The organism is Natronococcus sp. A-GB1, assembly GCF_029688845.1.
GTDB lineage: Archaea > Halobacteriota > Halobacteria > Halobacteriales > Natrialbaceae > Natronococcus.
This window is the reverse complement of sequence record NZ_JARUKW010000016.1, coordinates 53,991-108,402: the sequence shown is the minus strand read 5'-3', so window position 1 is coordinate 108,402 and position 54,412 is coordinate 53,991. Positions and strand designations below refer to the sequence as shown.

Below are 54,412 nucleotides of genomic sequence, written 5' to 3'. Positions count from 1 at the left end.
CGGCGGTTAGTCCCGTCGAGCGTCGAGCGGCGGGAGCGTAAACGAAAACGTCGCACCCGAACTCGAGCCGGAGTCAACCCAGATCCGTCCGTCGTGGCGTTCGACGATCCGTTTGCAGAGAGCGAGCCCGATTCCGCTTCCCGCGTGTTCCTTGTGGCTGTGTAGCCGCTGGAACAGCTCGAAGATCCGGTCCTGATCCTCGGGCTCGATCCCGACGCCGTCGTCGGAGACGTCGATCCGCCACTTCCTCCCCTGTCGCCGTGCGGTGACCCGTATCCGAGGGGGCTCGTCGCCGCTGTACTCGATCGCGTTGTTCAGCAGGTTCTGGAACACCTGTCGGAGCTGATCGTCGTCGCCCAGCACGGTCGGGAGCGGTTCGGCTTCGATCTCGGCGTCGTGCTCGCCGATTTTCATCCTGAGATCCGCGAGCGCCTCGTTGAGGACGGCCTCGAGATCCGTCGGCTCGAGCGGACTGCCGCGGGTGTCGACCCGGGAGTACTCGAGCAGTCCCTCGATCATATCCCGCATCCGGTTGGCGCCGTCGATAGCGTAGCTGAGAAACTCCTGGCCCTCCTCGTCGAGTTCGTCCTCGTAGCGCTGGTCGATGAGCTGGAGGTAGCTCGAGACCATCCGCAACGGCTCCTGGAGGTCGTGGCTGGCGGCGTAGGCGAACTGCTCGAGCGATCGGTTCGACTCCTCGAGCTTCGAGATGTAGTGCATCAGCTCCTGAGACTGGCTACGTCGGACGAGCAGCGTGTTCAGTCGCCGAAAGAGCAACGTTCGGTCGATCGGTGCCTCGACGATGTCGTCGACGAGCAGCGGTGGGTCGCGTTCGTCAGGGTTCGGTAGCGGAACCCTGTGGTGGTCGTCGTCGCGGCGGACGAGGACGACGGGACAGAAGACCGGGTCGCTCTCGTCGACGTGCTCGCGGAGCGCGCCGTGGTAGTCGTGAAACGAGTAGTCGTCGACGAGATAGAGGTCGGCCTCGACGAGCGACGAGTCGGTCTCGACCTCGTAGTCGTCGGTGAGCAGTTCCCGAACCGCAGCGCGATTCCCCTCCTCGTTGATGAGCAGTTGGATCGTGTTCCGCTGGTCGTTCCTACTCATACGCGGACTCGGGGTCTCGTCGTACTGCGGTGTAGTGTGATCATTCGTTCTGTGCAGGATCGACCGTTCGTCCCATTGGTGAGCCCTGCAAGATACCGTGAAGGCCGGTTAGCGGCTCGCCGACGTGGATACCGTCGCCGGTAATTTCGAACTCCCGAAGCGTCTTCTCGAAGCTGCCGGTGCGTTTCTTGAGCACGCCGATGACTTTCCGCAGGCTTCCGTCCATCTCGACGTAGCTGACGAACGCGATGTTGTCCGCGATGTAGCTGAGCTGATTGTCGGTCGCCTCCGTGATGCCGGTGATCTCGGAGATCTCGTTCGTGATCAACACTGTAACGCCCTTGTTCTTCAGATAGCGTGCCAGTGCGTGGAGCTCCCGAACGAGTTCGGACTCCCGTCCCTGGATCGAGATCGTGTAGCCGTCGATCCCGTCGATCATCACGATGTCGGTGCCCTCCGCTTCGACCTGCTCGATGACCATATGGGCGAACTCCTCGCTCGAGAGCGCGAGCGGTTCGACCTCGTTTACCGAGAGCGTCCCCTCCTCACGCAGTTCCGTAATGGGTGTGCCGATCGATTCCGAGCGATGGGTGAACGTCTCCATATTCTCTTCGAACAGGTAGATCGAGGAGTTGAGCCCGTCCTTGGCCGCCTGCGCTAGCAACTGCGTTCCCGTCGAGGTCTTGCCGGCACCCGTCGGTCCGCTGATGAACGTGACGGTGCGCTGGTCGAACCCGCCGCCGAGCAGCTCGTCGAGTTCGTCGATCCCCGAGTGGATCCGTTTGGGCTCGAGCGTGTGGTGGTGTGATTCGGGGATAATCCGCGGGAAGATCTCGAGTCCGTTCTCTCGGATCGCCATCCCGTGATCGCCGCCCATCTGTCCGAGCGCGCGGTGTTTCGTCGCCTCGACTCGCCGTCCCTCCTTGTCGCGGGTGAGCTTGATGATTCCGTCGCTGAGCGAGCGCAACTCGGTGTCGTACTCCGGTTTGGAGTTGAGCGTCGCCGTGACGAGGACGGTTATCTCGTGTTGCTTGAGAAACCGCATAAACGAGAGGATCCGCTTGCGGAACTGGTACTCGTTGGCCTCAACGTACCTGAGCTGTGAGATCGGGTCGACGACGACGCGGGAGGGGTTGATCTCCCTGATCGCCTCGTGGATTCGCTTGGTGTAGCGATCGCGCTCGATGTCGCTCGGCTCGACTAAGTCGTACGAGTCGTCGTCGGTGAAGAAGTCCGACTCCGGACCCAGATCGAGAAATTCGGCGTCGCTGACATCGATGTTGACTGCATTGCCGTTGGCCAGAATCTCCTCTCTGGACTCCTCTCCGTGGATGAACAGCACCGTCTCGCTGTTTTGCAAACCTCGTTCCAGAAAGTGCATTCCGAGCAGCGTCTTTCCGGTACCGGGTTGGCCGTGGACGAGATACATCCGTCCCTTCGCGAGCCCTCCGTGAAGGATCTCGTCCAAGCCGTTGATCCCGCTGTTCATCAGCGTAATATCGGATGCCACAGCCAAACCAAACGAAATTGAGAGGTATTAATCAATTGATTCCCAGTGGGGTGGTCTGTATGAATGTCTCCGGAATCGACGTAATCCCGAACGACACCGGGCCGGGACGTACCCGGTAACGCAGTGGCGTGCGATCGGTCGGTTCGCGCACAGTTTTGTACGCGGTGTGTGTACTCCCTGCATATGAGAGCTGCAGTGCTCGCGGAGTACGGCGAACCGCTCGAGATCGAGACTGTCGACTACCCGGAGCCCGAACCCGATCAGGTCGTCGTCGAGACCAAAGCCTGCGGGGTCTGCCGGAGCGACTGGCACGCCTGGCAGGGCGACTGGGGATGGGTCGGCGCACAGGCCCAGCCGGGACAGGTTCTGGGTCACGAGCCGGCCGGCGTCGTGGCGGCAGTCGGCGAAGACGTCGAGACCCTCGCGGAAGGCGACCGCATCACCGTCCCGTTCCACCTCGCCGACGGAAGCTGCCGCCACTGTCAGGCCGGACGAGCGAACGTCTGCGAGACGGTCGTTCCGCTCGGGTTTACGAGCATCGCCCCCGGCGCGTTCGCGGAGGCGTTCCCGGTCCGGAAGGCGGATTTTAACTGCGTAAAACTCCCCGATGACGTCGAGTTCGCCGAGATGGCGGGGCTCGGCTGTCGGTTCATGACCGCCTACCACGCGCTGGCCGATCGCGCCGATCTGCGGCCGGGCGATCGGGTCGCCGTCCACGGCTGTGGCGGCGTCGGACTCTCCGCGATCCACATCGCGAGTGCACTCGGTGCACACCCGATCGCCGTCGACGTTCGCGAGGACAAACTCGAGCGCGCCCGCGAGCTCGGCGCGACCGAGACGGTCAACGCCGCCGAGGCCGACAACCCCGCCAGTGAGGTGAAGGCGCTCGCCGACGGCGGCGCCGACGTCTCGATCGACGCGCTCGGAATCGCCGAGACCTGCCGCAACTCGATCGGCAGCCTGGGCAAACGCGGCCACCACGTCCAGGTCGGGCTCACCACCGGCGAGGAGGGCGGCGAGGTCTCCCTGCCAGTTGACGCGATGACCATGCAGGAGATCGACTTCTACGGCTCCTTCGGCATGCCGCTGGTTCGCTACGAGGAACTGTTCCGGCTGATCGCGGCGGGAACGCTCGATCCGAGCAAGATCATCGGCGAGCGACTCTCGCTCAAGGAGTTGCCCGAGACCCTGGCCGCGATGAACGACTACGGCACGATCGGCATTCCGGTCGTTACCGAGTTCTGACGCGGTTTGCCGTACCTGTTCACCGGAGCGACCGGATACCGCCTCACAGTCGCTTCGGCAGTGACGTACGCCGGACCGTATGAGCCCGGGGCTCGCAAGTGTGTTGGAACCGGGTGGGGGCGGGAAACCCACCCTGGCGTGAGAGACATGAGCGTACTCGAAGCGGGGGCGAGTCCACATCCGAGCGTTCCGGGTACGACCGCACGTAGTCGGCCGGTCAGCGCGTCGGCGTCCGGGCCGAGCGCGCACCCGGCGGGGGGTATCCCCGCGGACGAAGACTCGCTCGAGAGCGACATTGTTATGCGGCGGCTTGTCACGCACTAGTACGGCCGAACTCTCGACAGGGAGCGTATACCGCAGACGTAGCACCCGGCTACGGGAGCGAACGTCCGGTCGGTGGCGATCCGCCGCCAGCGGCGTGCGAACTGACGGGCGAACCGTCCCTCGGACGGGGGCTGACTCCGGTGCGGAAACGCGCTCCATCCGCCGCGTCGTCGACCGATTCGATCCGCAGTCAGCCGGGTTCGCTCCGGTCGGTGGTTTGGGATCGGAGTCGCCGGCCGATCGTTCGGTCCGACGTCAGTACCTCGTCGTTCGCGTCCACCATACCGACGGTTGTTCGGTCACTAATTCGGCTCTCGATACCCGAACGATCCCGCTCCAGTCTTGCGATTATGGCTTGTTTACTCCGAGTTTGCGCCGCTTCGCAATCGCTCGAGAGGAAGGGTGTCCAGCCGGGCCCTTTGCCCGTCGACGCCTGACAGGTAAGACGTCCATAGGGGGTCTCGAGCCATTGGTTACAAGCCGGATAACTACAACCGATCACGGCTACCTCACCGATATGATCAGCTGTGCCAACTGCGAGACGCCGCAGTTCCTGCAGATCGTCCAGAGCCGCGTCTACTTCGAGGACGGCGAGATGATCAACGAGATTTCCGAGAACTACGAGTGTACGCTCTGTGGTGGCTCCGGACAGTACGTCTACGACGAGGACCGCGACGAGGAAACCGTCTCCGGGGAGGTCAAACTCACGACCGAGCGACCGACGTTCGCCTGACCGTTCCATTCCTCCACCGGGTCGGGTTCCGTCACTCGAGTTCGTCTCGCTCGCGGCCGTTGACGGTGATCGACTCGCGATCGTCGTCGCGGCCCCGGCCGTACTGCCGGCGTTCGACGGCTCTGGCCCGGCGGTCGACGTCCCACTTCTGGAACAGTCCGTACTCGGTCATCGTCTCCATCCCGGCGATCGCCGCCGAGAGCTTGATCCCGACCAGCGGCACGTCCGCGACCGAGATGATCACGTCGGCCCGGAGGATCGCCCCGTCCCTGAGCACGACGTCGAGTACGTCCACTAGCGCGTCCTCGTCCTTTCGCGGTCTCATGGCTGTCGTCCCCCGTCGGTTGTTTGCTCGCCGCTGCCGAGTTCCGGCGCGAACGTGTACGGCGGCCACGGCCCCGTAAATCGGACCTCGAGCCCGTCGGTCGCCGCCACGTCGTCGAGTATCGAGCCGATGGCCCCCTCGTCGTCCTCGTGGGCCAGCAGCGTGAGTCGACACAGCGTCTCTCCCTCGTCGTCGTCCTGGTCGGCGACCTCGTCGGAGAGCGACGCCGAGGGTGAGCGTTCAAGCGAGTGAACTTCCCGGGCCTCGGCGGCCAGACGCTCCTCGAGGTCGTCGGTCGCCGACTCCCGACGATTGGCCCGCACCGCGGCGAGGCGCTGATCGAGTTTCTTCTCGAGCAAGAACGCCGTTCCCTCCTCGGAGTCGTCGATCTTCTCGTGGAGCTCCTGGAGTCGGTCGTCCCGCTCGATCAGCGTCTCGTCGTCGACCGGGTCGATCTCGACGACCTCGACGCGGTACTCCCAGTGGTCGGCCAGTCCGGAAAGAGCGCGCTCGAGGGTCGCTCGCTCGTCGTTGATCCACTCCCGGACGCGCTCGTCGTCGCCCCGGAGGATCGTGTCGAACTGGAACGGGATCGGCGTCCCGAACCGCTCGCTGGCCTCGTCGATGACCGTCTGGTGACGAACGAGCCAGCGTCTGACCTGGGCGAGGTCGGCCGAGTCGTAGATCCCCTCGCAGGCGTGGACGACCGCGCCGATCCCGTCCTCGACGACGATCGAAACCGGCTCGCCGTCGATCCCTGTCAGCTCGAGGTCGGCGTCCGCGTCCGCCTGCACGAGACAGTAGAGGTACCGCCCCTCGTCGATCTCGGGGACCTCGTCGGCGTCGACCCCCGGCTCCCGGTCCGTGCGCTCGGACCGGTCGTCGCGATCGTCGGAACTCACTGCTCTTCACCCCCGAACACGGAGTAGCCGGGCTTGTTCGAGGCGGTCGTTTCGCCCTGGAGCTGTTCGATCGCGTCGGTGACGAGTCCGTCCAGCTCGCCGCGGAGGTCGTCGACGCCGTCCTCGATCCCCTCGTCCTGCTTGAGCTGTTCGATCTCGGCCTCGATCGTCGCGAGCTGGCCACCGAGGCGTTCGATCTCCTCGTCGGTGAGATCGCCCGACTCCATGCGCCGGACGGCCTCGCCCTCGAGGGCCTCGATCAGGATCTCGACGACGGCGATGACGAGCGTCAACAGCCCGTCGCGCGCGTTCTCGCCGTCGCCGACGTCGATCGTCGACATGGATTACTCGTCACCCTCCGATTCGGTTCCGTCGTCCGCCGATTCCTCGTCGTCGGAGTCGTCGCTGAGCAGGTCGTACCCGCCGCTGGTCGGCCGATCGGGATCGGGACTGAACCCGGGGTGGGCGGGCGTAACGTCCTCCTCGCTGTCCTCGCCGTCCGACTCCGGATCGTTGCCGTCTCCGCCGGATTCGGCATCGGATTCGGCCGTCACGTTGACGCCTCGGGTCGGATCGATCGGGGCGGTCGACTGTCGCTCCTCGGCGAGTTCGGGGTCGTCGACGGCCTCGGCGAGGCGTTGCATGTCCGTCCCCTCGGGGAACTCGAGGCCGTACTTCGCCGCGGTCTCGAAGGAGGCAATCGCGGCCCGGAGCTGAACGCCGAGCAGCTGGGTGTCGCCGATCGAGACGGCGATGTCGGCGTTGATGACGATCCCCTTGTCGAGGAGCATCTCGACGACCTCGGCGAGGTCGGCCTTCTGTCGGCTCGGCTGGAACTCATCGACCACGACAACCACCTCGGCCGTGCGCGCCGCTGCCTCGGATCGGTCGTTCAGCCGTGATCGTGCCGACTGTGCGAGCGTTGCCGCTCGAGGATCGGCCGGCGATACTCGGTTGCTTCGGTCGGCTGTCGGATAGGGTGTTAGTCATTGTTCTGTTGGCGTCGTTTTCGCTCGAGTTCGAGTTCGAACCGACGGCCGTAGATGCGCCGTCGAGTCGGCGCCGTCGAGAGCTTGACCTGCTGTGGCACCGTCGAGTGGCGCGTATCGCTGGTGCCGATGTCCCGCCGCTCGGTCGGCAACGTCGAGGCGGCGGTCGGGTTCCGCGAGGACGGGGTCGTGTCCTCCCGTCGCATCTTCTCTCGATTGGTCTCGTAGAGCTCCTGAAACGTCTCGTGGGTCTCGAGCAGGGCGTCCCGGAAGCTGTCGATCCCGCGCATCGCCTGCTGCTGGATGAACACCTGGTAGGCCTCCGGATCCTCCTCGATGTCGGGTTTCTCGAACGCCTCCATCGCCGCCTCCCTGGCGTCGATATCGTCGAGGAGGCCGTCGCCGTCCTCGTCGCCGACCAGGTCGGTGCCCTCGTCGACGATCGTCTCGGCGGCGTCCTCGAGGGCGCCGTCGTCCTCGCCGTCACCGAGTTCGTCGGTCGCCTCGTCGAGTTCCCGTTTCTCCTCCCAGATCTCGGTCAGGTCGGCGGCGTCCCACATACTCAACAGGTCGAGCGCCGAGAACAGCTCCGTGAAGTTGACGACGTCGCTCGCGCCGGTCTCTTCGTCGGCCAGCGCATCGGGAATCTCGCCCGTCTCGATCGCCTCGAGCAGCTCGTCGCCGTCGACGGCCTCCGGCAGCTCCGTCAGGTCGAGCGACTCGAGCAGCTCGGTTGTCTCCTGGGCCACCCGAACGAGCGTGTCGACGTCGCCGAGCAGCTCCTCGAGTTCGCCGTCGCCGAGCTCGTCGGGAGTGTCGACGCCCTCGAGCGACTCCTCGAGGTTCTCGAGGCTCGACTCGGCCTCCGAGAGCAGTTCCTCGAAGGTTTCGTCGTCCTCGCTCATTGATCGTCCTCCACGGGCTCGACGGCGACGGTGAGGACGCCGTTTTTGAACGTTGCTCGTGACGTCCGATCTTCCCAGGGGACGTCGACCCGACCGAGTTCGGTCCCGGAGACGGCGACGACGAGTTCGTCCCCGTCGAACCCGACCGTAACGTCGCTCGAGTCCGTTCCGGCGACGTCGGCTGTGACGAGCAGCTCGTCGTCGTGCAGCCGGGAGGTCACGTGGCCGTCCGGGGAGGGCGAACGGCGTGAGCGCCGTGTTCGTTCCCGGATTCGGTTGCCGTCGGTCGGCGTCCGAACCCTGTCGATTGCCCGATCGAGTCCGGAGCCGACGGAAACGTCGTAGTTCAGGTTCATCGACCGTCGCCGTCTGCGACCGGTCGACGACAAGTCGCGGCGCTCGAGCGACTCGAGCGCCGACAGCAGGCTCGTCAGCCAGTGGCCGGAGCGGTCGTCGCGGTCGTCGTTCGGTTCGATCGGATCGTCGGTGTGGTCGGGCATTATCGTTTCACCTCTACGCGGCTGCTCGAGAACCGCTCGTGGACCTCGCGAGCGATCTCGATCTCCTCCTCGAGTTCTTCTTTGCGTTCGCGGTACTCCGCCTCGGGCCGTTCGCCGAGTTCGTACAGCAGCTGGTTCTCCTTGAGCTGGTCCTCGAGTTCGTTCAGGTCGTACAGTTCGTCGAGCGCGATCGAGTGTAACGCGTCGACGATACCGATGAACGGCCGGAACAGGAGATCGTCGAGCACGAACATGGTTACTGGGCCCCGATCTTGACGTCGACGAAGCTGTACGGCGCGAACGGCCCCGTATACCGGACGAGAAGCTGCCCCTCGTACTCATCTTCGAGCTCGGCGACCGCGTCGTCGAACGCCTCCCGGTCGTCCTTCTCGACCAGGTACGACCGGTTGAACACTAGCCGGTCGCTAAACAGGTCGTTCGGCACCGACTGCTCGGCGATCGGCTCGAGGTGGTCGGCGACGTCGTCCTCGACTGCTTCGCGGTCAACGTCGGCCTCTTCCTCCTCGACGAGCTTGAGGCCGAGTTCGATCTTCCCGTCGATGTCCCGCAGGGCGCGGCGAAACGCCGGCTGTGCGTTCCGGAGGACGTTTTTCAGCTCGCGGTCGCCCTCGAACGCCATCCCGAACCGCATCGGGACGATCGTCTGCCCGCCCTCGTACTCCATGATTTCCCGGAGCACGTCGTCGTGGCGCTGGGCGTCCTCGTCGGTCTCCTCGGGCTCGGTCGTGTCGATGTCCGAGACGACCGCCGCGTAACGGCGGTGGGAGATCGTGTAGACGCGGTCCGCGTCGCCGACCGCGTCCGTCTCGAACTCGACGTCGTCGCTCGCCTCGACGACGCCGTAGACGTACCTGTGACTCACGACAGCATCACCGTCCGTCGATGCGATCGGTCGAACCGTCCGAACGAGGTGTGTGTCCGTACCATAAGATAAGAGCTACTGAATCGACAACTCGTCGTGTCGATAAGGCTCCCGCGCGCGTTATGGTGGTGCTTGCAGGCGCAGTGTCGCCGAGTACACCCCTCGGCCCGAGGATTAGCTTGCATGCGCAGCGACAGTACTGTTACCGGTCGCGCGAGAACGCCGGGATACAATGGCATCCCAACGAAGACCAGACGCCTCGAGTCTCGCGGAAGTACTGGACCGTGTTCTCGACAAGGGCGTCGTCATCGACGTCTGGGCGCGCGTCTCGGTCGTCGGCATCGAGCTCCTGACGATCGAAGCCCGCGTCGTCGTCGCCTCCGTCGACACCTTCCTCCACTACGCGGAGGAGATCTCAAAAATTGAGCAAGCGACCGCAGAGGGCGATCTCGAGGACCTCGAGGAGCTCGAGATCGAAGAGCGACCGGAGTCCTCGCCACAGTCCGCCTCCGAATAATCCACATGGGGGATTCGTCTTCGCGGGACCGCAAGGTTCGTGGCCGGAAGATCAGGTCGGATCGAAGCAAGAAGAAGCGTCGGAAGGCGAAGAAGATGGCCAAGAAAGAACGCGCGTCGAACGGGACGAGCGGCGGCTCCGGCAGTTCCGGCGGTTCGGACGGATCACCGCTCTCGAGCCCCGAGGAGATCGCCCCCGATCCGTTCATCGAGACCGACGCGGTCGCGTCGGTTCGAGACCGGATCACCGGCTGGCTCGAGGCCGACCAGCCGGTCCACCTTATCGGTCCGACCGGCTGCGGGAAGACGGCGCTCGCGTTGTCGGCGGCCGCCAAGCGCGGCCGTCCGGTGGTCTGGATCAACGGTGACGAGGCCGTCGGTACCGCCGAACTCGTCGGTACCCACTCCGGCGGCGAGCGCTACGAGGAGCGCGACCAGTTCGTCAGCGGCGTCAGCAAGACCACCGAGGTCGTCCGTGAGCGGTGGGTCGACAACCCGCTCTCGGTCGCGGTCAAGGAGGGCGCGACGCTCGTCTACAACGAGTTCTCGCGGAGCGATCCCACAGCTCACAACGTCCTGCTGTCGGTGCTCGAGGAAGGGGTCCTCGAGCGACCGGGGAAACACGGCGAGGATCGGACAATCGACGTCCACCCCGAGTTCCGGCTGCTCGTGACCTCGAACGACGTCGAGTACGCGGGCGTCCACGAACAGCAGGACGCGCTGCTCGACCGGTTCGTCGGCGTCAACGTCGACTACTACGACGCCGAGACCGAACGCGAGATCGTCGCCGCCCACGTCGACGTACCCGAGGAGACGATCGAACAAGTAGTCGATGCGATCCGAGCACTCCGTGACGAACTCGACGTCGTCGTCGGGACCCGCGCGGCGATCACCGCGGCGGAGGGATTGTCGGTCTTCGCCGAGGACGGCGCCGAGGAGTTCGACGACGAGCTGCTCGTCGACGTGTTCACGGACGTCCTCGCACCGAAGATCGCCGGCGAGGGCGACGGGATCGACGAGCTCCGCGACGCAATCAGCGACGCGCTCTAAGACGATGGCCGAAGCCGAATCGAACACAGCGGACCAGTGTCGGGCGCGTACCGGGGACGGAGAGCGGTGCTCCCGCCCGGCCCAGGACGACGGGTTCTGTTATCAGCACGATGAGAGTGATCCAACCGTGAGCGACAGCCAATCAGCCGACGAACAGGAACAGGAGGACCAGGACGACGACCAAGACCAGTCAGCGGAGGCCGAGAACGAAGAGCAAGAGGACGTCCAGTCGGCCGAGATGGCCGACGAGGAGGCGACCGACCCCGAGGACGTCGACACGGGTGACGTCGACGGCAAGGATCAGATCGAGGGCGTCCTTGCGATTCGGAAGATCGTTCAGTCGACCGCCGGCAAGCTCATCGGTCACGAGTTCGACGGCGTCAGCGAGATCTCGCCGATGGACGAGGGCTGGCGGGCCGTCGTCGAGGTCATCGAACGCTCGGCCGTCCCGGACACCCAGGACATCATCGGCCGCTACGAGATCGAACTCGACGAGGACGGCGTCGTCCAGGGGTACCGACGGCTCGGTCGCTACCGCCGCGGCGACACGAAGGCCTTCGAGTAGCCCGCCGCTCTCGAGTCGGACAGCTCCCGTCGATCACATCCCAGTCTACCGTTTTTCGCCGCGACTCGTCGAAACGACGAAACCGTTCCCCGTCCTCGAGGCGACCGTGCAACTCGTCGACGACACTCCGGTGTACGGACTCGAGGTCGATCCCGAGACGCGCTGTCAGCACTACCACACCGAACGCGACGTCGTCGCGTTCCGGTTCGCCTGTTGCGAGCGGTACTACCCCTGCGTTCGCTGCCACGACGCCGTCGCCGACCACGAGGCGGCCGTCTGGCCCCGTGACCGGTTCGACGAGCCATCGGTGCTCTGTGGGGCCTGCGGGACGGCGATGACGGCACCCGAGTACCTCGAGAGTAACTCGCAGTGCCCGGAGTGCGAAGCGGCGTTCAACCCCGGCTGTACGGACCACCTCGAGTACTACCTCGAGCGGTAGCCGACGGTACTCGGCCGGGCCGGGAAGCAAGCTATTTCCCCGTCGAGCGGCCGAATGCGGGTATGGATCCGGCGCTTGGCCCGCCAGACGCGATGGCCGAGAAACGCGACGAGCTGACGCCGATGATGCGTCAGTACCACGACCTCTGTGCGCGCTACGACGACGCGCTCGTGCTCTTTCAGGTGGGGGACTTCTACGAGACGTTCTGTGGCGCCGCCGAACGCACCGCCCGCCTGCTCGAGGTGACCCTGACCAGCCGCGAGGACAGCACGGGGGAGTATCCGATGACCGGAATTCCGGTCGACAACGCCGAGTCGTACATCGAGGAGCTGCTCGAGGCCGGCTACCGGGTCGCCGTTGCCGACCAGATCGAGGAACCCGGCGAGTCCCCGGGCGTCGTCGAGCGGGCCGTCACCCGCGTTATCACGCCCGGCACGCTCACCGAGGACGAGCTGCTCGCGAGCGACGACAACAACTTCGTGGCCGCGCTCGCCCGCGACGACGGACCCGAACGGACGCTGGCGTTGGCCCTGCTCGACGTCTCGACGGGCGACTTCCTCGCAACGAGCTCGTCGTCGACGGAGGCGATCGCGGATGAGGTGAGCCGATTCGATCCCTCAGAGGCGGTCGTCGGCCCCGACACCTCCGCCGACCCCCTCCCGGAGGGCTGTATGGTGACGCCGTTCGACCCCGACGCGTTCGGTCTCGAGCGCGCGACCGAGACCGTCTCGACGTACTTCGGCGAACCCGACACCCTGCTGGCCGGCGACGCCGAGATCCGGGCCTGCGGGGCTCTGCTCGAGTACGCCGAGTACGCCCGTGGGGGCGCAGGTGACGGCGAGGGCGCGGCCGACGAGGGAGCGGAGGCGACCGACCGCGAGACGGGGCGGCTCGAGTATCTCACTCACCTCACGCGGTACGATCCTCGCGAGTACCTGCTCTTAGACGCCGTCGCCCTGCGGAGCCTCGAGCTGTTCGAACCTCGTGCGGTCCGCGCTCGGGAGGACGCGACGCTGATCGGGGTCCTCGACGAGACCGCGAGTGCGCTCGGTGGGCGAGCGCTCAGAGACTGGCTCCGCCGGCCGCTGCTCGAGCCCGATCGGATCGAGGCCCGCCTCGACGCCGTCGAGGAGCTGACGGGATCGGTCCAGACCCGCGAACACCTCCACGAGTTGTTGCGGGACGTCTACGACCTCGAGCGACTGATCGGCAGGATCTCCCGCGAGCGGGCCAACGCCCGGGACCTGCGCTCGCTCCGGGACACGCTGGCGGTCGTCCCCGAAATTCGGGAGCGACTGGCCGACGCCGACTGCGCGCGGCTTCGGGAGCTACGCGAGGAGCTCGACCCCCTCGCCGACGTCCGCGAGCTGATCGACGACGCGATCGTCTCGGATCCGCCCATCGAGATCACCGAGGGCGGGATCGTTGCGGAGGGGTACGATTCCCACCTCGACGATCTCCGCGGAACCGCACGCGACGGGAAACAGTGGATCGACGACCTCGAGGCCAACGAGCGCGAGCGGACCGGGATCGACTCGCTGAAGGTCGGCTACAACTCCGTCCACGGCTACTACATCGAGGTGACGAACCCGAACCTCGAGGCGGTACCCGAAGACTACCAGCGCCGCCAGACCCTGAAGAACTCCGAGCGGTTCGTCACGCCCGAACTCAAGGAACGCGAGGACGAGATCGTCGGCGCCGAAGAGCGAGCCGACGAGCTCGAGTACGAGCTGTTCTGCGAGGTGCGAAGCGCGGTCGCCGACGAGGTCGAGCGCGTCCAGGCGCTTGCCGACGCGCTGGCGACGGTCGACGCCCTGGTTTCGCTTGCGACCGTCGCGGCCCAGTACGACTACTGTCGACCGAAGATCGCGGAACGCGGCGAGGAGGCGAGCGACGGGCTCGAGATCGACATCGAGGGCGGGCGCCACCCCGTCGTCGAGCGCACCCAGGAGTCGTTCGTCCCCAACGGTGCCACCCTCTCGCCCGATCGACGGCTGGCGGTAATTACGGGACCGAACATGTCCGGAAAGTCGACGTACATGCGCCAGGTCGCCCAGATCGTTCTACTGGCACAGGTCGGCAGCTTCGTCCCCGCCGAGTCGGCCCGGGTTTCGCCCGTCGACCGAATCTTCACCCGGGTCGGCGCCAGCGACGACATCGCGGGCGGGCGCTCGACGTTCATGGTGGAGATGGACGAGCTGGCGACCATCCTCCGGGAGGCCGACGAGCGCTCGCTGGTCCTGTTAGACGAAGTCGGGCGCGGAACCTCGACGGCCGACGGGCTCGCGATCGCACAGGCGATCACCGAACACCTCCACGACGAGGTCGGCGCGACGACGCTGTTCGCGACCCACCACCACCCGCTGACGGAGCTGGCCGAGGCGCTCCCGGCCGCGTTCACGCTGCACTTCGAGGTCGAACAGCGCGAGGGCGAGGTCGTCTTCCACCACGAGATCGCCCCCGGTGCGGCGACGGGCTCCTACGGCGTCGAGGTCGCGACCGCCGCGGGCGTCCCCGAGGATGTCGTCGAGCGCTCCCGGGAGCTCGTCGCGGAAAACGCCGACGAACCGGGCGGGGACAGCCCCGACTCGCGGAGACGAGCGAACGATCCCCGTGTCCCGGCCTCGACCGACGGCGGGAGTCAGGGGCTTCCTGACGACGTTGCGGCCGAGCTTCGCTCGCTCGAGCTGGCTCACCTCACGCCCGTCGAGGCGCTGACCGAACTCGACCGGTTGCAGCGGCTGCTCGAGGAGTAGGCGGGCGAACGGTAGAAAAGACGGTCGGTAGGCGTTACTTCAAACCGCGAGCGACCCGTGCGAGCGCGAGCGCAGCGCCGAACAGCGCGGTATTTTTGAGGAACTGGATCCGTTCTTGCTGTTTCGATTCCTCATCGTCCTGGTTCCAGTAGTCGTGCATCACGGGTGTCGTTCCGGCCAGGAAGCCGGCGATCCCCAGCGCGGCCGCGGCCGGGAGCTTCCAGAGGACGACGCCGAGCCCGCCCAGCAGCAGGCCGACGCTCGCCGCAGGGACGGTGCGGTCGGGCTCTGGCACTCCCTTGAACTCGGCGTAGCCGATGCGCTCCTCGAGGTTGCGAAGGTTGTCGATCGCGTTGAACGCGAGGACGCCCCCGAAGAGGACGCGACCGAGCCGGAAGAGGGCGGTGTCGGTTACCGAGTCGTCGGCGGTCGGCTCCGAGACCGTCTCGGTGCGCTCGACGGGTTCGTCATCGCTATCGCTGTGGCTCATGAGTCGAGAGGCAACTGTCATCACCACTGGTAGGAGGCCGAGTGGCATAAGTCCGCGCTGACACCGACGTCACCGGGTTCCGGTGTAACCTACTTCGTGGACGACGTGGGAGAGCCGAGGTGATGGCGACGCTCACCCTCACGAGTCCCGCGTTCGACGACGGCGGACGCATCCCCGAGCGGTACGGCTACGGCGAAGCGAACGTCAACCCGCCCCTCGAGATCGAGGGCGTACCCGACGAGGCCGAGTCGCTCGCGTTGATCGTGGACGACCCCGACGCGGTCGAGCCCGCCGGGAAGATCTGGGATCACTGGGTCGTCTGGAACGTTCCGCCGGAGACCGAGACAATACCCGAGGACTGGGACGCCGACGACGCGACGGAGGGGACGAGCGATTTCGGCGACGTCGGCTACGGCGGTCCGAGTCCGCCCGATCGGGAGCACACGTATCGCTTCGCGGTCTTCGCCCTCGACACGACCCTTGAGCTCGACCCCGAGACGGACGCCGACGGCCTCAGATCGGCGATGAGCGGCCACGTCCTCGCACAGGGCCAACTCGAGGGGCGCTATCCGTCGACGTAGCAACTCGGGGAGCGGATGCCGCCGACAGCGCTCACTCCGTCGGCTCGAGCGCGACGAACTCGAGGTCGTGGCGGGCCAGCAGCCGCTCGGCCCGATCTGTCACCGAAGGCGCGACGAGGATTCCCCGAACCGCGGCGTCGGCGTGGAGATCCCGCTCCAGGGCGTCGACGTAGCGCCGGAGCTGGCTCACGGCGTCGGGGCCGACGCGGCGACGCTTGAGTTCGACGACGACCGATCGGCCCGCGGCGTCCTCGCCGTAGATGTCGACCGCTCCCGCGGGCGTGTCGCGTTCAGTCGCAAGCGGTGTAAAGCCGGCCTCGAGCAGGGTCGGCTCCTCGAGGATCCGCCGACGGAGGTCCTCCTCGGTGCCGACGACCGAGAGCTCCGTCGGATCCGAACCCGCGAACGTCGAGACCTGTAGCACTTCCTCGAAGCTGACGAGCAGTTGTTCGTCGGGCGAGGAACGCAGGCTCTCGATCACGAGCGCGCCGTCCTCGCAGCGAACCGCGTGGTCGCAGCCGGGCGGTTGCCAGTTGACGGGCTGTTGGCCCTCGTCGGTGTGGACCAGCGCCGCGCCGTCGGGTTTGAGCATGAGGTGGCGGTCGCCGGCCTCAAGCCGGCTCGAGGCGCGGCCGTCGTAGTCGACGGTGCAACGGCCGTACACCGTGATCATCGCCTCGCGCTCGATACCATCGGCGATCGCCTTCCGGGCGGCCTCGAGGGCGGGGTGCTCGAGCGTCGTCGCCTGCGGGGGCCGAATGCCGGATGTCACTGGCCCGTGGTAGCGGGCTGACGAACAAAAGGGATCCGGACCGCAGGTGTGGGGTGATCGAAAACCCTTATTTTCGTGGGGAGACGCGTTCGAACCACCAATGACCAGCGAACACGATCGACGGCGATTCCTCCAGCTCACCGGAACGGGGACTGCCGCGGCACTGGCCGGCTGCAGCGACCTCGGCCTGCTCGGCGACGACGAGGGCGAGTACGCCGACGTTCTGACGGCCGTCATCGGCCCGGACTCCGCCGAGATCGAGGAGCTCCAGGAGCAAGTCGAGAACGAAGAACTGGACATGATGGAGGCCCAGCAGCGCCAGCAGGAGCTCGTCGAGGAGGCGATCGACGACTTCGAGTCCCGGGCCGAGGAGGACGACGACATCACGATCGAGGACTCGAGCTCCGAGTACGGACTCTACCGGATCGACGGCGAGGCAGAGGCGATCGTCGACGAGCTCAAGGGAGGGCCGATCGCGTCGCTCTCCGAGGGCGCGGCCTACGACCGGATCCTCGAGGAGCAGGAACAACAGCCCGATCCGACCGATCCCGAGGAGGACATCGACGTCGAGGAGGAGCCCGAGGACGACGAAATCGAGGATGACGAACCCGAAGACGACGAAGCCGACGACGGTGACGAGGAAAACGGTGCGGACGACAGCGACGAGCCGGCTGACGACGAAGACCCGGAGGATCTCGAGACCGACGACGAGGACGAAACCGACGAGGCCGACCCCGGCGTCGATGGCGAGAACGGCGACACCGACGACTGACCGCTCCTCGAGGGACTAGCGTACGCCGAAGGGGCTCTCCCGTTCGGTCCAGTTCCAGCCCGGCAGTCGCTCCTGGAAGCCCGCGGCCAGCGCGGCCTCGCAGTCGTCGATCCCCGCGTTCTCCTCGGCGTCGCCGTGGATCTGCAGGTCGGCGTAGTGAAACGTCGCCTCACCAAGCGTTCGCAGGGGCTGGGTGCCGGCGATCGTCGCCGCCAGCTCCCGGCCGACGATCTCGTCGACGATGAAACCCGGGTAGTCTCCCTCGACATCGAGTTCGCGCAGGATCGCGACCATCGCGGCGACGTTGACCGCGAGGTCGCCGTCGGCGAAGACGGCGTCGACCTCTGTACGGTAGGCGTCCTCGGTGACCGAATCCACGTCGGTCTCGAAGATCGATCCCAGATCGTCGCGCACGTCGTTGATGACCGGAACGACGGTGTCGGCTCGTTCGCTGACCCACTCGTACTCGGCGGCGACGCGGTCCGGCGTGAGGTGCATACGGTCGCTTCGGGCCGAACCACCCTGGGTTTTGCGAAGGCTTTTATACCACGCAAAGAATAGCCACGGGTAAGCGGGTTCTCCCTGGAATCTTCCCGCACGAACCAGGATAACCGACCTGGGTACGTCTTCGTCGGACGAACCATCACACAATGACTCGGGACACCGGACGGAACGGATCCTCCGTCGTCCGATGGCACCGTCACTCGAGGTCGTCGGCAGTCTCACTGCAGCGGCCGACGGCCGCCCGGCGATCCGTCGACGGTCCCCGCGGTGGTGCGTTCGCTTCGGCGACTCCGGCGTCCCCCTGTCGGCGAGTTCACGCAATCGATAACTGGCGATTATGAGCACTGTAGAGCAGCAACTCGACGATTTGAAAGCAGAGATCACGAGCGAGTTACCGAACGATATCTCGGTTTCCTCGGTGAAGTACGAAGGCCCGGAGCTGGTCGTGTACACGCGCGACCCCAAGGAGTTCGCCCAGCAGGGCGACCTCATCCGCAAGCTCGCGAGCAAGCTCCGCAAGCGGATCACCGTCCGCCCGGACCCGAGCGTGCTCTCGCGGCCCGACGAGGCCCGCGAGCAGATCACGAACGTCATTCCGGAGGAGGCCGGCGTCACCGACCTCGACTTCCACGCCGACACCGGCGAGGTTGTCATCGAGGCCGAAAAACCCGGCATGGTCATCGGCCGTCACGGCTCGACGCTTCGGGACATTACCAAAAGCGTCGGCTGGACGCCCGAGGTCGTCCGCACGCCGCCGATCGAATCCTCGACGGTCTCGAACGTTCGGAGTTTCCTCAAACAGGAACGCGACGACCGCCGGGACATCCTCGAGCGCGTGGGCCGACAGATCCACCGCGAGGAGATGTCCGACGACGAGTACGTCCGGATCACGACGTTGGGCTGCTGTCGCGAGGTCGGGCGAGCCGCGTTCATCCTCTCGACGCCCGAAACGCGGATCCTGATCGACTGCGGCGACAAGCCCGGCGCCGAAGGTGAAGTGCCCTACCTCCACGCCCCCGAGGCGTTCGGCGCCGGCGCCCAGACGATCGACGCCGTCGTCCTCACGCACGCCCACCTCGACCACTCCGCGTTCATCCCGCTGCTCTTTAAGTACGGCTACGACGGCCCGATCTACTGTACCGAGCCCACGCGAGACCTGATGGGTCTGCTGACGCTCGACTACCTCGACGTCGCCTCCAAGGAGGGACGCGCCCCGCCCTACGAGTCCGAGATGGTTCGCGAGGCGATCAAACACTGCATCCCGCTCGAGTACGGCGACGTTACCGACATCGCTCCGGACGTCAAGCTCACCTTCCACAACGCGGGCCACATCCTCGGCTCCGCGGTGAGCCACTTCCACATCGGCGACGGCCTCTACAACGTCGCGTTCTCGGGGGACATCCATTACGACGACACACGCCTGTTCAACGGCGCGGTCAACGACTTCCCGCGCGTCGAAACCCTGGTCCTGGAATCGACCTACGGCGGTCGCAACGACTACCAGACCGACCAGGAAGACTCCGAACAAAAGCTCGTCGACGTTATCAACGAGGCCCACGATCGGGACGGGAAGGTCCTCATCCCGGCGTTCGCCGTGGGTCGCTCCCAGGAGATCATGCTCGTCCTGGAGGAGGCGATGCGGTCGGGCAAGATCCCCGAGATGCCGGTTCACCTCGACGGGATGATTTGGGAGGCGACGGCGATCCACACGACCTACCCCGAGTACCTCCGGGACGACCTGCGGGATCGGATCTTCCACGAGGACGAGAACCCGTTCCTCGCCGAGCAGTTCAACCACATCGACGCCGGGGAGGAGGAACGCCAGGACGTCGCCGACGGCGGTCCCTGCATCATCCTCTCGACGTCGGGGATGGTCACCGGCGGCCCGATTATGTCCTGGCTGAGCCACCTCGGTCCCGACCCGGACTCCTCGCTCGTGTTCGTCGGCTACCAGGCCCAGGGGACCCTCGGCCGTCGCATCCAGAACGGCTGGGACGAGATCCCGACCAGCGAGGTCGGCGCGGCGGGCAACGGCGGCGGCCGCGGTACGCTCTCGCTGAACATGAACGTCGAGACCGTCGACGGCTTCTCCGGCCACGCCGACCGGGCCGGCCTCGAGAACTTCGTCAAGACGATGAACCCCCGTCCCGAGAAGGTCCTCTGTGTCCACGGTGACGAACGCTCCACGCAGGACCTCTCCTCGGCGCTGTACCACGACTACAACATGCGGACGTTCGCGCCGAAGAACCTCGAGACGTTCCGCTTCCTCTAACCGAGCGAACGCGGTTTCAGCGCTCGAGCGAACGCGATTCGGCCGCGAAAACTGCGCCGGGACGCTCGAAAGCGGACGCGAGCAGCAAGCGGCTCCGTCTTCTCTCTCACTCGTCGGCCGAAAACAGCGTGTAATCCTTCTCCGAGGCCGCAAAGGGCATCACGGTCGCGTTTCGCTGTGCGACCCACGACAGCCGGAGAACGAACGACGCCAGGATCGAAAGCGGCGCGAAGCAGGCGACCATGGCGACGAGCGTCACCGCGACGATCCCCGCCGCCGGGAGCGCTTCGATCGCCGCGAGATCGTACACCGCCAGCGTCGCGGCGAGAAACAGCTGTGCGGGGAGTCCGACGATCAGCAGGACCCGCGAGAGAAAGGAGAGCTCCTTCGTAATGTAAACCGTCCGGAAGTACTTTCGGGCGACGTCGATGTGGAGCAGGTGCTCGCGGATCGACGTGAACAGCTCGCGCTGCTCGTCGGTCAGCTGTGCGTCGTACTTCGTCTCGATCCGAGCGAGGTCGTACAGCTGCTCGGCCTGCGTCGTTCCCAGTGTCGCCGCGATCGCGCCGAAGATCTGTTCGTCCGCGTCGGGTGTGTCGACCGTCCTCGTGACGGCTCTGACGTCACCCCGAAGCGCCCCGACGAGCTCGTCGATTTCTGCGGAGAGCTCACCGTCGAGAGGATCGGTCACCGTCTCGCGCAGCGCCTGGGCTCGCTTGCCGAGGTTCTCGTGGAGGATGAGCAGGAACGACCCCGGCATCACCGGGCTCACCGCTCGGTCCATCACATCCTGTACCTGATCGCGGTACTCGACGGCGTTTCGGGTTCGCCGCTCCAGATCTCCCGGCGAGCCGAGCTCTCGAGAGAACACGAGCTGGTTGATCGCGATGACGACCGTGATGAGGGTGAGGTTTCCGCCGAGAAAGGAGCTGAACAGGAGATACAGCGGTTCGCCGGGCGCCCGCGGAAACAGGTTCACGACGAGCAAGGCGAGCAACAACAGTGTGATCCCGCCGAGCAGCACGCCGGCGACGGTGAGCCGGTTGCCCTCGATAACTGTCCACCGAAACACCGAGTGACGTCGGCTGGTGTCGTCGGTCATAGCCCGCCTACAGGGATCACCTACCTGAAACTTCTCCCCTCGTTCGTGTACAGTCTCGACCGGTATCAGGTACGTTCGATCGGCTCATTGCGTACCGTGCGAGCGCGTGACACCAGCATCTCCGTACGTGGGACTCTTGGGACTCGAGGCATTCGATCAGAAACGATGGAACGCGACGAGGGCGGTCGCCGCCTCGAGGGGTGTAACGCCGGTCGGTCGTCCGCGGACGACGCCGTTCTGGGGGCGTCCCGTCTATGATGTCGACCTGGTTCCTCTACGCCCTTCTGACCGCGGGGATCTACGCCGTGATCGCCTTGCTGTCGAAGGTCGTCAGCGGCGTCGAGATCGACGACCCGCTGACGCTGGCGATCTACAACTGCATCCCCTTCTACGCCGTCTACGTCCTCGTCGGGCTCGCTCTCGAGTGGCCGGCGATCCGAAACAGCCTCACGGGAACGGGCGGTGGTCCGGTTCCGGGAGCCGAGCCCGCGCCGGTGGCGGTCGCGCTGGGGTTCGGCGTCGTCTCGACGATCGCCTACGGGATCTACTACTGGGGGCTGGTCAACGGCGACGTCTCGCGGTTCGTCCCGGCGCTGTCGCTCGAGACCGTCTTCGTGCTCGTTCTCGGGTTTTTGATCCTCGACGAGGCGTTCCCGTCGGGCGTCTACGCCGGGGTCGGGCTGGTCGTCTTCGGCGCGCTGTTTATCTCCTACGACCGGGAGGCCGGCTCGATCCGCGAGAGCCTGACGTTCTCGACGGTCGGGGTCGCCGTCCTCGCCGCGATCGCCTTCGCGGTGTTCAACACCGGGATGAAGGTGCTCACCGACGGGTTCGGCACCGTCGAGATCCTGTTCTGGATCAGCCTCGGCGGCCTGGCCTCGATCGCCGCGGTCGTCCCGTTTCGCAGCGGCGGGGTCGAACCGAATCCCGCCGACCTGCTGGCCGGCCGCGTGCGGCTCACGAAGGGAACGAAGCTGCTGCTGGTCGGCGGCCTGCTCAACGCCGTCGGACTCTTCACGTTCATCCGGGCGCTCGAGCACGGCCCAGTCTCGCTGGCGACCGCGATCACCAAACTCGACGTGATGATGGTGTTCGTCGGCGCGCTCGCGCTCTCGAAGCTCGCGCCCGCGTTGCTTCAGGAGCAGTTCGATCCGTTCACGCTGGCCCAGAAGGCCTCGGCGTCGATGATCGTCCTCGCCGGGTCGGCGCTGATCCAGTTCAGCTACTGAAGCGGCGGATCGCTAGCAGGAGTTGATAATAGGGTTTTGTTGTTCGGTCTGGCTGTGAATACGAGTCGTTACATAGAGCGTGTATACTGAGCGGTTAGCAACGAGTAGCATCTACCAAATTCATCAGTCGAGCGTTACTTTCATACAATTATGCATTAAAGAGTGATACGTGATTTCGATACCGTCTGGATATACCAGCTATGGCGTCTTAGCCCTTGGATTACTGATGCTTGTTGCGACTATTGTACTATCGCCACAAATGACACTGACCGCTTGTGAGTTCGATAGCACAATGTATGAGGTAATTGGAATTCATCCGACTCAAAGTTCAATCGAGGGAATCGTTCCACCTGGAATAGGAGGCCCTGGCCGAGGAGGAGTACTCGCCTGGAACGATGGGTGTAACGAACGTGGTAGCCCGCTTCTGTTTCCCGTAGTAGGAGTCGTCGGAACAACCGCAGGGCTGGGCTTTGTTGTACGGGATATTTGCAATCGCTCTAACTGACCACCGTGCTCTGTAGTTGACTTCTACTGAAGGCGAGTCTCACGCAGATTCTGAATACCGAAGCCGGGTCACTCTCCCCTGCTAGGAGAGCTGTTTCGACAGCCACTCGAGGTTCGTCGCGACCACCGCCAGGAGGATCCCGACGACCGAGATGACGATCAGGAACGTCGAGACGACGCTGACCATCGGATCCAGCGCCTGCCTGATCTCGGTCCAGGCGAGGACGGGGATCGTCTCGGTGCTTGGCGTCGAGAGGAACAGCGCCATCACGAACTCCTGGAGGCTGATGATGAACGCGAGCAGTCCGCCGACAAAGATCCCGTGTTTCACGTTCGGGAGGACGACGTGGACGAACGACTGGACCGGGCCGGCGCCGAGGTCCTGTGCGGCGTCGAGCTGTTGCCAGTCGAACCGGCTGAACACCGACCGCATCACGAAGTAGACCAGCGGCGTCGCCCACAGCGTGTGGGCCAGCACGATGCTCGCGTACGAGCCCCGGAGCCCGACCTCGTTGAAGTACATCAGCAGCGTGATGCCGAGTATCACTGGCGGGATCAGAAGTGGGATCAGGACCAGCGGCGCCAGTATCGACCCTAGCGAGCCGTCGTCGATCTCCTGGCCGAACGCGCCCATCACGCCCAGCAGCGTCGCGACCAGCGCGGTGCCGACGCCGATGACGATACTGTTCGTGAAGGCGTCGAGCCAGCGGACGCTGTCGAGGAACTCGACGTACCACATGAGCGAGTAGCTCTCCGGCGGGAACGCGAGCCGGCCCGTCCCGGAGAACGACGTCACGACGACGACCAGCAGCGGCAACAGCATGAGTGCCAGCAGAGCTAGATAGCCGGCGCGAAACGCCGCGGTCTCGAGGCGTTCTCTATGCAAGTTCGAACTCACCTCCGAGTCGGTTGAGCAGGGTGAACATGATCGCGATGCTGGCTAGCATCAACAGGAGCATCACCACGGAGAACGCGGCCGCCAGCGGGTAGCGCATGTCCGAGAGCATCAGCCCCTCGACCTGCATGGCGAACGTGATGTTGCCCGACAGCAGGTCGGGTGCGGCGTAGGCCCCGACGCTCCAGGCGAAGGAGATCACCGCCGCGACGATGATGCCGGGCATCGCCTGCGGGACGACGACCTCGAGCACCGACCGGGGTCGGCTCGCCCCGAGGTCGCGGGCGGCTTCGACGACGTGCCAGTCCATCGTCGCCAGCACGCTGTAGATCGCCAGCACGGCGTAGGGAAGCACGATGTAGAGCTGGCCGACGACGACGCCGACGGTCCCGGGGACGAACTGGATCGGACTCGAGATGAGTCCGAGCGAGAGCAGCAGCTCGTTGAGCGTCCCCGACGGCGCCAATAGGGGATTGAACGCGTACGTCCTGATGACGAGCGTCGTCAGCAGCGGGAGCACGACCGAGAACAGCAACAGCGACTTGACGAGTCCCGTCGACCGCCAGATCGCGTAGGCGTAGAACAGACCGATCAGGACCGACAGCACCGTGACGACGACTCCAAGCAGGAAGGAGAAGCCGACGATGCTCCAGAGGAGGTCGCTCGTGAGGACGCTCGAGTAGGCCTCGAGCGTCCAGGTCCCTTCGGCGTAGACGAGGTCGCTCGACTCCTCGGCGAAGCTGATCCGCAGGAGGATGAAGAAGGGGACCACGAACACCAGCAGCTCGAAGGCGAGCAACGGGGCCATGAGCAGCAGGGCCCGGTTCGAGCCGGACTGCTGGCCGAGTGACTCCCGAACGCCCTCGAGCGAGCGCGGAAACTGCGAGTTCGTCTCGGCCATCTTAGAGCGTCACCCGCGAGCCGTCGGCGCGGAACGCGAGCACGTCGGTGCCGTCCCACTCGATGCGGATTTCCTCGCCCGCGGTCAGCGCGTCGGTGCTCGCACCCGTCCGTTCGGCGAACATCGCAGTCCCGTTGACTGAGACGGAGTACCGCACCGTCGACCCACGGTAGAGGACGTTCTCGACGGTACCGACGACGGCGTTGAGCGTACTGCCGTCGGCGAGCACCGGCTGTTCGGCTCCCTCCGCGGCGTCGGCGGTCGGATTCCGCTCGATCGAGAGCACCTCTGGACGCAGCGACAGCGTCAGCTCCGTTCCCTCGGCGACGTCGGGGTCGCGGTCGGTCGGGAGCACGAGCTCGTACCCGAGTTCGGTCTCGACGCGGACGGCTCCGTCCGTGACGCCGACGACCTCGCTGCCGACGAAGTTCGTGTCACCCAGAAAGCCCTCGATGAAACGGTTCGCGGGATTCTCGTAGACTTCGGTGGGCTCGCCGACCTGGATCAGCTCCCCCTGGTCCATGATCCCGATGCGGTCGGCCAGGGTGAACGCCTCGTCCTGGTCGTGGGTGACGTGGACGAACGTCTCCTCGAGATCCTCGTGGATCTCGCGGAGTTCGATCTGCATGTCCTCGCGGAGGCGTTTGTCGAGGTTCGACAGCGGCTCGTCGAGCAACAGGACGTCGGGGTTGACCGCGAGCGAGCGGGCCAGCGCGACGCGTTGCTTCTGGCCGCCGCTGAGGGTCGTCGGATCCTCGTCGCCGTAGCCGCCCATCTGGACGCGCTCGAGCATCGCCTCGGCGCGCTCGCGGCGTTCCTCTTTGGGGACGTCGCGCATCTTCAGTCCGAACGCGACGTTCTCCAGGACTGTCTTGTGGGGAAACAGCGCCCAGTCCTGGAACACGGTCGAGGTGTTGCGTTCGTACGCCGGCTGGTCGGTGACGTCGGCGCCGGCGAGCGTGATCTCGCCGTCGGTCGGCGTCTCGAGGCCGGCGATCATTCGCAGCGTCGTCGACTTGCCGCTGCCGCTGGGGCCGAGCAGACAGAGCAACTCGCCGTCCCGGATCTCGACCGAGACGTCCTCGACGGCGGTCGTCTCGCCGTAGCGCTTCTCGAGTTCGTTCAACGTGATTTCTGACATTGGTGCGGTATGGTGTCGGTAATCGGATGTAGAACGGTAGTAGGCGGCGATCAGGAGCTCTGTTGGATACTCGAGAACGCGTCCGAGAGCTCGTCGTCGTGGTCGGCGAGGTACTCCCAGTCGGGGAACGCGATGGTCTCGGCCTCCTCGGTCGTCGTCGGGAGGTCGTCCTCGAGCTCCTCGGGGTAGTCGATCTCCTCGTTGCTGAACATCATCGGGTGGGTCTCGGCCCACTCGGACTGGACCTCGGCGTCGAGCAGGAAGTTGATGAACTCCTCGGCCTCGTCGCGCCGGTCGGTCCCCTGGACGACACACCAGTTGTTGAACCAGCCGGTGGTCTCCTCGGGCATCGTGTGAGTGAGCCCCTCGTAGTCGTCGATGTCGGCGGCCGTCTGGTCGTAGTACCACTGGGCGACGTCGATCACTTCGTTGTCGAACGCCTGCCAGATATCCTCGCCGGAGCTGGCCCAGCTCTCGACGTTCCACTCCTCGAGGGTCTCGAGAACGTCATCGTGGAGCTCCTCGTCGTGCATCTCCTCGGCGCCCTCGGCGTCGTCCATCCCGATCGCGGCGGCGTAGAGGGGGTACCACCAGAACCCGGTGTCGACGCCGATACCCTCGCTATCGGCGACGGCCTCCGAGGAGAGGTCACCCCACGTTTCGGGGTCGACGTCGGCGTCCTCGCGGTGGATGATCGTACACGGCGCGCCGTCGACCGGCAGCCCGTACTCCGTCCCCCGCATCTCCGCGTAGTAGTCGATGATCCCGTCGGCGTTGGGGACGTTCTCCTCGCGGATGGGCTCGAAGAGGTCGTCCTGGCGGCCGTAGTAGTAGAAGTTCCCCTCCGCCACCGTGACGTCGAACGGCGGCTCGTCCTCCGGGGCGTTCTGGATGTCGGTGAGGATATCGTCCCAGCCGCGGTGGACGTCGACTTCGACGTCGTGCTCGTCCTCGTACTGCGTGACGAGCCCCTCCTCGAAGCGGTCGGCGTAGTTCCCGCTCCAGACGCTGACGCGCAGCGTCTCCTCACCTCCTGCGAGTTCGGCACAGCCCGCGATCGCCGTTGCGGAGCCGACTGCCGCTGCGGACAGAAATCGCCGTCTCGAGGTCGGGTTCGCTCGAGAGTCGGTTGAAGATCCGATCGCCGATTTCGCGTCGTCGGTTTCTGCATCCCGGTGTGGGCCTGCAGCCATGAGTACCCGGTAAACCCGGATTGCGACATAAAGGCGTTATGATGTAGTAATAATAGCCGATAAAAATCGCGAAGATCGGTCGCCGCATCGAGCGTTCGCGGGCGAATCACCGCCAGACGGACGCTCCTATCCGTCCGCCAACCGTCCGAGGCCGCCCTCCTCGGAGTTGTCGCCGGGGGATCCGCCCTCGGACGCGGACCCGGTCTCGCTCTCGAGATCGAGCGCCGACGTTCGGTGGGCTCACGAGCAGGTGACAGTTGGCGGCAGCGACCGCCGGGAATCGAATCGGCGCTCCTCTCCGGTAATCAGTGGGTAACGGGCAAGCAGACGGACTGCTGTAACCGCTTACCGACACACCCGGCAGATGTCCCTGGGATGTGGATGATGAGTTACCGGAGACCGTATCAGTCCTCGCCGTCGCCGAACTCCGTCTTGAAGTTGGAGACGCCCCGATCGGTGCCCGCGACGAGGACCTCGTCGTCGGTCTCGAGCCCGAAGTCGTCGTCGAACGCCGTGACGATCTCACCGTTTCGTTTTACGGCGACGATCGTGGAGTCGGTCCGCTCTCGAACCTCGTCGGTGTCCGGGTGCTGTCCGGCGAGCTCCGGTGCCCGTGTTCTGGTGAGCTGGATCTGCTCGCGAAGCGTCATCACGTCCTCGTCGTAGAGGCCGAGCGTTGTCATCCGGCCGGCGACCTTCGGCAGCGCGAGGACGTAATCCGCACCCGCCCGGTAGAGGTCGCTCGCGCTCTCGGCGTCGTTGGCCGCGACGACGATCTCGACGTCCTCGTCGGCCTCGCGGGCGACCAGCGTCGCGAGGGTCGCATCGTCGTCGTCGGGCAGCGCGAGGATGACGGTTTCGGCCCCGTCGATCCCCGCCTCGTCGAACGTCGTCGTCTCCGTCGCATCGCCGACGACGTCGACGCCCTCTCCGGGCTCGGTGTCGATCACCGTCGTTTGCTGGTCGGCCTTCCGGAGGATTCCCTCGGCGGTCGTGCCGACGAAGCCGTGGCCAGCGATGATCACCGGACCCGCCGTCGCGGACCGCCCGCCAGACCGGGTGATCGGTTCGATCCGCTCGAGTTGCTCCTCGGTACCGGCGACAACGAGGACGGTGCTCTCGTCGGCGACCGCCTCGCTCGAGGGATCGGTGACGAACTCGCCACGTAGCCAGACGCCGACGAGCGTCGCCCCCGTCCGATTGAGGGGGTCGAGGGAGTCGAGGCGCTGACCGTAGAGTGGACTGTCGTCGGTCACCGGGAACTCGGCGATCTCGAGGTCGACATCGAAGTCCTCGATATCCTCGAGTGCGGTGCTGACGACGTTCTGGGCCTTGTCCGCGAGACTTTTGCCGAGACGGTGTTTCGGCGAGATGACGGTTGTCGCGCCAGCGAACCGGAGGTATCGTGACTGTTCGGGGTCGTCAATCAGACAGATGATCTCGAGATCCGGGTTGGTCTCCGCGAGCGAGAGGAGCGTGCCGATGACGTTCTCCTGCTGTTTCGCGCCGACGACGACCGCGACCGCGTTCTCGATGTTGACCGCTTCGAGCGTCTCTTCGTCCTCGATCGTCCCGTAGACGACGTTCCGTCCCTCCTCGAACAGCGTTTCGGCCCGCTGTTCGTCGTCCTCGACGATGACGTACTGCTCCTCGCGGGCCTCCAGATCGTCGACCAGACTCTCACAGAGCGAGGTGTATCCCCAGATAACGGCGTGGTCTTCGGCGCTCTCGACGGCGTCGGGGACCCTCGTCTCGGTGAGCTCCTCCCTGGCCCAGGGGACGACGAACTGTGGGACGGCGACGGCAATGTAGGCGATCCCCGTAAACTGCGCGACGACCATCAGCGCCTGCATCCCGATGGACGTCCACGGCGCGTCCTGTCCGTACCCCGTCGAGGTCAGCGACTGGACGATAACGTTGAGCGAGTCCTGCAGTGACCGCGGTCGCCCCTCCAGTTCGGCCATCCCCCATCGATACAGCAGCGTCTGAACGGCCACCACGACGACGAACGAGAGCAGAAAGATCACGAGACGTCTGTTCCGACCGATCCACTGGAACGGAGACGGTTTTCGAAACTCCATGTAGCCGAGCTAGATGACTCGGACGTGTAGATATTGGAGTTGTATATGCGCCGTGGTAATCGATGTCAGTCGGCAGCTTCGGCTGGATCGACGACCTCGTTCGTCTCCGGGTAGACGCCGACCTGATCGCAGACGTCGGCCATCGGACAGGCGTCGGGGTCCTCGAGACAGGCTGGCTTGCGGGCCGTACAGTACTCGCGGCCGAACTGGATCGAGGCGGTGTGGCCGAAGCCGCACTTCGCGGCAGGGATGTCCCGCTCGAGGACCGCCCGAACCGCCTCGTGGTCGGCGTCGGCGGGGGCGATCCCCAGCCGGCGGTAGATCCGGTGGACGTGCGTGTCGACCGGGAAGACGCCGCCGCGTCCGCCCGCGAACAGCAGGACGCAGTCAGCAGTTTTTGGCCCGACGCCGTGGATCTCGAGCAGCCGTTCGCGGACGGTTTCGGGCTCCGCCTCCCTGACGAAGTCGTCGAACCCCGCGGCCGAGACGAACTCCTCGAGAATCTCCTCGGCGGCACCGATGATCATCGCCGACTTCTGGTTGTACAGGCCGGCGGAGCTGATCGTCTCGGCGAGTTCGGACTGCTCGGCGTCGGCGAGCGATTCCGCGAGATCCCGATCCGGCCCCCCGTATCTGTCGACCAGCGCGTCGTGGGCCGGCTGGCTCGCCACGTCGCTCGTGTTCTGGCTCAGGATCGTCCGTACGAGGCAGGTGAAGGCATCCTGCCCGCCGTACGTTTTCTGCCAGTATAGCTCGCCGAGGCGGTCGACGACGCGCTCGGCGCGGGTATCGGCGGTCGCCGGGTCGAACTCGGCGGCGGCTCCGCCTCCGGCGTCGCCGCCGCTGATGTTGACCGACGGCTCGTTGTCATCACTCATGCGCCAGGATTCGGGCTCGAGGAGCAAAACCGCCGTGGAAGCGGTGATCCGACTCGAGCACCTATCCGTCGAGACCCCTCGCTCGGGCGGTCGTCCCTCCGTCGCTTGCGAGTTCCTCGATTACGGATTTCCGGAGGTGTACGAGACCGTTACTGTCACCGAGAGCCCCGTCGTCCCGCCGGCGACGCTGAGCTGGTAGCTCTCCGCACCCTCCTCGGCAGCCAGCGTCTCGAGTTTCTCCCGAATACCGCCGAGGAGTCGCTCGAGGCCGCCGATCACTCGCTCCTCTCGCTGGGTGTCGATCGGTTCGGTCGACGGCTCCTCCAGCTCTCGAGACGTCGCGGCGACGAACGCCTGAAGCTCGTCGAGCGAGTCGACGTGGTTCAGTCGCTGTTCGAGATGGTCGGTGGTTTGTGTATCGAGCATCGTGACTCTTGGTATCAATCGTTGGTTCGGCGGGAAAGTAGTTCGGTGCCCGAACAGTTATCCGCGACGGACAATCCGAAACCGACGCCGTCGGTCAAAGCCGTTGACCCGCCGACCGACGGTCAGCCCCGCTACTCGACCGTTAGCGTCACTGTCGCCTCGGCACCCTCAGCGAGCGCGTCGACGAGTTCTCGATCGAACCCCTCCGCCGCGAACTCGGCGCCGACCACGACCGTTCGGTCGTCCACGTAGTCGCTGGTTCGGCCGACTGCGCTGCGCTCGTTCGCGAACTCGAGGTCGGGATCGCCGCGTCCCTCGACCGACTCGCGGTGGCCGTCAGCCTCGATCTCGACGGTGATCGTCGCCGCTTCGTCCCGGCAGGCCTCGACGAACTCGGAGTCGAAGTCGGCGGGCGCCCGATCGGCGTCGATCGCCAGGATGCAGTCCCCGGCCGGCGTCAGGTAGTCGTCGGTCGTCACCTCGAACGTGCTCGCGTGTGCGGCGCTGACGTGCTCGTGTCCCCGAGCGCGGATCACTTCCTCCATACCGCAGCAGAGTCGAGCGGCTCGGAAAACGGGATCGACTCGGCGCTACGCCGTCTCCCCCCGGTAGCCGGCGCGGAACTCACGGACGACGGCCCCGCCGAAGACGCCGAAGACGACGACCGCGAGGACAGCCGTCAGGCCGACGCCGACCTCGCCGTGGAGATCGGCACCGAGAACGCCCCAGCCGAGAGCGAGAAGGGCACCGACAGCAGCCAGGACGGCTACCCCCAGCCGGAGCGGATCGTCGAGCCGCCTCGAGAGAACGTACTGCGGGCCCGCGACGCCGACGAACAGGTAGACCGCGATCCCTGACGGCGTCGCACCAAGGATGGCCAGCGAACCAGTGAGCCAACTGACCAGCCCGCTCGTAACTACTGCGAGGAGGATACCGGTGCCGACGAGTCGGCCGCTCATACGCAGCGTTGACAGCAAAGCAGCATATTCGCTTCGGCCGCCTCACTCCGAAGGGACTGCTTCGGTCGGCCCGCTCTCGACAGACTGACACTGCGCCCGTTGGTGTTCACGGCGGTGTGCCTCGAGATCGAAGGCGGTCTTTGCAAGTATCATCACGACGAGTGCCTCCATCGGTCCGCCGGCTCCTTCGATCAGGGCCGCGCCGAGGACGATCGTGACGTGCAGGACGGCGATCCGATTGAGCGGTTCGGCCAGCAGCGTCACCGGTCCATGCCGTTCGAACTCCCGATTACCGAGATAGTTGAGTCGGTAGGAGAGGGCGTGTTGAAGCGTCAGGGCGACGGCTGCGACGGCGACGACGAACGGCGACGCGACCGTCAGTTCCGGGAACATCTCGGGAAAGCCAACGAGGACGAACACGCCGTGAGCGACCCAGAACGCGCCGAAGTAGCCCGCAAAGTACCTGGCGATCGCTCGGTTCGGCTTCCCGACGAACGACTCGAGCGTCCGGGCTTCCGTATCGCCGAGCGAACTGATCTCCCACTCGGGAAGAGCCTCGGGGTCGTCCTCACCCGCTGCGCGTCGAATCTTCGCGACGTACGCCGCGCCGAGCACGCCGCTTTCGAGCCAGTAGATCACCAGCAGTGAGTGGAGCGTCCAGCCGAAGAACGCGACCCCGACCAGCGGGACGAGGTTCGCGACGACGAGACCGATAGCGGCCGTCCGAGACCCGCTCCATGATGAGTCCACGGGTCTCGGGTTCTCATCGGGAATTCAAAATACTTGTCACGCCGTCGAGCCGGTAGCCAGGGCGATACTCGAGATCTGGCGGCCGACAGCTCCTGTTTACACCAGGCTCGCGCCGTCGAAGTCGCCACGACTGTACTCGAGGTCCATCAGGTCGAGGATCGTCGGGGCGATGTCGAAGAGGTCGGCGTCGCCGATCGAGGCGTCGGGGTCGTCGATGTACAGCGACGTGTCGTCGAAGCTGTGCATCCCGTTTCGCGGGCCGGTAGTGAAGACCTCGGAGTCGGCCTTGAAGCCGGACTTGAGGTCGAAGCCCTTGTTCGGGATCGCGACCAGATCCGGCGCGATGTCGTCGTGATCGCCGCGGAAGGCCGCTTCCTTCTCGACGACGCGGTCGACGACCTCGTTGCCGTTGGGGCCCTCGAGGGCCTCGAGGTCGGCTTTGAGCTCGTCGCGGACCTCGTCGTACTCGTCCTCGGAGACGGAACCTCGCGGTTCGCGGCCCTCGAGGTTGAGATAGAACCGGCCGGGGATGAAGGAGTAGGCCTTCGTCTCCGTGGCGATGTCACCCAGCTCCTCGGGTTCGTCGTCCTCGAAGGAGAGCCACCCCTCCTCGATGAGCCACTCGTTGAAGTGGACCTCGTAGTCGAGGCTCGTGAAGCCGTGATCGGAGGCGACGATCAGCGTGACGTCCTCGGGAAGGGCCTCGCGCAGCTGTCCGATGTAGTCGTCGACCTTCTCGTAAAACTCGAGGAACTCCTCCTTGTACTGGCCGTCGTGCTCGTAGTCCTTGAACAGGAAGTGGTTGACCCGATCGGTCGTCATGAAAACGCCGAAAAAGAGGTCCCAGTCGTCCTCTTCGATGTAGTGTTCGAACGCCTCGAAGCGGGCGTCGATCGTCTCGTGGGCGTCCTCGATGAACGCCTCCTTTTCTTCCTCGTGACCGAGTTTCGGATTGACGTCGATTCGGTAGTCGAGCGTCTCAAGGTATTCACGAACGTCGTCGGGGTAGGCAGCCTTCTCGAGGTCGGGTGAGAGAAAGCCCGACACCATGCGCTGGACGTTTCGCTGTGGCGGGAACGTGACGGGGACGTTCATCACGGTCGCCTTGAGCCCCTCGTCCTGGACGCGGTCCCAGACGCGGTCGGCCTGGACCTCCCGGCCCATCGGGACGTAGGTATCGTAGGTGCCGACCTCGCGGTCCTGGAAGCCGTAGACGCCGGTCTCACCGGGGTTGACCCCGGTGGTCAGCGACGGCCAGCAGGCGCTGGACTCGGGTGGGACGATACTCGAAATCTCGCTCGCAGTACCGTCGGCCGCCAGCGACGCGAAGTTCGGGAACCGGTCTTCGTGTTCGGAGAGTAAACTGTACGGCACGCCGTCGACGCCGATAAACGCGACTCGGGGGGAGTCGTCGCCCCGCAACCGGTCGAACAAACCCATGCGGGGCCGTAGTCCGACCGCATACAAGAAGGTTCGTTTCCGGACACTGTTTTCGAGAACCGGTGACGACGGTCTCGGTTTCGCGTTCAGCGTCGCCGACTGTCGCGTCGGTGTTGCGGACCGACGCCAGCGGAGGAGGTCCTCGAGGTGCTCGCAGAAACCGGCAGGATCTCCGGTCGCTCTCGCGGCGGGCGATCGGGAACCGGGCTACTCCGTCTCCTCGTCCGCGCTCTCGGAGCGGAAGTTCGTCGGGACGACCGTCAGGTGGGCCATCCCGGTACCGGATTCGACCGACTCGGTGGTCGACGCGGACTCTCGTGGGGACGGGTTGGTTGCTGCCATGACGGACGGTAGTACGACGGCTCACCCAATAAAATTACCCATGCTCATAACACATACGGCGAACGGGTGGCGATAACTCCGACGAATCCGTTGGCAGAAAAATCGAACGCCGGCTCGGGGAGTCGGCGCTAGAAGTTCTCGTCGTAGAGATCCTGGGCGTGTTCGATCGCGTCGTAGGCGGCCTGTCGGTCCTCCCAGCCCTGGGTCTCGACTTCCTTACCCTCCTCTAAGTTCTTGTAGCTCTTGAAGAACTCGTCGATCTCGTCGAGTTGCTGCTGGGTGATGTCCTCGAGGTCCTCGATGTGGTCGTAGCGTGGGTCCTCGCTCGGGACCGCGATGACCTTGTCGTCTTGCTCGCCGTCGTCGTCCATCTTCATCAGGGCGACGGGACGGGCCTCGATGATACAGCCGGGGAACGTCTGATCCTCGACGAGGACCATCACGTCGAACGGGTCCTCGTCGTCGTAGTACGACTGCGGGATGAAGCCGTAGTCGGAGGGGTAGTGGACGTTCGAGTGGAGCACGCGGTCGAGGACGACACCGGGGACGTCCTTGTCGTACTCGTACTTGTTGCGCTCGCCCTTGAGACACTCGACGACCGCGTAGATCTCTTCGGGCGGGTTCGGTCCGGTCTCGAGGTCTTCCCAGAGATTGACCATGTATCTCGAACGTTCACGGTGGGTCAAAAAGTCCTTTCGTAATCGTATCGGACGGTATGGCCGACGACCGTCGACGGAGTGCCGAGTACGTGGCTCGTCGGGACGACGTTCGAGCCGGTATCGGCTGCTGGACGGGGTCTGCGGGACGATCGGGCAAAATAGTTGAGAAGTCTTAAATAGTCCGATGACTGTTACACAACTATGTCAGAGTCACAATCAATCAGCGGCGATCAGAGTGTCGCACGCGAGCTGACCGCGTTCCAGACCAACATCCTCACCATCCTCGCCAAGGAGCCGATGTACGGCCTGGCGATCAAGCGCGAACTCGAGGAGTACTACGGAACGGAGGTCAACCACGGCCGGCTCTACCCGAACCTCGACGAACTCGTCGAGCTCGGGCTGGTCGAGAAGAGCGAACTCGACAAGCGGACGAACCAGTACTCGCTGACCGACGAGGGCTACGAGGCCGTCCTCGACGGCGTTCAGTGGTCGCTCTCGAAGATCGTCACGGACGACGACCGTGCCGACGAGATCCGCCAGCTCGTCGACGAGAGCTACTAAACAGCAACCAGGGTGTCAGAACCTCCGTTCGCGTTCGATCGCACGCGGCCGTGATCGGCGCCGAACCGTTTCGTTTTATTCGACCGTTGACGAGCTCCGTAGCTCCGGGTGTGGCTCGTCGGCCGCCTCGAAGACCAGGTCGATCGACTCCTCGACCGCGTCCTGTTGTGCTTCGGAGGGCCAGGCGTTCCGAACGAAGTACCCCGTCAGGAACTCCTCGAGCTCCGTCGGCGTCGCCGATTCGATCGGCTTCGCGTAGTGATTCCCGAAGAAGTCCGCGAGGGCGACCGCGTTGTCGCCGTGGATGTCGCCGTGGGCCGTCCTGACCTCGGCGACCAGCTCGCGGTTGCGTTCGTCGACCGCCTGCCAGTCGTCGGGATCCTCGGTGCCCTCGAGCTGGATCTCGATCGCCCGGTCGATGTCCTCGATGCGATCGGTCCTGATGACGCCGTCGGCGTGCCACTCCTCGGGGTGGAGCACGAGCGTCGCGTCCTCCTCGTCCCGAACGCGGGCGGTGAACTCGTGTTCGGCAAGCAGGTCGTCACGACGCTCGAGCCGGGCCGCGCGCTCGTTCTCGTCGGTCGCGGTGCGGGCCAGCCGCGTCAGCCGTTCGGCCTCGTCGACGACGTCGTCGGGCAGTTCCCCGGGCGGTCTCTCTTCATCGCCTCTCTCGTCCGCGAGGTCGCTCATCACCCGTCGTTCGCGCTCGACGCCCTTTCCGTTGCCGTTTTCTGCGCTACCCCTGGTCCAGCGCCTCGTTGGCCAGCCCGTCCGCGCGGTCGTTGACCTCTCGTGGAACGTACTCGAGGGTCCAGTCGTCGAACGAGGAGAGGAGCTCGAGGGCGCGAACCCGCTGCTCGCGCAGCTCGGGATTGTTGGTGTCGTACTCGCCGCGGACCTGCTTGACGATCAGCTCGGAGTCCCCGCGGGCGTGGACCTCGCCGTAGCCGTACTCTTCGGCGGCCTCGAGGGCCGTAATCAGTGCGGTGTACTCCGCCTGGTTGTTCGTCGTTCGTCCGATCCGTTCGCCCCCCTCGGCGACGATTCCCTCGCTCGTGACGATCACCCAGCCGATCGCCGCCGGGCCGGGGTTACCGCGGCTGGCACCGTCGAAGTAGACGTGGGCTCGACCGCCGCCCTCGCGAAGCAGTGACTCGAGCGTTCGGGGCGTCTCGCCTTGGATCACGACCTTGTCCTCGTAGGCGACGGCCGTCGCACCCTCGCGACTTGCCCGCCAGCGTTCGTGTTCGGTGTTTCCGGAGTCGACGGCGACGCCCGCAGCCTCGAGGCGCTCGCGGGCGTCGTCGACATCGCACTCGATAACCGGCATTCGTGTCTCTGCTCGAGGAGAGCCGAATAAAGGCTTTCCGGTTTCAAATCGTAAACCACCCCGCTGAACGCCTACAGACGTCGTTTTCGACGGATAAGAGGAAACTGTTGGGAGAGGGACCCCAGAACTTATATATCATAGTAGTACTACTATAAAAGCGCGATGACACGGTCCACCCGCCAGCGGGAGCGAATGCGTGAAACGGACGAATCCGAGGATCAGGAGGAGGTACGTGCCTGTCCCGAATGTGAATCGGACAATCTCGTAAAGGACTCCGATCGGGGTGAGCTCATCTGCGAAGACTGTGGGCTCGTCGTCGAGGAGGAGAAGATCGACCCCGGTCCGGAGTGGCGGGCGTTCAATCACCAGGAGCGACAGGAGAAGTCCCGCGTCGGTGCGCCGACGACACAGACGATGCACGACAAGGGACTGACGACGACGATCGACTGGAAGGACAAAGACGCCTACGGTCGTTCGATCTCCTCGAAGAAGCGCAGTCAGATGCACCGCCTGCGCAAGTGGCAGGAACGCATCCGAACCAAGGACGCTGGCGAGCGCAACCTGCAGTTCGCGCTCTCGGAGATCGATCGGATGGCCTCGGCGCTGGGTGTGCCGCGGTCGGTTCGCGAGGTCGCGTCGGTCATCTACCGGCGCGCGCTCAAGGAGGACCTCATCCGCGGCCGATCGATCGAGGGCGTCGCGACCAGTGCGCTGTACGCCGCCTGTCGAAAGGAGGGCATCCCGCGAAGCTTAGAGGAGATCTCGGAAGTTTCACGCGTCGAGCGAAAGGAGATCGGTCGCACGTACCGGTACATCTCGCAGGAACTCGGCCTCGAGATGCGCCCCGTCGACCCGAAAAAGTACGTTCCCCGCTTCTGTTCCGAACTCGAACTCTCGGAGGAAGTCCAGACCAAGGCCAACGAGATCATCGAGAAGACGGCCGAGGAAGGACTGCTCTCGGGCAAATCCCCGACCGGGTACGCCGCGGCGGCGATCTACGCCGCCTCGCTGCTGTGTAACGAGAAGAAGACCCAACGCGAGGTTGCAGATGTCGCCCAGGTGACCGAAGTCACGATCCGGAACCGCTATCAGGAACAGATCGAAGCGATGGGAATCCACGGCTAACTCCGGCACCACCCCTTTTATTGACCGCTAATCCTCGAGCGGCGGTGCCGTCGCTGATCGAAGACGGTTTAGGGGAGTGGTTCCGCCGGACGCCGTGAAGACGCGTCTACGCCCGGCCAGGAACAAAATTTTGGGCTTATTCCTCGTCGTCTTCCTCGTCCTCATCGTCCATCATGTCGTCGTCTTCCTCGTCCTCATCGTCCATCATGTCGTCGTCCTCCTCGTCCTCATCGTCCATCATGTCGTCGTCTTCCTCGTCCTCATCGTCCATCATGTCGTCGTCCTCCTCGTCGTCGATGTCGTCATCAACCTCGTCGTCTTCTTCATCATCTATGTCGTCGTCCATGTCATCGTCTTCTTCGTCATCGATGTCGTCATCCACCTCGTCGTCTTCCTCGTCGTCGATGTCGTCATCCACCTCGTCGTCCACGTCGTCATCCACCTCGTCGTCTTCTTCCTCGTCGTCCACGTCGTTACAGCCCGCAATCGCGATTCCGCTAACTGTACCCGTCAGTGCGAGGACTCGGCGTCGTGTGAGATAGTCGTCCATGTTCGATCACTTCGGCAGTCAGCGGTGGGGAGACAGAACGTAAAGAGAATGCACCGCCTATGGTTAGTTGTAGCGAAAACAAACTGGAGTTATATCCAACCGGTTCGGGTGAGAAAGGGACCGCGCTCCGGGAAGCCGACGGCACCACTGTTCCCGGTGACAAATCGGAGAGAAACGGGTGGAAATCGACCGACCGGATCGAGCCGACCGCTGAGCGGAAAACGCTAATTACCGTCTCGAACGGACGAAACGGTTCCGGGAGCCGGCCCCCGCGTGCGTCCGCTACTCGTCTTTGCCGACGCTGATGACCTGTAGCAACGAGTAGACGGGGACGCCCTCGACCTCCTCGACGCCCTGTTTGTCCGCGAGAACGACACACGCCAGCGGCTCGCCACCTTCGGCCCGGATCGCCGTGATCGTCTCGCGCATCGTCGTTCCGCTGGTGATCGTGTCGTCGACGACGTAACACTCGCGGTTGCGGATACCAGCGAAGTTTCGGGAGAAGGTCCCGCCAAGCTCCTCGATGTCGCCCTCTTCCCACTGGTGTTTCGCGGGCGTGTACGTCGAGAGGTCGGTCTCGAGTTCGCTCGCGATGAGCGTCGCGATAGGGCCCCCTGCCTTCTCGATACCGACGGTCAGATCGACGTCTTCGCCGTGTTTGGCGAGCAGGTCGGCCATCGCCTCCGCGATCGCTCCCATCCGTTTGCTGTCCCGGCCGATCGCCGACCAGTCGACGTGGATGTCCTGTGGACCGCCGTTCCCGGCGGACTGCTGAGTCGACTGACTCGAGAGGTCGGTCGTCGCGTCGCCGCGCTCGACCAGCCAGCTCGCCGTCTCCCGGGAGACGTTCAGTTCGTCCGCGATCTCGCCCTTCGAGAGGCCCTGGCCCGCGAGTTCGGCGGCGCTCTCGATGAGGTCGTCAACGTTTTTCATGGCTCGGAGTTCGCACGCCGTTTTTATAGTCGTGTCGCAGCCGACGAACGTCGCCTCGTCTCCCTGGAAAGACTCTCAGTATTGGCAAGGATTATCACTCGTCTCTCCGGTATCTCGAGTATGGAACGGTACGATCTCGTCTACCAGCTCTACGACGAGTACGACACGAAGACGTTGCGAGAGTACCAGGAGTTCGTCGACGTCTTCCCGGCCGTCGACTCGCGGGTCGCCCTCGAGCACTGGCAGAAGGCAAACGACGAACTCGAGGACCGCAAGGACGAGATCCGGGCGGCGTTCGCGGCCGGCGAGACGTTCGCCGAGATCGCCGCGCGGGCGACCCGCGACCAGGCGTTTACCGCGCTCGACCTCGAGGCCAAGTACGGCCGCGGCGTGAACGTGCTCGTCCTCGACGTCGACGAGACGCTGCGCTCGGCCGGCAGTACGGACAACGAGATCCCTCGCGAGACCCTCCACGTCCTAACGGAGTTTCACGAGGCCGGCGTCCCGATCGTGATCTGTACCGGCCAGACCCTGGAGAACGTCAAGGGATTTGCCATCCAGGGGCTCGGCAGCGAGATCGTCCACTCCGGCGAGCTATCGATCGTCTACGAGGCTGGAACGGGCGTGTTCACGCCCGGTCACGGCGCCGACACCAAACAGCTCCTCTACGAGGAGCTCGACGAGGAGATCCGCGACGTGTTCGACGACCTGCGGGCTCGCGTTCTGCCCGAGGCACCGGAGTCGATTAGACGAGGATGTCACCTCCAGGGCAACGAGTTCAACGTCACGATGAAACCCAACTACGAGACGGGGTCGGCCGACGCCCGCGAGATCATCGACGACGCGCTCGTCTACCTGATCGACCTGCTGGCCGATGCCGTCAGTGAGGCGGTCGGGTTCGACGGCGAAGAGATCCGCGACCGGACCCGCACGTTTTACGCCGACCAGGACCCCGAGATCAGGACCGTCCTCGAGGAGGAGGGCGCCTACCCCGATCAGGACGACGAGTCGATCCCGGACGAGCTCGCGGCCGTTCTCGAGCGGATCGACGTCGCCTACTACGAGGCCGACGCCGCCGAGATCGGCAGCCTCGAGCTGAACAAGGTCGTCGGCGTCGAGGGCGCGCTCGAGGTGCTCGGAATCGACGACCCGTTCGCGCTAGTGATGGGCGACTCGAAGAGCGATCGCCGCGTCATGGAGTGGGTCGCGGAGAACGACGCGGGGATCGCGGCCGCGCCGGAACACGCCTCCCAGGACACCCTCGAGCACGTCCTCGGCACCGACGAGCTCGTGTTCGATCGTGGAAAGAGCGTCGACGTCCTCCAGACGGTGTACGCGCTCAACCGTCTCGCGAGCCTCGGGTGACCGATCGGGGCCGGCACTTACCGTCGGAACGGACGGGCCGTCTCGGTAGGGACGAACGGCGACGCGATGACTGCAAATCGACCGAGCGAATCGGTGCGAATCGAGCGCTCGAGTGGTGGCCATTTTTGCCACCGCGCTCGAATGGGGTCGTATGGAACTCACCGACGAGCAGGCGGCGGTTCGAGACGTCGTCCGCGAGTTCGCCCGCGAGGAGATCAGACCGACGGCGCTCGAGGCCGACCGGAGCCAGGAGTTTCCCGAAGACGTCTGGGACGGGCTCGCCGAGCTCGACCTGACGAGTCTCACCGTTCCCGAGGCGTACGGCGGCTACGACGCCGATCCCGTGACGGCCGCTGTCGTCAACGAGGAGGTTGCCTACGGCGCGCTCGCGGTCGCGACGGCGCTGTCGGTCCACTCGCTGGCGACTTCCTGTATCGCCGAGTTTGGCAGCGAGGACCTCAAGGGGCGGTGGCTCCCCGACATGGCCGACGGCCGCCCCGTCGGCGCGTTCGCGCTCTCGGAACCCCACGCGGGCTCGAATCCCGCCGAGATGTCGACCGAAGCCAGCCGTGAGGGCGACGAGTACGTCATCAACGGCGAGAAGCAGTGGATCACGAACGGGAAGCGGGCGGGCGTCTATGTCCTCTTCGCGAAGACCGACCGCGACGATCCGTCGACGGTGACCCAGTTTCTCGTCCCCGGCGACGTCGATGGGCTCTCGGTCGGCGAGAAGGAGGACAAGCTCGGGCTCCGCGCGAGCGACACGACCAGTCTCACCTTCGACGACGTTCGAATCCCCGCCGAGAACCGGCTGACGGAGGAGGGGCGGGGCCTCTCGGCCGCCTTTCACATCCTCACAGGAGGTCGGATCGCCATCGCGGCGCAGTCGGTCGGTCTCGCACAGTGTGCGATGGACGAAGCGCTCGAGTACGCCGGGGAGCGCGAGCAGTTCGATCAGCCGATCGGCGAGTTCCAGTCGATTCGCCACAAGCTCGCCGAGATGGCGACTAAGGTCAAGGCGAGCCGGCTGTTGACCCGGGAGGCGGCCCGCGAGCGCGCGGAAGGGGACGCCGGACTGACCGCAAGCATGGCGAAGTACTTCGCCAGCCAGACGGCCATGGACGTCACAAACGAGGCCGTCCAGATCCACGGCGGCTACGGCTACGTCACCGAGGGCGAGGTCGAACGGCTCTACCGGGACGCCAAGATCACCGAGATCTACGAGGGGACCACCGAGATCCAGAAGAAGGTGATCGCGCGCCACCTGCTCGAGTAAGCGGACCGAAGTCGCTATTCTGCTCCCGTCCGTATCATCAGCCGTGACCGAATACGATGCCGTCGTCTACGACCTGGACGGAACCCTCGTCGACCTCGTTGTCGACTGGAACGCCGTCGCAATCGACGTGATCGCGGTGTACGCCCGGGCCGCGACCGAGCCACCCAGCGAGAACCTCTGGGAACTGCTCGAGGCCGCGAGCAACTTCGAGATCGCGCCGGCCGTCGAGGAGACGATCGCCGACCACGAACGCGAGGGCGCGCGGCTGTCCCGCCGTCTGGCCCGCGCCGACGAGGCCCTCGAGCGGCGGGTACCCGTCGGGGTCTGCTCGCTCAACTGCGAGGCCGCCTGCCGGATCGCACTCGAGGAACACGACCTCGAACCCGCGGTCGACGCCGTCGTGGGTCGGGATACCGTCGAGACGCGAAAGCCCGACCCCGAGCCGCTGCTCGAGACCGTCCGTGGGCTCGGCTCGGAGCCGGCGACCACGCTGTTTGTCGGCGACACCGAGCGCGACGAGCGAACGGCCGATCGAGCCGGCGTCGACTTCGAGTACGTCGAGTAGCTACTCCTGCGTGCGCTTCGCGTACGCGAACACCGACAGCGCCACGAGCAGCCAGACGACGGCACCGACTCGAATCGCGAACTCGGCTCGAGCGCCCCAGGTCGGAAGCTCGGTGCCGATCGACAGCAGGGCGACGACCGGCGCGCCGACGAGGATCGTGACGACGAACGTCGTCTGCATTACCCACCCGAAGTCGACGCCGTCCGGCGAGGTCGTTTCGACGCGTTCTGGCACATACGAAGGTGTTCACCGGGTCCTCTTAAGGGTCGCGGGTGGCGGGTCGTCGGTGCGGAACGATGGCGTTTACTCGCGGGAGCCGAACCCACACGTATGCCTACCGTACGGGAGCTGCAGTCGATGGCCGGAACCGAACCGATCACGATGCTGACGGCCTACGACGCGCCGACGGCCGAAATCGTCGACGAGGCAGATGTCGACATGATCCTGGTCGGCGACAGCGTCGGCAACACCTCGCTCGGGTACGAGACGACGCTCCCGGTAACCGTCGACGACGTTGCGGCTCGCGTCGGCGCGGTTTCGCGGGCGACCGACGAGGCGCTGGTCGTCGCCGACATGCCGTTTCTCTCCTTCGGCGTCGACGAGGCCGACAGCCTCGAGAACGCCGGTCGGATGCTCAAAGAGGAGGGTGCCGCCGCAGTAAAGCTCGAGTGTGGTCCCCACACCGTCGAGTTGACCGAGACGATGGCCCAGCTCGGAATCCCCGTAATGGCCCACCTCGGGCTGACGCCCCAGCACGTCAACCGGTATGGCGGCTACCCGCGCCAGGGAACCGATCAGAAGGCCGCCGAGCGCATGCTCGAACTGGCCGTCGCTCACGAGGAAGCCGGCGCGTTCTCGCTCGTCTTAGAGCACGTCCCGTCGAACCTCGCGGCCGAGATCACCGAGGCGCTCGAGATCCCGACGATCGGGATCGGCGCCGGTCCCGACTGCGACGGCCAGGTGCTGGTCGTCGACGACGCCGTCGGCCTCAGCGACTGGTCGCCCTCCTTCTCGAAGCAGTTCGGGAACGTCCGCGAGGAGATGAGCGCGGCCGTCGAGGGCTATGTCGAGGCCGTCGAGTCCGGCGAGTTCCCGGCCGAGGAGCACAGCCACGAGGAACGGGACCTCGACGACCTGTACTGAGTCTCGAGACGGATTACTCCTCGAGGCCGCCGACGAACTCCGCGACGGCCTCGTTGAACGCCGTCGGCCGCTCGAGCATCGCCAGGTGAGCTGCGCCCTCGATCTTGACGAGGTCGCCCTCGCCGATCTCGTCCGCGAGGTACTCGTGATACTGCGGAGGCGTCAACTGGTCGTGCTCGCCGTAGACCGCGAGCGCGGGGACGTCGATCCGGTGGACGTCGTCGCGGACGTCGAATCGGTGACAGGTTCGGAAATCCCGCTGCACGACGGCCTGTCCGCACTCGCGCATCCGCTCGATCGACTGGTCGCGCAGTTCGGGGTCGGGATCGTGAAAGAGCCGATCCGGACCGTGGAGGAACTCGAGGGCCCGATCGAAGTCGGTGTCGAGCCACTCGAGCAAGTCCTGGAGCACGCCCAGTTTGGCGCCCGTTCCGGCCAGCACGATACCCTCGACGTCGGGCTCGCGCTCGAGCAGGAGGTGCATGGCGACGGCTCCGCCCAGGGAGCTTCCCCCCAGGACGCTCGCGTCAGTTTCCTCGAGGACCGCCGCAACGTCGTCGGCGTACGCCGACAACGCCGTGTAGCCGGCACTCGCGGCGACGTCCTCGGAGTCGCCGTGTCCGCTGAGATCGACGGCGACGACCGGGAACCGATCCGCGAGGCGGTGCTGTGCCTTCCAGGCTGCTCGCGAGCCCCCACTCCCATGGACGAAACAGATCGTCGGCCCCGTTCCCCCTCGATCGGCAACCTCGTAGGCCGTCTCCCGGCCGTGGTGTCGAACCGTTTCCATACCTCTCTGGACGGTGGGGACCGGTATAAAGGCTCGAGCCGGCGCCGATACAACCGGCAGGAACGGACGGATCCGATAGGGACCTGAGTTTGGAGTACGTATGTCGAACTGCGAACAAGCCTCTCCTATGGCATCCCGATTCCGTACCGTGATTTTCCGGAGAAACTTTTATATACTAGTAACGATTACCCATAGTTAGTATCACCATGACACTCGAGCAATTCACCCGTGGAGGCGAGCAGATCGCTCGTCGCTACGAGTACGAGGACGGATCGGTGCTGGCCGTCGACTTCGGCACGGCGAGTACCGACGCCGCCGCCGATATCGTCGACGGCACGGTCATCGTCGTCGACGGCGACGACCAGTACGAGTTCGAGCTGCCTGACGGCGCAACTGACGCGCACACGTTTATCAGAAACGGCGTGCTCACTGTCGAACTGGAGGGCAACCAATGAAACTCACCGTCAAACCCCTAAAACAGAAGGACGCCGGCCGCGGACTCGCCGCGATCGACCGCGTCTCGATGCGTGAGCTCGACCTCGAAAACGGCGACTACATCGTTATCGAGGGCAAGGATGACAGCCAGGCCGTCGCGCGCGTCTGGCCCGGCTACCCCGAGGACGAAGGCCGCGGCATCGTCCGTATCGACGGCCGCCTGCGCCAGGAGGCCGACGTCGGGATCGACGACAACGTCAGCGTCGAGCCGGCCGACGTCAAGCCCGCGAACTCTGTCACGGTCGCGCTCCCGCAGAACCTCCGCATCCGCGGCGACATCGGCCCGCTCGTGCGCGACAAGCTGTCCGGCCAGGCCGTCACCGAGGGGCAGACGGTGCCGTTCTCGCTGTCGTTCGGTCCGATGGCCAGCTCCGGCCAGTCGGTGCCGCTGAAGATCGCCAGCGCCGACCCCTCCGGGACGGTCGTCATCACCGACTCGACGAACATCGAGATCTCCGAGACGCCGGCCGAGCAGGTCAGCTCCGAGGCGGGTGAATCCCCCGAGGGCGTGCCGAACATCACCTACGAAGACATCGGCGGACTCGACGACGAGCTCGATCAGGTCCGTGAGATGATCGAGCTGCCGATGCGCCACCCCGAGCTGTTCCAGCAACTCGGCATCGAACCGCCGAAGGGAGTCCTGCTGCACGGCCCACCCGGCACCGGGAAGACCCTGATGGCGAAAGCCGTCGCCAACGAGATCGACGCTCACTTCGAGACGATCTCCGGTCCGGAGATCATGTCGAAGTACTACGGCGAAAGCGAGGAGCAGCTCCGGGAGGTGTTCGAGGAGGCAGAGGAGAACGCCCCCGCGATCATCTTCATCGACGAGCTCGACTCCATCGCCGCCAAACGGGAAGAAGCCGGCGGCGACGTCGAACGACGCGTCGTCGCCCAGCTCCTGAGCCTGATGGACGGGCTCGAGGAGCGGGGCCGAGTCACGGTCATCGCCGCGACGAACCGCGTCGACGCGATCGACCCCGCACTGCGCCGGGGCGGCCGATTCGACCGCGAGATCGAGATCGGCGTCCCCGACAAGGGCGGCCGCAAGGAGATTCTGCAGGTCCACACCCGCGGGATGCCCCTCAGCGAAGATATCGACCTCGATCACTACGCCGAGAACACCCACGGCTTCGTCGGCGCCGACCTCGAGAGCCTCGCTCGCGAGGGCGCGATGAACGCCCTGCGACGGATCCGTCCCGATCTCGATCTGGAGTCCGACGAGATCGACGCCGAGATCCTCGAATCGCTCGAGGTGACCGAAACTGACGTCAAGGAGGCGATGAAGGGAATCCAGCCGTCGGCGCTCCGGGAGGTCTTCGTCGAGGTGCCGGACGTCACGTGGGACGACGTCGGCGGCCTCGCCGACACCAAAGAGCGCCTTCGCGAGACGATCCAGTGGCCCCTCGACTACCCCGAGGTGTTCGAACAGATGGACATGGAGGCCGCCAAGGGCGTTCTCATGTACGGTCCGCCCGGCACGGGGAAGACCCTGCTCGCCAAGGCGGTGGCCAACGAGTCCCAGTCGAACTTCATCTCGATCAAGGGGCCCGAACTGCTGAACAAGTACGTCGGCGAGTCCGAGAAGGGCGTCCGCGAGGTCTTCGAGAAGGCCCGCTCGAACGCCCCGACCGTGATCTTCTTCGACGAAATCGACTCGATCGCGGGCGAACGCGGCCAGCGCCAGGGCGACTCCGGCGTCGGTGAGCGCGTCGTCTCCCAGCTGCTGACGGAACTCGACGGTCTCGAGGAGCTCGAGGACGTCGTCGTGATCGCGACGACCAACCGCCCGGACCTGATCGACTCGGCGCTGCTGCGTCCCGGCCGCCTCGACCGCCACGTCCACGTGCCGGTTCCCGACGAGGAGGGCCGCAAGCGGATCTTCGAGGTCCACACCCGCGACAAACCCCTGGCCGACGCGATCGACCTCGAGTGGCTCGCCGCCGAAACGGAGGGGTACGTCGGCGCCGACATCGAGGCCGTCACCCGCGAGGCCTCGATGGCCGCCAGCCGGGAGTTCATCAACTCGGTCGACCCCGACGACATGCCCGACACGATCGAGAACGTCCGCATCAGCAAGGAACACTTCGAGCAGGCGCTCGAGGAGGTCCAGCCCAGCGTGACCCCCGAGACCCGCGAGCGCTACGAGGAGATCGAACAGCAGTTCCAGGCCGCCGAACCCGAGGGCGAAGAACAGCTCGGCCGCACCTTCCAGTAACGGAAGCGTCCTCGTTTCCGCCGGATTAATCCCGACACGTCGAGGGAACGGCTTTTTTCAAAAGACGAACACGGCGACGAAGATGACGATTCCGAAAGCAGCCGTGAGCGCCATCCATACGGCGACGATGATCGCGGCCTGTCGACCGGTCAGCTCCTCGCCCTCGAGTACGTCAACGAGCCGTTGTAACTCCATACTGGTGCGTCCGGCTATCGGTGTAAAAACTCTTTGTCCCAAAATATCGAGACGTTACCGGGTTCGGAACCGCCGACCGAACCGATTCGCCCCGCGGTCGCCGCCTCCCGAGAGCGGGCCGCCGAAAGCCTACCGCTCCGGAGCGGCCTGCCCGGTCCGTCGTTCGGCGAGGTCCTCGAGCACGGCCTCGGCGTGTCCGTCGGCCGAGACGTCCTCGTAGGCCGCCTCGATCGTGCCGTCGGAATCGACGACGTACGTGGTCCGGAAGACGCCGTCGAAGGTGTTGCCGAACATCTGCTTCTCGCCGTAGGAATCGTACAGCGTTGCGACCTCTCCTTCGGGATCGGACAGCAGGTCGAACTCGAGGTCGTGGTCGGTAGCGAACGATTCGAGGTCCTCGACCGAGTCGTCGCTGATCCCGACGATCCCGACGCCGCAATTCTCGAACTCATCGCGAGCTGCCTCGAACTCCTGCGCCTCCGTCGTACAGCCGTCGGTGCCCGCCCGCGGATAGAAGTAGACGACGAGTCGGCCGTCGAAATCCGAACGGCGAACCGTCTCGCCGTGTTGGTTTTGCAGTGCGAACTCGGGTGCGTCGTCGCCGGTTTCGAGCATACCATCTCTTCGACGGAGGCGTGGTATGCCTTCCGGTTGCGTCGGACGGGTCCGGCCGTCAGTCGAGCCGTTCGGCCGCGTCGCGCTCGAGCAGCGGCGAGGCGTTCTGTTCGGGGAGCGTGACGACGTCGTCGGAGGAGAGCGTGTATTCCCGGTCGTCGACGCCGAGGATCGACCCGACGTCGCGGGTCATCCGAACGGTAACGCGATCGACAGTGTCCTCGGTAGGGGCTCCAGCGGCTGCCTTGGGGCCGGCGGACGTACCGTCCTCGAGGTCGGGATCGACGGACTCGCCGGGCGTCGCGTCGCTCGGATCCGGTTCGGCGACTCCGTCATCCGCAGCGTCGACCGGTGACGTCGGCTCTCCGTCGGGTCGCGGCGCCTCCTCGTTTGCGTCCCCGGTCGACGGGCCGGCACCACCCATGACGTCGGCGGCTGTGACCTCGCTCTCGCCTTCGCTCGCCTCCGCCGTTCGGGAGACATCGTTCGGTTCGAGGGTCGTCGGGTCGACGTCCGCGTCGCCGTCGACCGGATCCGGCTCCATCGGCGGCGTAGGCGGCGCGTCGTCGGTCGACGCGCCGGGGTCGGCGGCCGATCTCGAGGCGTCGCTCACCGAGTCGGTTAGTGGTTCGGCTTCCGGATCCGACTCGGGTTCGGACGCGGGCCCCGACTCCGGTTCGGGATCGGGTTCGGCCTCGAGGTCCTCGAGGACGTCGAGCACGCGGGTCTTGTTCGCGTCGATACGGTCGACGAGGTCGTCGAAGAGGTCGGCCTCCTCGGCGGTGAGGCCCTCGTCGTTGGCCGCCATGCCGGCTGCGGCGAGGCTGGCCTGCTTGACGAGTTTGCCCATTCGGCGCTCGTAAATGGCCTCGACGACGTCCTTGGCCGTCTCGATCTCGTCGGTGAGTCGGCTCACCTCCGGCGAGGAGAAGGGGTCGTCGGCCCGTTCGGCTGCCCGATCGCGTTCGGCCTCGAGTTCGGCGATGTACTCGCCGACCTCCTGGTAGAACGAGGGGCGCAAGTTCTGGAGGCTGTCCTTCTGGCGCTCCTTGCTCTGGACGGATCGTAGCTCGTCGAGATTCATTCTTTCTCCTTCTCGGCTCGGCCGCGGGCCATGAGGAACACGGCAACGTACTCCGGAAGTGACTGGTCACCCTCCGGAACCGTAAAGCTATCTCCTCCCAGCTCGACCTCGCCGCCGTCGGTGACGTCGACCCGGATCTCGTGGCCCGTAAACGTCTCCGGAACGGCGTCGACCAGCGGGTCGAAGGCGTCGATCTCGTCGCGCTCGAGGCGAACCGTCTCGAGCCCGCTGCCGCCGTGGAGACTCCCGGGCAGGCGGATGAGTCGATTCGTGTCGGTCGTTACGGGTTCGTCGATCGGTGCGTTGTCGGCTTCGACGGCCCGGTGAGCGAACCGTTCGGCCAGCTGGGAGACGGCGGTGTGGACCGTGACGTTGCCCGCTTCCAGTTGCCCGCGGTTGTTCCGGGCGGCGTTGAGAGTTGCCGTCGCCTTCCCCTCGCCGATCCCGTCGAACTCCCGGAGCCGCTCGAGGGCCGCCTCCTCCTCGAGGGCGAGCAGCTCGTCGACGAATGTCATAAATCGGTCGTGGGTGCGGGCGCCCCAGCCACCCTCGGTTCGCAGGGTGCGGCGCTCGGTCGGGGTCTTGCGGCCGAGGCCGGCGACGGTCTCGGTCTCGATCAGCTCCTCGAACTCGAGGCCGATCCCGCGGACGTAGTCGACGACCTCGCGGCGGTGCTCCCGGTCGAAGTGACGGATCGACTCGTCGCGGACGTGGACGTGGTACCCCCGCCCGCCCGAGAAGACGATCTCCAGCTCCTCGAACGCAAAGTCGTCCTCGAGAAAGTCGAGCAGGCGGAGCAGGGCGTCCTTACACGTCGCGAGCATCTCGGCGTAGGAGTCCTCGCCGAGGGTTACGTTCGGCAGGTGGTCGGCGTCGAGGTCGAAGACGAGATCCGCGGACTGCCAGTCCTTCTCGTGCATCGAGCTCGCGCCGGGGTCGCGAAACCGCCCCGCCGAGAAGTAGACGTGGCGGGGCCGCTTGCGGACGAGGAACTCCTCGAGGTCGCCGAGTTCGAGCAGCGAACGGTGCCGGACCATCGTCGTATCGGGTCCGTCGGTCCAGGGGATGTATCCCCACTCGCGCTCGTTGGCCGCAGGTGGGAGCGTCAGCTCCGTGCGGCGGTAGTGATCGCGGAATCGACCCCGAAGATAGGCCCTCGTTCGCTCCTCCATGCGCCTCGTGTGCTCGTCGTCGTGGCGGTATAATCCTGCCGAAAACCCCGGCCCCGTGGGGACCCCTCCCGAGCGGTCGCTCACGGGGCAGCAAGCGCGAAATAACGGCGGTCTACCGGCGAACGAACTCCGAGATCCGGTCGGCAAGTCCGGAGTCCGAGCCGAGTTTGAGGTAGTAGGCGTCGCCGCCGTCCTCGTAGTAGCCGTTGATCCGACGTTTGATCTCGAAGCCGAGGTGTTCGTAGAACTCGAGGGCGTTTTCGTTGCTGGTCCGAGCGTGGCAGGTGATCGACTCGTTGTCGTCGGCGACCCGCGCGACGAGTCGCTTGCCGATCCCCTGGCCGCGAAACGCCGTCGAGACCGCCAGAAAGAGAATGTAGCCATCGCGACGAACCGCGGCAAAACCCACAAGATCGTCCTCCTGCAGGTAGCAGTGGACCGTCGATCGCCGGTACGCGTCGGTAAAGAAGTCGTGGCGCTGCTTCAGCACCCCCTCCTGGCTGTTGATTCGCTCCTTGAGCCGCCAGGCCTCGTCGACGTACTCGTCGCTCCCCGGGGCGACGACGCGACTGTCGATATTGACGCTCACTACCACAGTGTAGCAGGCTCGCCAATATAATTCCACCGGCAGCGCGGTCGTTCGCCGGGAACCGCTCGTCGACCTGTCGTCGATACTGCCGGAGACGCGGCACCGGCGGATCGAAGCGACGGACATACCTCGCGGGCCCGAGAACGAGGGTGTATGGAGTTCCAGCTTCGCGATCACACCGCAGACATCGGGGTCGAAGCGACCGGGGGAAGCCTCGAGGCGGTCTTCGCGGCTATCGCCGACGGGCTCGCGGCCGCCTCCTGCGAGTCGATTCCGGACGGGACCGGCGAGCGCTTCTCGGTGTCGGTGACGGCCGAGAGCCGCGAGGCGCTGCTGTTCGACTTCCTGGACGAACTGATCTACCTGCGGGACGTCCGGGCGGCCCTGCCCGTCGACCACCGCGTCGAACGGATCGAGGAACTGGACGCGGAGGAGTGGCGTCTCGAGGGCAGCGCCCGCGGGGTTCCCCTCGAGGCGATCACCGCCCGCGAGATCAAGGCCGTCACCTATTCCGAGATGCGACTCGAGGAGGTCGGCGACGGCTGGGAGGCGTACGTGGTCTTCGACGTCTGAGACGGTCCACTGTACCGCTGTCCAGGGCGACCACGAGCCGCCCTAGGTCGCTCCGGAATCGATATACAGGAGTTCGCCCGAGGGAGTTCGGGTACCGCCAGGTGGATGTTTTTCAGTCGCCTCCGCGATACACTACGCGATGGACGACTATCGTCGCTCGCGACCCGTCGCGGCCGTCGCCGCGACCGTCGGCTCGCTGCTCGCGCTCGCCGCGCTCGCAACCGGGTCGGCCGGCGCCCACGAGGAGTACGTCGCCGACGAGGAGTACGACGTTCCCGTCGCGGAGTTTCTGACCGACGCGCTGACCGATCCCTTCGTCGTCGGGCCGCTCGTCGCCGGCGGCCTGGCCGCCTTGGCCTTCCTTGGTGGGTATCTGTACGTTCGGCCCGCACCACGGGACGTGGCCGCGTTCAGGGACGCGATGGGCGAGTACACCAGGTACGTCCCGTGACTGTTGCGGATCTCGTTCGGGATTCCCCTTATCGGCGCCGGCTTTGGCGGCTACTTCATCAGTCCCGCGGTCGAGGTCGAACTCCGGCTCCTGCAGGTCGGCCTGGGCTTCCTGTTGCTGTTCGGGCTCGGCACTCGAGTCGTCGCGCTGGCGGCGCTCGCGGCGTACCTCGTCGGACTGGCGTTTCGTCCGCTGTTGCTGTTACAGCTCGAGTTCGTCGGCGGGCTGCTTGCAGTCGCGCTCGTCGGGAGCGGCAAACCGAGCGCGGACCACGTCCTCCAGCGGATGGCCGGGATGCACGGTACGCTCTACGGTCGGATCGACGTCGTCTACGATCACGCCCGTCGGTTCCAGAAGTGGAACGAGCCGCACAAGCGGTACCTGCCGACGGTAGTCCGGGTCGGCCTCGGCGCGACGTTTATCTACCTCGGACTGACCCAGAAGATCCTCCGGCCGGGGATCGCGCTGGCGGTCGTCGACCAGTACGACCTGACGAGCGTGGTCCCGGTCAGTCCGGAGCTGTGGGTGATGGGCGCGGGGCTGGCCGAGATCGCCCTTGGGATTGCCCTGATCTTCGGCTTCTTTACCCGCGCGACGGCGCTGTCGGCGATCGCGATGTTTACCCTGACGCTGTTCGCGCTGCCCGACGACCCCGTGCTGGCTCACGTCGCGCTGTTCGGAATGGCCTCGGTGCTGCTGATCACCGGGAGCGGTCCCCTCGGTGTCGACGGCCGACTCACCGAGGTCGACTGACGGTATCGAGGCGAACGTTCTTTCATCGTCGCCGTCGGAGTATCGCGTATGACCACCTTCGACGCCGACGGCATCACCCTCGAGAAGGTACGCGACTACGTCTGGGAGATCCCGCAGGAAGGGGAGATGAACGTCCCCGCGCGGGTGCTCGCCAGCGAGGCCTTACTCGAGGAGATCAGCGAGGACAAGACCCTCCAGCAGCTCAAGAACACGACCCACCTGCCGGGGATCACGACGAACGCGATCTGTATGCCCGACGGCCACCAGGGATATGGCTTCCCCGTCGGGGGAGTCGGCGCGCTCGACGCCGAGAACGGCTGTATCTCCCCTGGAGCAGTTGGTTACGATATCAATTGCGGCGTAAGAATGATGCGGACAAACCTCACTTACGACGAACTCCAGGGCCGCGAGGAGGAGCTCGTCGACTCCCTCTTTGCCAACGTTCCCTCGGGGCTCGGCGGCGGTGGGATCGTCGAGGCTGACATCGACGCCGTCGACGAGATCCTCGCTCGAGGCGTCGACTGGGCGCTCGAGCACGGTCACGCCGTCGAGGACGACCTCCTGCACTGTGAGGACGAGGGGATGCGCGAGGGCGCCGACCCCGACAAGGTGAGCCAGAAGGCCAAGGACCGCGGCAAGAACCAGATCGGCTCGCTGGGCTCGGGGAATCACTTCCTCGAGGTCCAGCGCGTGACGGACGTCTTCGACGGCGACGTGGGCGAGGCGTTCGGACTCGAGGAGGATCAAATCGTCGTCCTCATCCACTGTGGTTCGCGGGGGCTGGGTCACCAGACCTGTAACGACTACCTGCGGAAGATCGAGCAACAGCACAAGGGGCTGCTCGATCGGCTGCCGGACAAGGAGCTCGCGGCCGCACCCGCGGGATCGCAGCTCGCCGAGGACTACTACGGGGCGATGAACGCGGCGATCAACTTCGCGTGGGTCAACCGCCAGCTGATCATGCACCGGACCCGGCAGGTCTTCGAGCGCGTCTTCGACCGCTCGTGGGAGGAGATGGAGATGGAGCTCCTGTACGACGTCGCCCACAACATCGCGAAGAAGGAACTCCACACCGTCGACGGGGAGGAACGCGAGCTCTACGTCCACCGCAAGGGTGCGACTCGAGCCTTCCCCGCGGGCCACCCCGAGGTGCCGAAGGCGTACCGCGACGTCGGCCAGCCGGTCATCATCCCCGGCAGCATGGGCGCCGGCAACTACGTCCTGCGTGGCGGGGAGAACTCGATGGACCTCACGTTCGGCTCGACCGCCCACGGCGCGGGTCGGCTGATGAGCCGCACCCAGGCGAAAAACGAGTACTGGGGCGGCGACGTCCAGCAGGAGCTGCAGGACCAACAGCAGATCTACGTGAAGGCACAGTCGGGCGCGACCGTCGCCGAGGAAGCACCGGGCGTCTACAAGGACGTCGACGAGGTGGTCCGCGTCTCCGACGAGCTGGGCATCGGCGACAAGGTCGCGCGAACCTTCCCCGTCTGTAACATCAAGGGTTAGTTCACCCGGAACGGGTTCTCGTCGTCGCGATCCGAATCGCTTCCGTCGTCCTCGCTCTCGTAGGGCTTTCGGGCCGTGATCGTCACGGTCGCCTCGGGATCGTCCTCGTCGGACCACGGGCTGTCGTAGGCCGAGATCTCGAGGTCGGTGACGTCCCACCCCTCCTCCTCGACGAGTTCGACGAGCCGCTGCTGATCCGCGAGCATCTCTCGGTCCATGGACACCCGTTGCCCGCCGACGGAGGTAGGTGTTCTGCCGGCGCGCTCACCGCGTCTCGTCGGTGCCGACCGCCTCCCTGACGAGCGTCAGGTGCGCCCGGCGCAGCCGTTCGGATAAGGCCTGGTGGGAGATCTCGAGTTCGTCCGACAGCGCCTCCATGTCGATCTCCCGGGGAATGTCGTAGTAGCCGTACTCGAGGGCCGCGACGAGCGTCTCGTACTGGGGGTCGGTTAGGTCGAACCGACCGTGGCGGGTCTCCTC

General features: G+C 65.4%; 61 protein-coding genes and 1 pseudogene (1 of these 62 running past the window's edge). 22 read left to right on the top strand and 40 right to left on the bottom strand.

Features of this window, described 5'->3' with window-relative positions; all coding sequences use genetic code 11:
* Positions 1–6: 6 nt before the first annotated feature.
* Together QA600_RS17800 and QA600_RS17795 are read right to left on the bottom strand one after the other, a co-directional pair.
* Entirely contained in the window at positions 7–1,107 is a 1,101-nt protein-coding gene (locus QA600_RS17800; protein WP_278293275.1) for an ATP-binding protein, read from the bottom strand.
* A gap of 40 nt (positions 1,108–1,147) precedes the next feature.
* A complete protein-coding gene (locus QA600_RS17795; protein ID WP_345782038.1) occupies positions 1,148–2,596 on the bottom strand; it encodes an ATPase domain-containing protein in 1,449 nt (482 codons plus the stop codon).
* 204 nt (positions 2,597–2,800) lie between these two features.
* Between QA600_RS17795 and QA600_RS17790 the strand changes: the two genes are divergently transcribed.
* Both QA600_RS17790 and QA600_RS17785 read left to right on the top strand, forming a co-directional pair.
* Complete coding sequence (locus tag QA600_RS17790) at positions 2,801–3,862, top strand: zinc-dependent alcohol dehydrogenase family protein (RefSeq protein ID WP_278293273.1); 1,062 nt, start codon at positions 2,801–2,803, stop codon at positions 3,860–3,862.
* A gap of 841 nt (positions 3,863–4,703) precedes the next feature.
* Positions 4,704–4,919 (top strand): hypothetical protein, encoded by a 216-nt coding sequence (locus tag QA600_RS17785; RefSeq protein ID WP_278293272.1) that lies wholly within the window; start codon positions 4,704–4,706, stop codon positions 4,917–4,919.
* A gap of 31 nt (positions 4,920–4,950) precedes the next feature.
* On the opposite strand, the gene QA600_RS17780 is transcribed toward QA600_RS17785, so the two are convergent.
* From QA600_RS17780 to QA600_RS17745, 8 genes are all read right to left on the bottom strand, one after another.
* Positions 4,951–5,244: a gas vesicle protein gene (locus QA600_RS17780; protein WP_005558090.1), complete on the bottom strand. Its 294-nt coding sequence runs from the start codon at positions 5,242–5,244 to the stop codon at positions 4,951–4,953.
* Entirely contained in the window at positions 5,241–6,146 is a 906-nt protein-coding gene (gene gvpL / locus QA600_RS17775; RefSeq protein WP_278293271.1) for a gas vesicle protein GvpL, read from the bottom strand. The genes QA600_RS17780 and gvpL overlap by 4 nt, the downstream gene beginning before the upstream one ends.
* Positions 6,143–6,487, bottom strand: a complete 345-nt coding sequence (locus QA600_RS17770; protein WP_278293270.1) for a gas vesicle protein K — start codon at positions 6,485–6,487, stop codon at positions 6,143–6,145. The genes gvpL and QA600_RS17770 overlap by 4 nt, the downstream gene beginning before the upstream one ends.
* A gap of 3 nt (positions 6,488–6,490) precedes the next feature.
* Positions 6,491–6,994, bottom strand: coding sequence for a gas vesicle protein (locus QA600_RS17765; protein WP_278293269.1), 504 nt, complete (start codon positions 6,992–6,994; stop codon positions 6,491–6,493).
* A gap of 134 nt (positions 6,995–7,128) precedes the next feature.
* A complete protein-coding gene (locus QA600_RS17760) occupies positions 7,129–8,040 on the bottom strand; it encodes a hypothetical protein (RefSeq protein ID WP_278293268.1) in 912 nt (303 codons plus the stop codon).
* Positions 8,037–8,540: a gas vesicle protein GvpH gene (locus QA600_RS17755; RefSeq protein WP_278293267.1), complete on the bottom strand. Its 504-nt coding sequence runs from the start codon at positions 8,538–8,540 to the stop codon at positions 8,037–8,039. Before QA600_RS17755 ends, QA600_RS17760 begins: the two co-directional genes overlap by 4 nt.
* On the bottom strand, positions 8,540–8,794 hold the full coding sequence (gvpF, locus tag QA600_RS17750; protein WP_278293266.1) for a gas vesicle protein GvpF: 255 nt from the start codon (positions 8,792–8,794) through the stop codon (positions 8,540–8,542). The genes QA600_RS17755 and gvpF overlap by 1 nt, the downstream gene beginning before the upstream one ends.
* Before the next feature lie 2 nt (positions 8,795–8,796).
* Entirely contained in the window at positions 8,797–9,423 is a 627-nt protein-coding gene (locus QA600_RS17745; protein WP_278293265.1) for a GvpL/GvpF family gas vesicle protein, read from the bottom strand.
* A 232-nt stretch (positions 9,424–9,655) separates the two neighbouring features.
* On the opposite strand from QA600_RS17745, the gene gvpA reads away from it, so the two are divergent.
* From gvpA to mutS, 5 genes are all read left to right on the top strand, one after another.
* Entirely contained in the window at positions 9,656–9,940 is a 285-nt protein-coding gene (gvpA, locus tag QA600_RS17740; RefSeq protein WP_278293264.1) for a gas vesicle structural protein GvpA, read from the top strand.
* Between the two features lie 5 nt (positions 9,941–9,945).
* Positions 9,946–10,989 carry a gas vesicle protein GvpN gene (gene gvpN / locus QA600_RS17735; protein ID WP_278293263.1) on the top strand — a complete coding sequence of 348 codons (1,044 nt, stop codon included), beginning with the start codon at positions 9,946–9,948 and terminating at the stop codon, positions 10,987–10,989.
* A gap of 4 nt (positions 10,990–10,993) precedes the next feature.
* On the top strand, positions 10,994–11,554 hold the full coding sequence (gene gvpO / locus QA600_RS17730) for a gas vesicle protein GvpO, halophile-type (protein WP_278293262.1): 561 nt from the start codon (positions 10,994–10,996) through the stop codon (positions 11,552–11,554).
* A 106-nt stretch (positions 11,555–11,660) separates the two neighbouring features.
* The gene (locus QA600_RS17725; protein WP_278293261.1) at positions 11,661–11,993 is read left to right on the top strand and encodes a CHY zinc finger protein; all 333 of its coding nucleotides are present in this window, start codon (positions 11,661–11,663) and stop codon (positions 11,991–11,993) included.
* Positions 11,994–12,055: 62 nt separating this feature from the next.
* Positions 12,056–14,749, top strand: coding sequence for a DNA mismatch repair protein MutS (mutS, locus tag QA600_RS17720; protein ID WP_278293260.1), 2,694 nt, complete (start codon positions 12,056–12,058; stop codon positions 14,747–14,749).
* A gap of 34 nt (positions 14,750–14,783) precedes the next feature.
* Here mutS and QA600_RS17715 read toward each other — a convergent pair whose 3' ends face one another.
* The gene (locus tag QA600_RS17715) at positions 14,784–15,260 is read right to left on the bottom strand and encodes a DoxX family membrane protein (protein WP_278293259.1); all 477 of its coding nucleotides are present in this window, start codon (positions 15,258–15,260) and stop codon (positions 14,784–14,786) included.
* A 101-nt stretch (positions 15,261–15,361) separates the two neighbouring features.
* Here QA600_RS17715 and QA600_RS17710 point away from each other — a divergent pair, with 101 nt between their 5' ends.
* A complete protein-coding gene (locus QA600_RS17710; protein ID WP_278293258.1) occupies positions 15,362–15,820 on the top strand; it encodes a YbhB/YbcL family Raf kinase inhibitor-like protein in 459 nt (152 codons plus the stop codon).
* Positions 15,821–15,851: 31 nt separating this feature from the next.
* On the opposite strand, the gene nucS is transcribed toward QA600_RS17710, so the two are convergent.
* Positions 15,852–16,592, bottom strand: coding sequence for an endonuclease NucS (nucS, locus tag QA600_RS17705; protein ID WP_278293257.1), 741 nt, complete (start codon positions 16,590–16,592; stop codon positions 15,852–15,854).
* Positions 16,593–16,692: 100 nt separating this feature from the next.
* Here nucS and QA600_RS17700 point away from each other — a divergent pair, with 100 nt between their 5' ends.
* Positions 16,693–17,364: a hypothetical protein gene (locus QA600_RS17700; protein ID WP_278293256.1), complete on the top strand. Its 672-nt coding sequence runs from the start codon at positions 16,693–16,695 to the stop codon at positions 17,362–17,364.
* 15 nt (positions 17,365–17,379) lie between these two features.
* On the opposite strand, the gene QA600_RS17695 is transcribed toward QA600_RS17700, so the two are convergent.
* Positions 17,380–17,862, bottom strand: coding sequence for a hypothetical protein (locus QA600_RS17695; protein ID WP_278293255.1), 483 nt, complete (start codon positions 17,860–17,862; stop codon positions 17,380–17,382).
* A 343-nt stretch (positions 17,863–18,205) separates the two neighbouring features.
* Here QA600_RS17695 and QA600_RS17690 point away from each other — a divergent pair, with 343 nt between their 5' ends.
* Positions 18,206–20,140, top strand: a complete 1,935-nt coding sequence (locus QA600_RS17690) for a beta-CASP ribonuclease aCPSF1 (protein ID WP_278293254.1) — start codon at positions 18,206–18,208, stop codon at positions 20,138–20,140.
* A 106-nt stretch (positions 20,141–20,246) separates the two neighbouring features.
* Here QA600_RS17690 and QA600_RS17685 read toward each other — a convergent pair whose 3' ends face one another.
* Complete coding sequence (locus QA600_RS17685) at positions 20,247–21,242, bottom strand: hypothetical protein (RefSeq protein ID WP_278293253.1); 996 nt, start codon at positions 21,240–21,242, stop codon at positions 20,247–20,249.
* 254 nt (positions 21,243–21,496) lie between these two features.
* Here QA600_RS17685 and QA600_RS17680 point away from each other — a divergent pair, with 254 nt between their 5' ends.
* Positions 21,497–22,471, top strand: a complete 975-nt coding sequence (locus QA600_RS17680; RefSeq protein ID WP_278293252.1) for an EamA family transporter — start codon at positions 21,497–21,499, stop codon at positions 22,469–22,471.
* A 586-nt stretch (positions 22,472–23,057) separates the two neighbouring features.
* On the opposite strand, the gene QA600_RS17675 is transcribed toward QA600_RS17680, so the two are convergent.
* The 13 genes from QA600_RS17675 to QA600_RS17615 form a co-directional block, all read right to left on the bottom strand.
* Positions 23,058–23,861, bottom strand: a complete 804-nt coding sequence (locus QA600_RS17675) for an ABC transporter permease (protein ID WP_278293251.1) — start codon at positions 23,859–23,861, stop codon at positions 23,058–23,060.
* Positions 23,854–24,771, bottom strand: coding sequence for an ABC transporter permease (locus QA600_RS17670; RefSeq protein WP_005558046.1), 918 nt, complete (start codon positions 24,769–24,771; stop codon positions 23,854–23,856). Before QA600_RS17670 ends, QA600_RS17675 begins: the two co-directional genes overlap by 8 nt.
* Before the next feature lies 1 nt (position 24,772).
* A complete protein-coding gene (locus tag QA600_RS17665; protein ID WP_278293250.1) occupies positions 24,773–25,912 on the bottom strand; it encodes an ABC transporter ATP-binding protein in 1,140 nt (379 codons plus the stop codon).
* A 50-nt stretch (positions 25,913–25,962) separates the two neighbouring features.
* A complete protein-coding gene (locus QA600_RS17660) occupies positions 25,963–27,105 on the bottom strand; it encodes a PotD/PotF family extracellular solute-binding protein (protein ID WP_278293249.1) in 1,143 nt (380 codons plus the stop codon).
* 404 nt (positions 27,106–27,509) lie between these two features.
* The gene (locus tag QA600_RS17655) at positions 27,510–29,186 is read right to left on the bottom strand and encodes an NAD-binding protein (RefSeq protein ID WP_278293248.1); all 1,677 of its coding nucleotides are present in this window, start codon (positions 29,184–29,186) and stop codon (positions 27,510–27,512) included.
* 65 nt (positions 29,187–29,251) lie between these two features.
* Positions 29,252–30,064 (bottom strand): endonuclease III, encoded by an 813-nt coding sequence (gene nth / locus QA600_RS17650; RefSeq protein ID WP_278293247.1) that lies wholly within the window; start codon positions 30,062–30,064, stop codon positions 29,252–29,254.
* 120 nt (positions 30,065–30,184) lie between these two features.
* Positions 30,185–30,490 carry a hypothetical protein gene (locus QA600_RS17645; RefSeq protein WP_278293246.1) on the bottom strand — a complete coding sequence of 102 codons (306 nt, stop codon included), beginning with the start codon at positions 30,488–30,490 and terminating at the stop codon, positions 30,185–30,187.
* Between the two features lie 131 nt (positions 30,491–30,621).
* Positions 30,622–31,035 carry a DUF371 domain-containing protein gene (locus QA600_RS17640; protein WP_278293245.1) on the bottom strand — a complete coding sequence of 138 codons (414 nt, stop codon included), beginning with the start codon at positions 31,033–31,035 and terminating at the stop codon, positions 30,622–30,624.
* Positions 31,036–31,080: 45 nt separating this feature from the next.
* Positions 31,081–31,449, bottom strand: a complete 369-nt coding sequence (locus tag QA600_RS17635) for a hypothetical protein (protein WP_278293244.1) — start codon at positions 31,447–31,449, stop codon at positions 31,081–31,083.
* 42 nt (positions 31,450–31,491) lie between these two features.
* Positions 31,492–32,199: a DUF6498-containing protein gene (locus QA600_RS17630; protein ID WP_278293243.1), complete on the bottom strand. Its 708-nt coding sequence runs from the start codon at positions 32,197–32,199 to the stop codon at positions 31,492–31,494.
* A 96-nt stretch (positions 32,200–32,295) separates the two neighbouring features.
* The gene (locus QA600_RS17625; RefSeq protein ID WP_278293242.1) at positions 32,296–33,639 is read right to left on the bottom strand and encodes an alkaline phosphatase family protein; all 1,344 of its coding nucleotides are present in this window, start codon (positions 33,637–33,639) and stop codon (positions 32,296–32,298) included.
* Between the two features lie 207 nt (positions 33,640–33,846).
* On the bottom strand, positions 33,847–33,981 hold the full coding sequence (locus tag QA600_RS17620; protein ID WP_005558012.1) for a hypothetical protein: 135 nt from the start codon (positions 33,979–33,981) through the stop codon (positions 33,847–33,849).
* 128 nt (positions 33,982–34,109) lie between these two features.
* A complete protein-coding gene (locus QA600_RS17615; protein ID WP_278293241.1) occupies positions 34,110–34,640 on the bottom strand; it encodes an inorganic diphosphatase in 531 nt (176 codons plus the stop codon).
* Positions 34,641–34,841: 201 nt separating this feature from the next.
* Here QA600_RS17615 and QA600_RS17610 point away from each other — a divergent pair, with 201 nt between their 5' ends.
* Positions 34,842–35,201: a PadR family transcriptional regulator gene (locus QA600_RS17610; RefSeq protein WP_278293240.1), complete on the top strand. Its 360-nt coding sequence runs from the start codon at positions 34,842–34,844 to the stop codon at positions 35,199–35,201.
* A gap of 75 nt (positions 35,202–35,276) precedes the next feature.
* Here the strand turns inward: QA600_RS17610 and QA600_RS17605 are convergent, their stop codons facing one another.
* Entirely contained in the window at positions 35,277–35,891 is a 615-nt protein-coding gene (locus tag QA600_RS17605; RefSeq protein ID WP_278293239.1) for a hypothetical protein, read from the bottom strand.
* Between the two features lie 46 nt (positions 35,892–35,937).
* Positions 35,938–36,531 (bottom strand): ribonuclease HI, encoded by a 594-nt coding sequence (gene rnhA, locus QA600_RS17600; protein WP_278293238.1) that lies wholly within the window; start codon positions 36,529–36,531, stop codon positions 35,938–35,940.
* Positions 36,532–36,693: 162 nt separating this feature from the next.
* Between rnhA and QA600_RS17595 the strand changes: the two genes are divergently transcribed.
* The gene (locus QA600_RS17595; RefSeq protein ID WP_278293237.1) at positions 36,694–37,656 is read left to right on the top strand and encodes a transcription initiation factor IIB; all 963 of its coding nucleotides are present in this window, start codon (positions 36,694–36,696) and stop codon (positions 37,654–37,656) included.
* A 136-nt stretch (positions 37,657–37,792) separates the two neighbouring features.
* Here the strand turns inward: QA600_RS17595 and QA600_RS17590 are convergent, their stop codons facing one another.
* A complete protein-coding gene (locus QA600_RS17590; protein WP_278293236.1) occupies positions 37,793–38,206 on the bottom strand; it encodes a hypothetical protein in 414 nt (137 codons plus the stop codon).
* Positions 38,207–38,488: 282 nt separating this feature from the next.
* Positions 38,489–39,139 carry a transcriptional regulator GfcR gene (gene gfcR / locus QA600_RS17585; RefSeq protein WP_278293235.1) on the bottom strand — a complete coding sequence of 217 codons (651 nt, stop codon included), beginning with the start codon at positions 39,137–39,139 and terminating at the stop codon, positions 38,489–38,491.
* A gap of 120 nt (positions 39,140–39,259) precedes the next feature.
* Here gfcR and QA600_RS17580 point away from each other — a divergent pair, with 120 nt between their 5' ends.
* From QA600_RS17580 to QA600_RS17570, 3 genes are all read left to right on the top strand, one after another.
* Positions 39,260–40,504, top strand: coding sequence for an HAD hydrolase family protein (locus QA600_RS17580; RefSeq protein WP_278293234.1), 1,245 nt, complete (start codon positions 39,260–39,262; stop codon positions 40,502–40,504).
* 151 nt (positions 40,505–40,655) lie between these two features.
* Positions 40,656–41,780 (top strand): acyl-CoA dehydrogenase family protein, encoded by a 1,125-nt coding sequence (locus QA600_RS17575; protein WP_278293233.1) that lies wholly within the window; start codon positions 40,656–40,658, stop codon positions 41,778–41,780.
* A gap of 43 nt (positions 41,781–41,823) precedes the next feature.
* Positions 41,824–42,345 (top strand): HAD family hydrolase, encoded by a 522-nt coding sequence (locus QA600_RS17570; protein ID WP_278293232.1) that lies wholly within the window; start codon positions 41,824–41,826, stop codon positions 42,343–42,345.
* Here the strand turns inward: QA600_RS17570 and QA600_RS17565 are convergent, their stop codons facing one another.
* The gene (locus QA600_RS17565) at positions 42,346–42,579 is read right to left on the bottom strand and encodes a DUF5822 domain-containing protein (RefSeq protein ID WP_278293231.1); all 234 of its coding nucleotides are present in this window, start codon (positions 42,577–42,579) and stop codon (positions 42,346–42,348) included.
* A gap of 96 nt (positions 42,580–42,675) precedes the next feature.
* Here QA600_RS17565 and panB point away from each other — a divergent pair, with 96 nt between their 5' ends.
* Positions 42,676–43,488 carry a 3-methyl-2-oxobutanoate hydroxymethyltransferase gene (gene panB / locus QA600_RS17560; protein ID WP_278293230.1) on the top strand — a complete coding sequence of 271 codons (813 nt, stop codon included), beginning with the start codon at positions 42,676–42,678 and terminating at the stop codon, positions 43,486–43,488.
* 13 nt (positions 43,489–43,501) lie between these two features.
* On the opposite strand, the gene QA600_RS17555 is transcribed toward panB, so the two are convergent.
* Complete coding sequence (locus tag QA600_RS17555; RefSeq protein WP_278293229.1) at positions 43,502–44,278, bottom strand: alpha/beta hydrolase; 777 nt, start codon at positions 44,276–44,278, stop codon at positions 43,502–43,504.
* A 206-nt stretch (positions 44,279–44,484) separates the two neighbouring features.
* Between QA600_RS17555 and QA600_RS17550 the strand changes: the two genes are divergently transcribed.
* Together QA600_RS17550 and QA600_RS17545 are read left to right on the top strand one after the other, a co-directional pair.
* Complete coding sequence (locus tag QA600_RS17550; RefSeq protein WP_278293228.1) at positions 44,485–44,733, top strand: Hsp20/alpha crystallin family protein; 249 nt, start codon at positions 44,485–44,487, stop codon at positions 44,731–44,733.
* A complete protein-coding gene (locus tag QA600_RS17545) occupies positions 44,730–46,991 on the top strand; it encodes a CDC48 family AAA ATPase (RefSeq protein ID WP_278293227.1) in 2,262 nt (753 codons plus the stop codon). The genes QA600_RS17550 and QA600_RS17545 overlap by 4 nt, the downstream gene beginning before the upstream one ends.
* A 57-nt stretch (positions 46,992–47,048) precedes the next feature.
* On the opposite strand, the gene QA600_RS17540 is transcribed toward QA600_RS17545, so the two are convergent.
* The 5 genes from QA600_RS17540 to QA600_RS17520 form a co-directional block, all read right to left on the bottom strand.
* Positions 47,049–47,186: a hypothetical protein gene (locus tag QA600_RS17540; RefSeq protein ID WP_169331743.1), complete on the bottom strand. Its 138-nt coding sequence runs from the start codon at positions 47,184–47,186 to the stop codon at positions 47,049–47,051.
* A 129-nt stretch (positions 47,187–47,315) separates the two neighbouring features.
* Positions 47,316–47,801 (bottom strand): thioredoxin-dependent thiol peroxidase, encoded by a 486-nt coding sequence (bcp, locus tag QA600_RS17535; RefSeq protein WP_278293226.1) that lies wholly within the window; start codon positions 47,799–47,801, stop codon positions 47,316–47,318.
* A gap of 58 nt (positions 47,802–47,859) precedes the next feature.
* Complete coding sequence (locus QA600_RS17530) at positions 47,860–48,885, bottom strand: hypothetical protein (protein ID WP_278293225.1); 1,026 nt, start codon at positions 48,883–48,885, stop codon at positions 47,860–47,862.
* Positions 48,882–50,057, bottom strand: a complete 1,176-nt coding sequence (priS, locus tag QA600_RS17525; protein ID WP_278293224.1) for a DNA primase small subunit PriS — start codon at positions 50,055–50,057, stop codon at positions 48,882–48,884. Before priS ends, QA600_RS17530 begins: the two co-directional genes overlap by 4 nt.
* A gap of 112 nt (positions 50,058–50,169) precedes the next feature.
* A complete protein-coding gene (locus QA600_RS17520; protein WP_278293223.1) occupies positions 50,170–50,646 on the bottom strand; it encodes an N-acetyltransferase in 477 nt (158 codons plus the stop codon).
* Between the two features lie 153 nt (positions 50,647–50,799).
* Between QA600_RS17520 and QA600_RS17515 the strand changes: the two genes are divergently transcribed.
* The 3 genes and pseudogenes from QA600_RS17515 to QA600_RS17505 all read left to right on the top strand — a co-directional run bounded on the left by QA600_RS17515 (position 50,800) and on the right by QA600_RS17505 (position 53,932).
* Positions 50,800–51,219 carry an archease gene (locus QA600_RS17515; protein ID WP_278293222.1) on the top strand — a complete coding sequence of 140 codons (420 nt, stop codon included), beginning with the start codon at positions 50,800–50,802 and terminating at the stop codon, positions 51,217–51,219.
* A gap of 139 nt (positions 51,220–51,358) precedes the next feature.
* A pseudogene (locus QA600_RS17510) lies at positions 51,359–52,423 on the top strand (DoxX family protein).
* Between the two features lie 48 nt (positions 52,424–52,471).
* Positions 52,472–53,932, top strand: coding sequence for an RtcB family protein (locus tag QA600_RS17505; RefSeq protein WP_278293221.1), 1,461 nt, complete (start codon positions 52,472–52,474; stop codon positions 53,930–53,932).
* Here QA600_RS17505 and QA600_RS17500 read toward each other — a convergent pair.
* Positions 53,929–54,150 (bottom strand): hypothetical protein, encoded by a 222-nt coding sequence (locus QA600_RS17500; protein ID WP_278293220.1) that lies wholly within the window; start codon positions 54,148–54,150, stop codon positions 53,929–53,931. The genes QA600_RS17505 and QA600_RS17500 overlap by 4 nt on opposite strands.
* 46 nt (positions 54,151–54,196) lie before the next feature.
* Positions 54,197–54,412, bottom strand: partial view of a helix-turn-helix domain-containing protein gene (locus tag QA600_RS17495; RefSeq protein ID WP_278293219.1) — the 3' portion only. 444 nt of this gene lie beyond the right edge of the window; the window shows 216 of its 660 coding nt (coding positions 445–660); the start codon falls outside the window, past its right edge; the stop codon is at positions 54,197–54,199.

What these genes read in the sequence shown, in the direction of transcription:
- QA600_RS17800 (WP_278293275.1), bottom strand. Translation starts at nt 1,107, where the DNA reads ATGAGTAGGAACGACCAGCGGAACACGATCCAACTGCTCATCAACGAG.
- QA600_RS17795 (WP_345782038.1), bottom strand. Translation starts at nt 2,596, where the DNA reads ATGAACAGCGGGATCAACGGCTTGGACGAGATCCTTCACGGAGGGCTC.
- QA600_RS17790 (WP_278293273.1), top strand. Translation starts at nt 2,801, where the DNA reads ATGAGAGCTGCAGTGCTCGCGGAGTACGGCGAACCGCTCGAGATCGAG.
- QA600_RS17785 (WP_278293272.1), top strand. Translation starts at nt 4,704, where the DNA reads ATGATCAGCTGTGCCAACTGCGAGACGCCGCAGTTCCTGCAGATCGTC.
- QA600_RS17780 (WP_005558090.1), bottom strand. Translation starts at nt 5,244, where the DNA reads ATGAGACCGCGAAAGGACGAGGACGCGCTAGTGGACGTACTCGACGTC.
- QA600_RS17770 (WP_278293270.1), bottom strand. Translation starts at nt 6,487, where the DNA reads ATGTCGACGATCGACGTCGGCGACGGCGAGAACGCGCGCGACGGGCTG.
- QA600_RS17760 (WP_278293268.1), bottom strand. Translation starts at nt 8,040, where the DNA reads ATGAGCGAGGACGACGAAACCTTCGAGGAACTGCTCTCGGAGGCCGAG.
- QA600_RS17755 (WP_278293267.1), bottom strand. Translation starts at nt 8,540, where the DNA reads ATGCCCGACCACACCGACGATCCGATCGAACCGAACGACGACCGCGAC.
- gvpF (WP_278293266.1), bottom strand. Translation starts at nt 8,794, where the DNA reads ATGTTCGTGCTCGACGATCTCCTGTTCCGGCCGTTCATCGGTATCGTC.
- gvpA (WP_278293264.1), top strand. Translation starts at nt 9,656, where the DNA reads ATGGCATCCCAACGAAGACCAGACGCCTCGAGTCTCGCGGAAGTACTG.
- gvpN (WP_278293263.1), top strand. Translation starts at nt 9,946, where the DNA reads ATGGGGGATTCGTCTTCGCGGGACCGCAAGGTTCGTGGCCGGAAGATC.
- gvpO (WP_278293262.1), top strand. Translation starts at nt 10,994, where the DNA reads ATGGCCGAAGCCGAATCGAACACAGCGGACCAGTGTCGGGCGCGTACC.
- mutS (WP_278293260.1), top strand. Translation starts at nt 12,056, where the DNA reads ATGGATCCGGCGCTTGGCCCGCCAGACGCGATGGCCGAGAAACGCGAC.
- QA600_RS17715 (WP_278293259.1), bottom strand. Translation starts at nt 15,260, where the DNA reads ATGACAGTTGCCTCTCGACTCATGAGCCACAGCGATAGCGATGACGAA.
- QA600_RS17710 (WP_278293258.1), top strand. Translation starts at nt 15,362, where the DNA reads ATGGCGACGCTCACCCTCACGAGTCCCGCGTTCGACGACGGCGGACGC.
- QA600_RS17700 (WP_278293256.1), top strand. Translation starts at nt 16,693, where the DNA reads ATGACCAGCGAACACGATCGACGGCGATTCCTCCAGCTCACCGGAACG.
- QA600_RS17695 (WP_278293255.1), bottom strand. Translation starts at nt 17,862, where the DNA reads ATGCACCTCACGCCGGACCGCGTCGCCGCCGAGTACGAGTGGGTCAGC.
- QA600_RS17690 (WP_278293254.1), top strand. Translation starts at nt 18,206, where the DNA reads ATGAGCACTGTAGAGCAGCAACTCGACGATTTGAAAGCAGAGATCACG.
- QA600_RS17685 (WP_278293253.1), bottom strand. Translation starts at nt 21,242, where the DNA reads ATGACCGACGACACCAGCCGACGTCACTCGGTGTTTCGGTGGACAGTT.
- QA600_RS17680 (WP_278293252.1), top strand. Translation starts at nt 21,497, where the DNA reads ATGATGTCGACCTGGTTCCTCTACGCCCTTCTGACCGCGGGGATCTAC.
- QA600_RS17670 (WP_005558046.1), bottom strand. Translation starts at nt 24,771, where the DNA reads ATGGCCGAGACGAACTCGCAGTTTCCGCGCTCGCTCGAGGGCGTTCGG.
- QA600_RS17665 (WP_278293250.1), bottom strand. Translation starts at nt 25,912, where the DNA reads ATGTCAGAAATCACGTTGAACGAACTCGAGAAGCGCTACGGCGAGACG.
- QA600_RS17660 (WP_278293249.1), bottom strand. Translation starts at nt 27,105, where the DNA reads ATGGCTGCAGGCCCACACCGGGATGCAGAAACCGACGACGCGAAATCG.
- QA600_RS17655 (WP_278293248.1), bottom strand. Translation starts at nt 29,186, where the DNA reads ATGGAGTTTCGAAAACCGTCTCCGTTCCAGTGGATCGGTCGGAACAGA.
- nth (WP_278293247.1), bottom strand. Translation starts at nt 30,064, where the DNA reads ATGAGTGATGACAACGAGCCGTCGGTCAACATCAGCGGCGGCGACGCC.
- QA600_RS17645 (WP_278293246.1), bottom strand. Translation starts at nt 30,490, where the DNA reads ATGCTCGATACACAAACCACCGACCATCTCGAACAGCGACTGAACCAC.
- QA600_RS17640 (WP_278293245.1), bottom strand. Translation starts at nt 31,035, where the DNA reads ATGGAGGAAGTGATCCGCGCTCGGGGACACGAGCACGTCAGCGCCGCA.
- QA600_RS17635 (WP_278293244.1), bottom strand. Translation starts at nt 31,449, where the DNA reads ATGAGCGGCCGACTCGTCGGCACCGGTATCCTCCTCGCAGTAGTTACG.
- QA600_RS17625 (WP_278293242.1), bottom strand. Translation starts at nt 33,639, where the DNA reads ATGGGTTTGTTCGACCGGTTGCGGGGCGACGACTCCCCCCGAGTCGCG.
- QA600_RS17620 (WP_005558012.1), bottom strand. Translation starts at nt 33,981, where the DNA reads ATGGCAGCAACCAACCCGTCCCCACGAGAGTCCGCGTCGACCACCGAG.
- QA600_RS17615 (WP_278293241.1), bottom strand. Translation starts at nt 34,640, where the DNA reads ATGGTCAATCTCTGGGAAGACCTCGAGACCGGACCGAACCCGCCCGAA.
- QA600_RS17610 (WP_278293240.1), top strand. Translation starts at nt 34,842, where the DNA reads ATGTCAGAGTCACAATCAATCAGCGGCGATCAGAGTGTCGCACGCGAG.
- QA600_RS17605 (WP_278293239.1), bottom strand. Translation starts at nt 35,891, where the DNA reads ATGAGCGACCTCGCGGACGAGAGAGGCGATGAAGAGAGACCGCCCGGG.
- rnhA (WP_278293238.1), bottom strand. Translation starts at nt 36,531, where the DNA reads ATGCCGGTTATCGAGTGCGATGTCGACGACGCCCGCGAGCGCCTCGAG.
- QA600_RS17595 (WP_278293237.1), top strand. Translation starts at nt 36,694, where the DNA reads ATGACACGGTCCACCCGCCAGCGGGAGCGAATGCGTGAAACGGACGAA.
- QA600_RS17590 (WP_278293236.1), bottom strand. Translation starts at nt 38,206, where the DNA reads ATGGACGACTATCTCACACGACGCCGAGTCCTCGCACTGACGGGTACA.
- gfcR (WP_278293235.1), bottom strand. Translation starts at nt 39,139, where the DNA reads ATGAAAAACGTTGACGACCTCATCGAGAGCGCCGCCGAACTCGCGGGC.
- QA600_RS17580 (WP_278293234.1), top strand. Translation starts at nt 39,260, where the DNA reads ATGGAACGGTACGATCTCGTCTACCAGCTCTACGACGAGTACGACACG.
- QA600_RS17575 (WP_278293233.1), top strand. Translation starts at nt 40,656, where the DNA reads ATGGAACTCACCGACGAGCAGGCGGCGGTTCGAGACGTCGTCCGCGAG.
- panB (WP_278293230.1), top strand. Translation starts at nt 42,676, where the DNA reads ATGCCTACCGTACGGGAGCTGCAGTCGATGGCCGGAACCGAACCGATC.
- QA600_RS17555 (WP_278293229.1), bottom strand. Translation starts at nt 44,278, where the DNA reads ATGGAAACGGTTCGACACCACGGCCGGGAGACGGCCTACGAGGTTGCC.
- QA600_RS17550 (WP_278293228.1), top strand. Translation starts at nt 44,485, where the DNA reads ATGACACTCGAGCAATTCACCCGTGGAGGCGAGCAGATCGCTCGTCGC.
- QA600_RS17545 (WP_278293227.1), top strand. Translation starts at nt 44,730, where the DNA reads ATGAAACTCACCGTCAAACCCCTAAAACAGAAGGACGCCGGCCGCGGA.
- QA600_RS17540 (WP_169331743.1), bottom strand. Translation starts at nt 47,186, where the DNA reads ATGGAGTTACAACGGCTCGTTGACGTACTCGAGGGCGAGGAGCTGACC.
- bcp (WP_278293226.1), bottom strand. Translation starts at nt 47,801, where the DNA reads ATGCTCGAAACCGGCGACGACGCACCCGAGTTCGCACTGCAAAACCAA.
- QA600_RS17530 (WP_278293225.1), bottom strand. Translation starts at nt 48,885, where the DNA reads ATGAATCTCGACGAGCTACGATCCGTCCAGAGCAAGGAGCGCCAGAAG.
- priS (WP_278293224.1), bottom strand. Translation starts at nt 50,057, where the DNA reads ATGGAGGAGCGAACGAGGGCCTATCTTCGGGGTCGATTCCGCGATCAC.
- QA600_RS17515 (WP_278293222.1), top strand. Translation starts at nt 50,800, where the DNA reads ATGGAGTTCCAGCTTCGCGATCACACCGCAGACATCGGGGTCGAAGCG.
- QA600_RS17505 (WP_278293221.1), top strand. Translation starts at nt 52,472, where the DNA reads ATGACCACCTTCGACGCCGACGGCATCACCCTCGAGAAGGTACGCGAC.
- QA600_RS17500 (WP_278293220.1), bottom strand. Translation starts at nt 54,150, where the DNA reads ATGGACCGAGAGATGCTCGCGGATCAGCAGCGGCTCGTCGAACTCGTC.